Source organism: Ruegeria sp. YKSD163, assembly GCF_059612905.1.
Genome location: NZ_JBXWRM010000003.1, coordinates 225368 through 281216, shown reverse-complemented (window position 1 = coordinate 281216; position 55849 = coordinate 225368). Strand labels below are relative to the sequence as shown.

The following is a 55849-nucleotide window of genomic DNA, read 5'->3' as shown; positions in this document are numbered from 1 at the left end:
CCGCCGCTGATCCGGCGGTCATCGCCAGCGCCACGCCCGCGCGTGCGCGTTCGGCGTGATAGGCCGCATAGCGCTGTTTCGGCATGCCGTCTTCGGGATAGGCCGGTTCATGCGCTGTGGTCATGATTCGGTTCTTCAGGGTCAGGTTTTTCAGCTGAAAAGGCTGCAGCAGCGGATCACGGCTCATGGGCTTTCCTCAGTACCAGGCGTCGGGCATCGAGGCTTTCTTGCGGTCGATGAACTCGCGCAGCGCCTCGTCGGTGGCGTCGTCCATCACCGGTGCCTCGTAGGTGTTCAGGATATCCTTCCAGCGTTTGTTGGCGCGGATCGCATAATCGGCGCTGCCCTGTTCGGACCAGGTCTCGTGGGTCTGATCGTCGTTCAGGCCGCTGTCCCAATAGGCGGTTTCATAGTGGCGCAGGGTGTGGTCGGTGCCGAACAGGTGTTCGCCCGGCCCGTTCTGCGCCAGTGCCTCGAAGCCCAGCGTATCCTCGTTCACTTCGATCCCGGCCAGATAGGAATGCAGCGCGCCGCACATGTCAGTGTCCATTACGAATTTCTCATAGGACATGCTGAGCAGCCCGTCGACGAAACCGGCGGAATGCAGGATGTAGTTGGCACCGCCCTGCACCGCCGACATCATCGACATCATCGCCTGCTGCATGGCCTGCCCGTCGGGCGCCTTGGAGGTCGAGAAATTGCCGGCACAGCGCAGAGGTATGTTCAGGCGGCGGGCCAGTTGGCCCATTACCAGAGAACCCAGCGCCGGTTCCGGCGTGCCGAAGGTGGGGCTGCCCGAGCGCAGGCTCATTGATGAAAGGAAGCCTGCCAGGATCGCGGGTGCGCCGGGGCGCACCAGCTGTGTGAGCGCGCTTGAGGCCATCGATTCGGCGAGGCACTGCGCGACGGCCCCGGCCATGGTCAGCGGTGACACCGCGCCGCCCAGCAGGAAGGGCAGGTGGATCGAGCCTTGTCCGGCGGCCGCATAGGTGCGGATGCCCGCCGCCGTCACTCCGTCGATCACCAAGGGCGAAGTGGTGTTGAAGTTGCCCATGATCACGCAGTTCTGGTCGACAAACTCTGCGCCGAACAGGATACGGCACATTTCGATACTGTCGGCGGCCCGTTCCGGCGCGGTGATCGAGCCCAGAAAGGCGCGGTCGGAATAGCGCATGTGCGAATAGACCATGTCCAGGTGCCGCTTGTTCACCGGAATATCCGTCGGCTCGCAGATGGTGCCCCCGGAATGGTGCAACCAGGGCGAGGATTGGCCCAGCTTGATCAGGTTCTGGAAGTCCTGGATGGTGCCATAGCGTCGGCCATTGTCCATATCCATCACGAAGGGCGAGCCATAGGCAGGCGCGAATACCATCGCGTCGCCGCCGATTTCGACCGTGTTGGCCGGGTTGCGTGCATGCTGGGTAAAACGTGCAGGCGCGGTTTTCAGGATCTCGCGCAGCATCCCCGGCTCGAACCTGACATTCCAGGCATCGGCCCGCAACTCGGTGACCTGGGCCCCGGCCTGTTTGTAGAGCCGCATGCTTTCTTCGTCGTCGCGCAGTTCGATCCCGATCTCGGCCAAGATACGGTCGGCGGTGGCCTCGATCTTGTCCAGCGACTCCTCGCCCAGCAGATCGTAGGTCGGGATCTTGCGGGTGATGTAGGGCACGCGCAGGTGCAGGTTCTGGCCGGGCTCGGCGGAGCGGCCTGCCTTGCCAGAGGCGCGGCGGGACCGGCGGGACCGAAGGGATGTCTGTTCGCTCATGTGAAACTACCTGCCGAAATCGGGTTGGATGGATATTCTTGGCCGACACTTGACACATGTGTCAAGATACTTGTGCAGGTGTGTCAATACTGCTACCTCAACAGGCATGTCACTGGCACCCAAACCCACCGGATCTGAGAGCGCCTGGCTGGACGCGGCCTATGAGTTGCTGACCGACAGCGGGGTCGAGGCGGTCAAGATCATGCCCCTGGCGCAAAAACTGGGCGTCTCGCGCACCGGGTTCTATTGGTATTTCAAGGATCGCGAGACCTTGCTCGAGGCAATGATCCAGCGCTGGGAAGAGAAGAACACCGGCAATCTGGTAGCCCGCGCCGAGGCCTATGCCGAAGGCATCGTCGAGGCGATGTTCAACCTGTTTGATTGCTGGCTGGATGACGGGCTGTTCGATGCGCGGCTGGATCTGGCGATTCGCAACTGGGCGCGCAACGATCCTGCCCTGCATCAGCGTCTGGACCAGGCCGATCAGGCCCGTCAGGACGCGGTGGCCGGCATGTTCCTGCGCTTTGGTTACCCCGAGAATCAGGCCCGGGTGCGCTCTCTGACCGTGATGTATACCCAGGTTGGCTATATCTCGATGCAGATCGAGGAACATCCCGATATCCGCATCGCCAACATGCCCGACTATGTCGAGGTATTTACCGGCGTCAGGCCTGAACAGACCGATGTCGATCGCTTCCTTTCTCGGCACGCGGCCAAATGGCGGGCTGCTGCTAACCAGATGTAAACTTGGCGGGCGATAGCCTCTGGGGAACTGGAAGAATCCCCGGACAGGCAGAATGCCCTTGAACCTGATTACCCGCTTTGCCGCGTTTGTGTGGCTTTCTGTGCTGTTTGCGGCGGCACCGGCAGTGGCAAAGCTCGATCCCGGGGTGTCGTCGCTGTGCGATCAGGCCGCGCGTAGCGCCGCCAACCGGCACGGCGTGCCGCTCGACGTGCTGCGCGCGATCACCCGGGTCGAAACCGGGCGCCGCAGCGACGGGCAACTTGCACCCTGGCCCTGGACGGTAAACATGGAAGGAACCGGCCACTGGTTTCCAACCGAATTCGCGGCGCGCAAATTCGTGTTCGAACGGTTTAAATCTGGCGCCCGCAGCTTCGACGTGGGCTGTTTCCAGATCAATTACCGCTGGCACAGCCAGGGGTTCTCCTCGATCGAAGAGATGTTCGACCCCGAGCGGAACGCCGATTATGCCGCCCGGTTCCTGAACGACCTGTTTGGTGAACTGGGGTCCTGGTCGGCGGCGGCGGGGGCGTATCACTCGCGCACGCAATCCCTGGCCGATGCCTATGCCTCGCGGTTCGACCGGACCCGCGCGGCGCTGGGCGAGGGGCCACTGCCGAACCCGCGGCGCACGCCCGATACCGGAGGTGCGCAGCCGCTGTTTGCACGGCAAGCGGTGCCGCCCGGCCCGGCCCGGCTGGGATCGCTGTTTGCAACCGGATCGGGCGCCAGCCCCTTCATCTCGTTCAACTAGGATCGCGCCGTGCCCAAGCTTTCCACCGAAACGCTGTTCAGTCCAACGGTCCTGCTGGCGCTTGCCCTGATGGCGATCATCGTGATGATGATCCTGCCGATGCCAGCCTGGGTGCTGGATATCGGCCTCGCCGCCTCGTTCGCGCTGGCGATCCTGATCTTTACCCTGACCCTGTTCATCGAGCGACCGCTCGATTTCTCGGCCTTTCCAACGATCCTGCTCGCCTCGCTGATGCTGCGACTGTCGCTGAACGTCTCCTCGACCAAGCTGATCATCGGTCAGGGCCATACCGGGCCGAACGCCGCCGGCGACGTGATCGAGGGGTTTGCCCAGTTCGTGATGGGCGGCAGCGTGTTTCTGGGGTTGGTGGTCTTTGGCGTTCTCCTGATCGTCAACTTCATGGTGATCACCAAGGGCGCCGCCCGCATGGCCGAGGTTGGCGCGCGCTTTGCACTGGACGGCATGCCGGGCAAACAGCTGGCCATCGACAGCGACATGTCCGCAGGCGCCATCGACCATCAGGAGGCCAAGGCGAGGCGAGAGCTGGAGCAGCAGGAAACCACCTTCTTTGGCTCGCTCGACGGTGCGTCGAAATTCGTCAAGGGCGACGCCATCGCCGGGCTGCTGATCACCCTGCTGAACCTGATCATGGGCCTGATCATGGGCGTCATCGTCCACGGCATGCCGATGAGCGCCGCGTTCGAGACCTATGCCATCCTCACCGTGGGCGACGGCTTGGTTTCGCAGATTCCGGCCGTGATCATCTCGATCGCCTCTGCGTTGCTGCTGGCGCGCGGCGGCACCCAGGGCGCCACCGACAATGCGCTGTTTGCACAGCTGGGCAAACATCCGGCGGCGCTGGCCACGGTGGCGCTGTTGATGGTTCTGTTCGCGCTAGTGCCCGGCCTGCCGTTCCTGCCCTTCATCTCGGGCGGTGTGGTTCTGGGATATGCCGCCTGGAGGATGCGCCTGAAGCAGAAGCAGGAGGCCGACAGCGCCGCACGGATCACCGAGGAGCAGACCCCGGTAGCGCGTCAGGGGATCGGCGACATCCTCGATCTTGACGATGTGCACCTGGAATTCGCCCCCGATCTGGTGGGTATGGCGTTGGATCCGGGCACCGGGCTGGACGCTCGCATCGCCAATATGCGAACGCACGTGGCTTCGATCTATGGGCTGATCCTGCCAGATATCCGCCTCACCGATCAGGCCGAACTGCCCCAGGGCACCTATGTGATCAAGGTGCAGGGGGTCGAGCAGGTACGCGGCGTGCTGCACCCCGATCTGGTGCTGGCGTTGATGACCGATCATCCCGACACGCTGCCCGCGGGCGAGGACGTGACCGAGCCGGTCTATGGCGCGCCTGCCCGCTGGATCCTGCCCAAGGACCAGGAGGCGGCGGCCTTGTCGGGTGCGACCATCGTCAGCCCGCCCGAGATATTGGCCACCCATCTGCTGGAAGTGATCAAACAGAACTTTGCCCGCCTGCTGACGCTGAAATCGCTGCGCCGCCTGTTTTCCGAGATGACCCGCCTGTCCGATCCTGTCCGGTCCGAGGCCAATCAGAAACTCTTGGACGAGCTGATCCCCGACAAGGTGCCCATCGACACGCTGCACGCCGTTCTGCGCCTGCTGCTCGAGGAACGCGTGTCGATCCGAAACATGCCCCTGATCCTCGAAGCGGTGGCTGAGGCGCGGCTGGCCACCACCCAGCCCGAGGCGATCTGCGAACATGTGCGCCAGCGGCTGGGCTTTCAACTAGTGGCCGAGATGAAGCGGGCCGACGGGTCGATACCGCTGGTTCAGCTGGCGCCGGAATGGGAGGAGGCCTTTGCCACCTATCAGGTCGATGGTGCCGGCGGTGGCCTCGATATCGCGCTTCCGCCCGATCTTTTCAACAAGCTGGCCGATGGCGTTGCCAAACGCCTGTCGCAGACGGCGGGGCAGGGGATATTCGCGGCGCTGGTGACTTCGACCCGCCGCCGCCGGTTCCTGCGCACCATCCTGCGGGCGCGCGGCATTTCGAACCCGGTCCTCTCTTTCGAGGAAATCGGTATGGAAGCGCGCCCGGCGCTGGTTGGACAGGTACCCGCATGATCGCGCTGCCGCCCGAATTGCTGGCGCTGATCTCGGGCGAGCTGTGGCAGGTCTTTGCCGTGTTCCTCCGGGTTTCCGCCCTGGTCTCGGTCCTGCCCGCCTTTGGCGAACAATCGATCCCGATGCGGGTGAGGCTGGGGGTTGCCGCCGCCTTTGCCGTGATCGTGGCCCCGGCTGCGCCGGCTGCCCCCGAGGTCACAAATGTCCTGCAATTCAAAGCACTTGCCGGAACCGAGGTATTGGCTGGGCTGGTCATGGGGCTGGGTATCCGGCTGTTTGCAATGGCCTTGCAGGTGGCGGGTATGATCGCGGCGCAGGCCACATCGCTGTCGCAGCTTCTGGGCAATGCAGTGGCCGAGCCGACGCCCGCCATGGGGCATCTGCTGATGATGGGGGGGCTGGCGCTGGCGGTGATGTCGGGCCTGCATGTGCGCGTGGCCGAATTCCTGATCCACTCCTACTCGATCTTTCCGATCGGCGAGCTGCCCCATCCCGGCGATCTGAGCCAATGGGGTGTCGCCCAGGTCGGACGCATGTTCGCGCTGGCCTTCGGGCTGGCGGCGCCGTTTGTGATCGCCTCGCTGATCTATAACCTGACGCTGGGGGCCATTAACCGGGCGATGCCACAGCTTATGGTCGCCTTTGTCGGGGCGCCCGTGATCACACTTGGTGGTATGGCGCTGCTTCTTGTCGGCACACCGCTTCTGCTGTCGGTCTGGCTCGATGCGCTGTGGAGTTTCTTCCAGGATCCGGTCGGGGCACGCCCATGAGCGGACAGGACGACGACAGCGACAAGTCATTCGATCCGACCCCGCAAAAGCTCCAGAAAGCGCGGGAAAAGGGAGAGGTTGCCAAATCCGCCGACCTGTCGGTGGTGGCGGCTTATGCCGGTTTGTTGCTGGCACTGTCAGCGCTGGGCGCGGCGAGCGTGACCAAGCTGGGCACCGCGCTTAAGGTGCTGATCGGCCAGGCAGATGGCCTGTCGCGCCTTGTCTTCGAGGGGCGTGCTGGTGGGCCGGTCGGCGGGCTGATGGGAACGGTGGGGGCGGCGATCCTGCCCTGGTTCCTGGTCCCGGCGGCGGCGGTGATCCTGTCGGTTGTGGCCCAGCGCGCCTTTGTCATGGCCCCGAGCAAGCTGGTGCCCAAGATCTCGCGCATTTCGATCCTGCAAAATGCCAAGAACAAGTTCGGGCGCGGTGGCCTGTTCGAGTTTGCCAAGAGTTTCGTCAAACTTCTGCTCTATTCGGTGTGCCTGGGCTACTTCATCAAGCTGAACCTGTCCGACATCGTCTCGTCCGCAGGGATGGAGGTGCGCCAGTCAGTGCTGCTGATGGCGCGGCTGTTGATGCGGTTCATGTTCCTAGTGGCCACGGTGGCGCTAGTGATCGGCGCCATCGACTATCTGTGGCAGCATGCCGAGCATATCCGTAAGAACATGATGTCCCGCAAGGAGCTGATGGACGAGACCAAGGATGCCGAGGGCGATCCGCATATGAAGCAGAAGCGACGCCAGAAGGGTCAGGAAATCGCGATGAACCAGATGCTGGCGGATGTGCCGGGCGCCGATGTGGTGATCGTCAATCCGACCCATTACGCCGTTGCACTGAAATGGTCGCGCCTGCCCGGCGCGGCGCCGATATGCGTGGCCAAGGGAGTTGACGAGGTTGCGGCTGCGATCCGCCGCAGCGCGGCCGAGGCCGGGGTGCCGATCCATTCTGATCCGCCCACAGCGCGGGCGCTGCATGCCGGTGTCGAGATCGGGCAGGAGATTTCCGAGGAGCATTATCGCCCGGTCGCAGCCGCGATCCGCTTTGCCGAGGCGATGCGCAAACGGGCCAAGGGGAGGGCATGGTGAGACAGTCGGTGCTGGACCAGATGACACGCGTGGGAGAGGCGCTCTATCTGCGCGAATACGAGCGGATCCGCGCGGTGCTGGAGGAAGAGGCGCGGATTACGGCCCAGATTGCCAGGCTTGACGACCAGGTCCTCCGCATCCGCGCCGAGGGAACGGCCGATCATGGCTATCGCTCGGTTGGTGCTGACATCCTGTGGCAGGGGTGGGAGAGCCGGACCCGCCGCCAGCTCAACTCGGAACTGGCGCGCGCAAGGGCCAAGCGGTTGTTGATGATGGACGCGTTGAAACGTGCTTTTGGTCGCAAGCAGGCCATCGCGCAAATCGCTCAGGATGACAAATCGGCCCGGGCAAAGGCCCGCCGCAAGGCGCAGCTTGATTTGCTTACCCGTGACGCCGCGCTGCGTTAGGCCCGTTTAACCGGTACAGACGCAGAAATGCCCCACCTGCCGGCGGGGCATTGGCTTCCGGTCGGGGGAAAGGTTGGCGGTTTGGGCACCGCTCAATAGGCGTCCTGTCTGGCGATATCGACGATCAGCACGCTGACGATGTTGTCGCCGAATGCCTTTTGCGCCGATTCAAGCAAGGCGACGCGCAGCGGGTCGAGGTTTCCGGGCCGGGTAAAGGCACCGTCGAAACCGCCGATATTGGCATGGTCGAACAGAACCTGAAGAAAACCATCGCGCAGCTTGGGTTCCTTGGCGAAGAAATTCTCGCTGAAGCCGGGCTGCACCTCAAGGCTGAGCGACACTGTGGCCAGGCCGCTGATCTGGTCCTTGTGCACCAGTGGTACCACAAAGGGCTTGTTCATCTTGACGTATTCGTTGCCTGAATCCTCGGCCCCGTGATCCTCGGATGGCTCCGACTTGGCGTGATCGGCAGGTTTGGCCTTGGATGGTTTCTCTTCGCCATGGTCACTGGCCTGATCGGTCGCATCGGCGCTTTCCTGCGACGGTTTGGGACCAAGAAACATCCCGGCGCCCACCCCGGCGCCAAGACCTACAACAAGGAAAAGGACCGGAAGCAGTTTTCCCAACATGGCCGGCCTCAGAACGGCAGGACCATGTCCAGCACCTGCTGGCCATAGCGCGGTTGCTGCACATCGGTGATCTGGCCGCGACCACCATAAGACACTCGCGCCGAGGCGATCTTGTCATATGTGATCTCATTCTGGCGCGAGATATCCTCGGGTCGCACATAGCCAGAAACCAGAAGCTCGCGCAGTTCGAAATTCACCCGCAGCTCCTGCGAACCGGTAATCGACAGGACGCCGTTGGGCAGGACGTCCACCACTGTCGCGGCCACGCGCAGCGTCAGCTTCTCCTTGCGTTTCACCGAGCCCTTGCCGCCCGAGGCGCTGGTGGAATCCAACGCGACGGCGTTGCTCATCGACGCGCCTTCGGGGAGTTTCTCGTCGATCCGCTGCGGCAGGCCCAAAAGATGCGGCACTCCCAGACTTTCCGAACCCGAACGCGACCGGTTGGTGTCGTTCGAGATCTCGGCCTTTTCGTCGATTTCGATGACCACGGTCAGAATGTCGCCCTTCTTCATTGCCCGCTGATCGCCCAGCAGCGAGTTCTGGCCGCCGCTCCACAGCGACGCGCGATCGACCGAGCGTTGCGGCTGGGTGTGGAGTGGCAGGCCGGGCCAGAGCATGGCCACATGCTCGGGCGACTCGGTGTTCGGGGTAAAGCTGGGCGCCTTGCCCAGGTGATCGGCGCGGCCACAGGCCGACAGCACCACCAGCGCGGCAATCAGGGTTTTGGGGGAAGGACATTTCTGCATCATTTTACCTCGATGGAGCCATTGGGCCGAATCTGGCCGGAAACGGTGGTGCGGGATGTCAGGTTCATCACCCGGATGACATCTCCAGCCGCACCGCGACCCAGCGCGCGACCTTCGGTAGTGATGACCAGCGGGCCATTGTCGAAAAAGAGCGTCACCAGATCATTGCGGTCGACGATGGCGGGAGGGCCAACATCGTTGTACCGGATCGGCCGCCCGGGATAGAGCGCGACCCGTGCCTCTTGCCCGACCACCTCGGCGGGGTCGGTGAAGCTGCCTGGGACCTCGGCGGATTTCAGCATCAGATCCTCGGCGCCGATGATCTCCTTAGCGCGGATGGTGCGGGTGGGCACCAGCACCTCGGCTGCTGCCGTCTGCGCCAGGACAAGGGCGAGGATCGGGCCAAGATACCGCATCAACGTACCTGCGTGGTGGCGCTCATCATCTGGTCCACCGCTGAGATGACCTTGGCATTCATTTCATAGCCGCGCTGCGCCTCGATCAGTTCGGTCACCTCGCGCACCGCGTCGACCGAACTGTCCTCCAGATATCCCTGGCGCAGGGTGCCCAGCCCGTCCTCGCCCGGATTGCCGGTGATCGGCGCGCCCGAGGCCTCGGTTTCCTTGAACAGGTTGCTGCCGATCGCCTCCAGCCCCTTGGCGTTGGTGAAGCCGGCCAGCGTGACCTGGCCCAGCAGCTGGCCCTCGGCGGCATCGTCGAAATAGGCATAGACCTCTCCCGCCGCGTTGATCGAGATCGACCGCGCATCGCTGGGAATGGTGATCTGGGGCACCACCGACAGTCCATCCGAGGTAACGATCAACCCCTCGGCCGAGCGTTTCAGCGACCCGTCGCGGGTAAAGGCCGATTGGCCCGAGGGCAGCGTAACCTCGAAATAGCCGCGCCCCTCGACGGCAAGGTCCAGATCGTTGCCGGTGGCCGACAACGCGCCCTGTTCCAGATGAACCGTCACTGCTGCCGGGCGGACCCCCAGGCCAAGCTGCACGCCGGTCGGCAACACCGTGCCGTCGGCGGCATTGACTGTCCCGGCGCGGGTGATCTGCTGATAGTGCAGGTCGGCGAATTCGGCACGCCGGGCATTGTAGCCGGTGGTGTTCATGTTGGCGAGGTTGTTCGAGATCGTCTCGACCCGCATCTGCTGGGCGGACATGCCGGTGGCGGCGATTTTCAGGGCGCGCATTCAGGGGCTCCTTCGGATTGGGATCAGCGCAGCAGGCTGTTCACGGCGTTTCGGATGCGTTCGTCTTCGGCCTGGAGAAAGCTCTGGCCCAGCTCATAGGCACGCTGGACCTCGACCAACCGGGCGACCTGGTCGATCGCGTTGACATTCGACCCTTCGAGAAAGCCCTGCATGATGCTGGCGCCCTCGATCGGTTCGGTGCCGTCATCAGCGCGGAAGAACACGCCGCCCTCGCGGATCAGCCCATGCGGGTCGACTGGCTTGAACAGGCCGATCTGACCCAACAGCCGCCCGCCGCCGCTGATCGTGCCATCGGGGCCGATACGGACACCGTCGATATCCGGCGGTACAAAGATCGGTGCGCCATTGGCATCCATCAGCCGATAGCCATCAACATTGACCAGATCGCCCTGAGCGTCGGGGGTAAAGCTGCCGGCTCGGGTCAGCCGTTCGCCGCCCGGGGTTTCGAGCATAAAGAACCCCTCGCCGTCGATGGCCAAATCAAAATCACCGCCGGTCTGGGTCAGCACTCCCTGTTCCTGCGAGGTGTTGCGCACCTGACCGCGCGCCATGGACAGCGACGAGGTTCCAAGCCCGCCGCGCACGAATTCGGAAAACACCAGCCCCTGCTGGCGATAGCCCGAGGTGGCGGCATTGGCGATATTGTTGGCCACGACGCGGGTTTCGTTCAAAAGCCCGGATTGTCGCGACAGGATGGCATAGCTGGGCGTTTCCATCAGACACCTCCCGAAATCAGCGGAATGAGGGTTGTGGTGAAATAGTTGACGAGCGTCTGGGTCATAAAGCCCATCGAGATCCAGAACACGATCACGATGGCGGCGAGTTTCGGCACAAAGGTCAGCGTCATCTCCTGGATCGAGGTCAGGGCCTGGAACAGACCCACCGCCAGACCGGCGATCAGCGCCACCGACAGGATCGGGACCGAGGTGATCACCGCGATCCACAGCCCCTGTCGGACCGTGTCATAGAACAGGCCTTCGCTCATCATGGCTCAGACCGGCATCCGAAGGATTTCCTGATAGGCCTCGACCACCTTGTTGCGGACGGTGACGGCGGTTTCGACCGCCAGTTCCGACTGCGCCAATGCCTGCACAAGCGCATGCGGGTCGGCCTTGCCGATCATCGCCGATTGGGCCAGGTCTTCGCTGTGCTGCAGGGTGGCGGCAAAATCCTGGAAGGTGCTGCGCAGGCCCTGGGCGGCGCTGTCGTCCTTGGGGTCCGCCTGGGTGGCGGGGCGGGCCGAGGCATATGCCTGGGCTGCGGAGAGGCTGCGGATATCCATTCTGGCTGTCCTTTATTTGCGGAGAAGTTCCATCAGGCTTGCGGACATCTGCCGCGCCTGGTCGAAAAGCTTGAGGTTCGCTTCGTAGCTGCGTTGCGCCTCGCGGGCGTCGGCGATCTCGATCATCAGGTCGACATTCGACCCCTTGTAGTGGCCGGTCTCATCGGCCAGCGGGTGTGAGGGGTCAAAGATGTCGGGCAATTGCCGCCGATCGAGCTTGACCCGGCCGGTGGTGACACGCTCGACCCCGTCGTCGCGGCCGCGCTCTACCTCGAACGGAACCGTCTTGCGGCGATAACCCGGCGTGTCGGCGTTCGAGATATTCTCGGACACATGGCGCAGGCGGGTGGCCTGGGCACGCAGCGCGCTGGCGGTCACAGAGAGGGATTTGGAAAATTCGCTCATCTCGGCCTCCCTCACCCACGACCCAGGCCGACGCGCAGCATGTTCATCGAGGATTTGTAGATCGCGAGCGCGCGGTCATGCTGACGCTTGACCTCAACCGCCTTGAGCATCTGCTCCTCGACGCTGACATTGTTGCGGTTCGGGTCGCCCGGTCCGTCGGTTTCGAACGGTGTCCAACTGGTGGTCGAGGCCGCGGTACCATTGAGATGGCCCGCCCGGCTGGCCTGCATGGCGGTCCCGGCACTCTCGCGAGCAAAGGTTTCGGCAAAGGGGGCGATATCGCGTTCGCGGTATCCGGGCGTGTCGGCATTGGCCATGTTCTGGGCGATCACGGCCTGCCGTGTGCCTGCATGTGTTGCCATGGCGTACGCCATCTTAAAGACGTTCAAGTCCGAGAACATCGGGGCTTCTCCCTCGATCAATTTCAATCAAGGCTTAACCCCGATTCGTTTAGAAACCGTTTTCAGGAAATTGTTGGAGTTATCCCGATGACGGTCCCGGACCCCCTCGCCCTGAAAGCCGAGTTCGACAGTCTCAGCCTGGTTCGACATGTCGGGCGCGTGGCCGGCGTGGCAGGGGGTGTGATTCAGATTCAGGGACTCGCCAATCAGGCGCAGATCGGTGACCGGGTTGAATTGAAACGTAATTTCGGCCCGTCGCTAGGGGGAGAGGTGTTGCAGGTCGAAGGCAGTACCATCAACATGCTGCCCGATACCGCCCCCGAGGGCGTGTCGCTGGGAAATCGCGTGGTGCTTCATCCGATGCCGGGATTCGCGCCCGGGCGCCACTGGCTGGGGCGGGTGGTCGATCCATTCGGGCGGCCCCTGGACGGGCGCCCCCTGATGCGGGGGGCCAAAGCGCGCGACCTGATGCGGCCACCGCCGCCTGCCGTGCAGCGCAAACCCTTGGGTCAGCGGATGGCGACCGGGCTTTGTGCACTGAACACTTTGTTGCCCATCGTATGTGGCCAGCGGGTTGGTCTTTTTGCCGGGTCGGGGGTTGGCAAATCCAGCCTGCTCGCCACGCTGGCCAAGTCGATGCAGGCGGATGCGGTTGTGGTCGCGCTGATCGGGGAGCGGGGGCGCGAGGTCAACGAGTTCGTGGCCAAGGCGCTGGGCCCCGAGGGGCTGGCGCGCTCGGTCATCGTCGCGGCCACTTCGGATCAGTCCGCATTGGTTCGCCGCCGCTGCGCCTGGGCCGCAATGACTGTGGCCGAGAGCTTGCGCGACGAGGGGTTGAGTGTTCTCTACCTGGCGGACTCGATCACCCGTTTCGCCGAGGCGCATCGCGAGATTTCCGCCGCCATGGGCGAGGCCCCGGCGCTCAGGGGTTATCCGCCTTCGGTCACACCGTTGATCACCGGCCTGTGTGAACGCGCCGGTCCGGGGACCGAGAAACAAGGCGATATCACAGGTGTTTTCAGTGTGTTGGTGGCAGGGTCGGACATGGACGAACCGGTCGCCGATATCCTGCGCGGTGTTCTGGACGGCCATATCGTTTTGAACCGAGAGATCGCCGAACGTGGTCGCTTTCCCGCCATCGACATCAGCCGTTCGGTCTCGCGCAGCTTGCCGGACGCGGCTACGCCCGAGCAGAACGCACTGATCGGCGAGGCGCGGCGCCTGATCAGTGCTTACGAGCAATCCGAGGTGATGATCAAGGCGGGGTTGTATACAGAGGGGGCAGACCCGTTACTGGACCAGGCGGTTCGGATCTGGCCCGAACTGGATGCGTTTCTGGCCCGACCCGACTCTCAGGGGATCGAGAACAGTTTCTCACGTCTGCAGCTGGTGCTGCGCCGTGCCAGATCCGGCCCCCGCCACTAGACGCGGGCCGGGGTCGTGTCAGTCGGCGTCGGCCACACCCTCGGCGCGCAGCCGCGCGCGGCGGGCGCGATAGCTGGGCAGCAGTACCAGGATCACCGCCAGCGCCAGGAGCCCCATGGTCATAGATCGTTCCAGGATAAAGCCCAACCCGTCATAGAGCTGCATGGCGCGGGCAAAGTTATTCTCAAGCATCGACCCCAGGATGAAACCGATGAGCAGCGGTGCCAGTGGGTAGTCTGCAAATCGCAGCACCGTGGCGCAGACGCCGAGCCCCACCAGGATCAAGAGTTCGGTGGCGTTGTTCTGACCAATATACGCCCCCATCAGGGTAAAGAACAGGATGAACGGGATCAGGAAGGTCCGCGGGACCGTGAGGATCTTGGCGATATAGGGGATCAGCGGCAGGTTCAGGATCAACAGGATCAGGTTGCCCAGGTACATTGAAATGATGACTGCCCAGAAGATCTGTGGATCGTCCACCATAAGACGTGGTCCGGGCGTGACGTTCAGCGCGATCAATGCGCCGAGGAGAATCGCGGTGGTCCCCGACCCTGGAATGCCCAGGGTGAGAAGCGGAACGAAGGATCCGGTGCAGGCGGCGTTATTGGCGCTTTCGGGTGCGGCCAATCCCTTGAGCGACCCCTTGCCGAACTCCGCCTGCTCGGCTTTGGGGGCAATGTTACGTTCGACCGCGTAACCGAGGAAACTGGCGATTGTCGCGCCTGCGCCGGGCAGAACACCAATCAGGAAACCCTGCACCGATTGCCGCCCGATCACTGGCGCGATGGATCTCGCCTCGGCCCTTGTGATGCGCAGGTCCTTGATCGCCTTGCCATCACCGCCCTGGTTGGACCGCGAGGGATCGAGCACGAGATAAAGCGCCTCGGGCAGGGCGAACATCGCCATAGCCAGCGTGATGAACCCAAACCCGGATTGCAGATCCATCACTCCCATGGTGAAGCGCGGCATATTGAAAAGCGCGCCCTCGCCCACAGTGGCCATGATCAGACCGAGAAGCGTCATCAACAGCGCCTTGCCGACCTGTCCTGATCCGGCAAAGGCGGCAATGGCTGACAGACCCACCACCATCAGTGCGAAATACTCGGCCGAATGGAAGAGCAGCGCGACCGAGGCCAGCGCGGGTGCGAAAACCATCAGCAGGATCGCCCCGATGGTGCCGCCGCAAAAACTGGCGATCGCGGCCACCGTCAGCGCCTTGCCAGCCTTACCCTGCCGCGCCAGGGGATAGCCGTCGAAACTGGTCGCAACGGTCGAGGCAACGCCAGGCGCATTGATCAGGATCGACGATGTGGACCCGCCGAAGATCGCGCCATAGTAGACGCCCGCCAGCAGGATCAGCGCTGCAGACGGATCGCCAATGGTGATCGCGACCGGGATCATGATGGCGATGATCGACATCGGACCAAGCCCAGGCAGCATGCCAATGAATGTTCCGATCAGACAGCCACCGATGACCATCAGAATATTTGTGAGCGAAAAGGCTGTCGCCAGCCCGATCATCAGACCTTCGAGCATATCAGCCTCCGTTTGCCATGAATGCGGGCCAGGGACTGAGGAAGATCCCCAGCACCACCTGAACCAGATACCAGACCAGCCCGGCGGCAATCGCAGCCACCGGCAGCAGGATGTAAAGCCGCCGTTCACCAAGGATCAGCGAGCCAGTTGTCAGAAAGGCGAGGGTTGAAAGCAGAAACCCAAAGGGCCGCAACAGCAACGCATAGGCTACCATGAGTACGAGCAGCATGAGCGCTTGGCCAAGTTTGTACTCGGTCAACCGAAGATAATTAATCTCCATCGGTTTTGGTTCAGCCGCGCCCTTTTCGAGACCCAGGAGAACAGTCAGCGCAGTCAGAACAGCAAGAACTGACAGGATCTTGGGAAAGGTGCTTGGCCAGATCGGGTTGCGTTTCATGAACGGGGGGAGACCCGCATCCATGTTGAAAAAGGCGGCATAGCCATAGGCCAGGCAGATCATGAGGATGACCAGTGCGATCCATCGGTCAAGTGCCATGGGTGTCTCCGGGTCGGTCGTGTTGAAGGTGGATGGGGGCACTGCCCCCGCCGCCCTGGCGGGCGACTCTCCTGGGATATTTTCGGCAAGATGAAGGACGATGTTAACCTTGTTTCCCTAGGTTTGGATCACGGTACAGGCTGGGAAGCCGATGACCGTGCAAGGGGAAGGTTATGCTTCTTCGGTGGAGGGGAGGGCGGGCCGCTCTCCCCTTTCTCTTGCTTCAAATATCCCGGGAGCGCGAGGGTGGAACCCTCGCACATCACAGACGAGCGCGGCGTAGCCGCACCTTTGGATTAGAGAAAACCCAGCTTGCGCATCAGATCCCCGATCTGCTGTTCCTGTTTTTCCAGGAAGGCACGGAAATCGTCACCGCTGTTATGGATGTTGACCCAACCGTTGCGGGCGCGCACGGCTTCCCACTCGGGAGTGTCGTACATCTTGGCAATCGCGTCCTGATAGGCGGCAAGCCGGTCCTCGGGTAGGCCGGGCGCGCCAAAGAATCCACGCCAGTTCACAAAACTCGTGTCGATCCCCTGTTCCTTCATCGTCGGGGCGTCGGGATAGGCGGCGACCCGATCATCCGAGGTGACGCCGATGATCTTGACCTCGCCCGCATTCGCCAGATCCACCGCTTCGGAGAAGCCGGTGCTGAGCCCGGCGATCTCTCCCGAGAGGAGCGCCGCCATCGCCTTGCCGCCGGCGTCATAGGGGATGTATTTCACCGCCAGCGCGTCCTTGCCAGCGGCCTCCATGACCATAGCGGCGACCAGATGGTCCATGCCGCCTGGAACCGAACCACCACCAATGGCGGTACCACCCGGGTCGGCGTCAAAAGCGGCGAGAAGGTCGTTCATCGAGTTCACTGGGCTGTCCTTGCTCACCACGATGGCGGCATAGTCGCCGATGGTTCCGGCGACCAGGGTCAGGTCACGGAAGTTCTGTGGGAAGACTCCGGTCAGCGAGCGGATGATGATCGGGGTCGAGTTGACCATCAGCGTGCCGTGGTTCGAGGCGGCGTTTTCGATCAGGTAGCCAATCGCCTTGCCGCCGCCGCCGCCGGACATGTTTTCATAACTGGCGGTGCCTACGAGGCCCGCTGCGGTCAGTGCCTCGCCGGTGCCGCGTGCGGTGCCGTCCCAACCGCCGCCGGCGCCGCCGGGGACGAGGAAATGGATGCTGTCGACCACCGGTTCGGCCATGGCCGGCGTGGAAAAGGCAAATGCCGCCGATGCGGCGGCCATCATGACCCGGCGGGTCAGGTTCAGTTTCGTCATTGTGTCCTCCCGTTTGACAAAGCGGGTTTCGCTTGCCCATGTGAAAGGAAAGCCATGTAAAGCTGACACCAACCTGTCGCATCCGGTTGAAGAGGAGAGGTACCCCATGCGGTTCCTGTTGGTCGAAGACAATCTGAGCCTTGCTGCGGCTATCCTGGATCGGCTGCGCCTGGACGGGCATGTGGTAGATCATGCAGAGAATATCTCGGTTGCCGAAGAGTTTGTGGTAACGGCAGATTACGATTTGATTTTGCTGGATATTATGTTGCCCGATGGGGATGGTCGTACCTTTCTCAAGACGCAGCGCGATCATCTCAGCGAGACCCCGGTCATCGTTCTGACCGCGCGATCCGAGGTGTCCGACCGGGTCGGTGTTCTGGACCTCGGCGCCGATGATTATCTGACCAAACCCTTCGACTTTGCCGAGCTGGAGGCACGCTGCCGGGCGGTTCTGCGGCGGCGCGGAGGGCGTCCATCGAACCAGAAACGAATCGGGGCGCTGATCTTTGATCCACTGTCGGGTGTTCTGGAAGTAGCTGGCGTCGATGTGCCCCTGCGGAACAAGGAATTGCGGCTGTTGGAGATCTTTCTGGCCGCTCCGGATCAGATTTTCTCCAAGGCACGATTGGTGGACCGGCTGTTTTCTTACGACGAGGAAGTGTCCGAGAATGCGATCGAGGTCTATGTGGCCCGGCTGCGCAAGAAGATCACCGGTTCGGGTGTCGAGATTCAAACGGTGCGCGGGTTGGGGTACCGGATGCGGACGCAATGAGTGACAGTTTGCGCATCAGCGGTTCAATCCGGCGGCGGCTGACGATACAGCTGGTCGGCAGCGCGGCGGTGCTGGCGGCGCTGCTGTTTCTGATCGTGCAAACCTTTACCCGTGATCTGGCGGAGGAGACGCATGACCGGATCCTGCTGGCCTCGGCCACCTCGATCATGGACGCAATCTCGGTGCGGGCGGGAGAGGTGACCGTAGACCTTCCCTATGCTGCGTTGTCGATGCTGAGCAATGTCAGCGATGATAGGGTGTTCTATCGGGTCATGCTGGGGGTCGAAACACTGACCGGTTATGACGATCTGCCCGTACCCGAACCCGGGTCACGAGAAACCGGAGCAAGGTTCGAGACGCTGGTCTACAAAGGCGAAACCGTGCGGATGGCGACGACGGTACGCTGGCTGTCGCGCAACGGGGTTTCCACACCCCTTATCATCTCTGTGGCGCAGACCCGGACTGGACAGACCGAACGGTTGGCGGCCTTGACCCGGACCGCATTGTTGCTGGGGGCGGGCTTCTTTGCCGTGGCGGTTCTCTTGGCTGTCTGGACGGCGCAATCCTCGATCCGGCCGCTTCGGCAACTGGCGGGCATGGTGTCGCGTCGGGGGCCAACCGATCTGCGCCCGGTCACGCGCCCGGTTCCGGCCGAAATGGCGCCACTGGTCCGATCCCTCAACAGCTTTATAGACCGGTTGGGCCTGTCTCTCTCGCGGTCCGAGGATTTCATTGCCGAAGCGGCGCACCGGGTGCGGACTCCGCTGGCAACGGTGCGGACCCAGGCAGAGAATACCCTGCACCGGATCGAGCGACCGGAAAACCGGACTGCACTGCGCGAGATGATCCGTGCCATCGACGAAAGCTCTCGCGCGGCGGGGCAACTGCTGGATCATGCTATGGTCAGCTTTCGCACTGACAGTCTTGAGCGCAAACCATTCGATCTGGCCGAGCTGACTGCCGAACTGGTGAACCGGTTGCGGCCAGTCGCCGACCTGAAGGATATCGATCTGGAACTCGAGATGACGGGCGCGCATGCCATGGCAGGTGACCCGATCCTTGTGCAGAACGCGGTACGCAACCTCTTGGACAACGCGATCAAATATGCACCCGAGGAAACCCGTATCATGGTATCGGTTCGGGGTGATGCGACGGCTCATATCCTGTGCATCCGCGATGCGGCAGGTGGGTTTCCCGAGGATGAGATGGGTAGCCTGACTGAACGTTTTGTAAGAGGCCGCAATGCCGAGGGCACGGTCGGGTCCGGTTTGGGCCTGACGATTGCCCGCGAGGTGGCCGAGGCGCATGGGGGGTGGCTGGAAATCGCCAACACAAAGGATGGAACCGGCGCATGCGTCTGTCTGCACTTTCCCTCTGCTTGACCCTTTGGGCGGCTGTCGTCTGCGCTTTCGAGGTCGAGGAACACGCGCGTTTCGGTCCTGCCGAGGCACGCGTTCTGCGCATCCTGTCAACGACTGATATCGATATCCTGCGCCCGCTGATCGATAGTTTTTTGCGGAGCCGTACAGGGGTCGCGGTCGATTATACCGCAGCCAGCAGCGCTCAGGTGATGCAGGCCATCGTTGCAGAGAATGCACGGTTCGACCTTGTCCTGTCCTCGGCGATGGATTTGCAGATAAAGCTGGCCAATGATGGGTTTACCCGACCTCATCGTTCGGCCTGGACGCCGCTTGTCCCGGATTGGGGCAATTGGCGCGATCATGTCTTTGCCTTTTCGCAGGAAACGGCCTCGGTCGTTCTGTCTCGCGCGGCCTTCGCCGGTGAAGAGCCGCCGCGAACCCGTCAGGACCTGATTGACCTGCTCAGACGCGACCCGGACCGGTTTCAGGGCCGGGTTGGCACCTATGACGTTACAGTCAGCGGTCTGGGATATCTGTTCGCGACCCAGGATGCACGAACAGCCGAGAGTTACTGGCGGCTGATGGAGGTTCTGGGCGGCTTGCAGGTCAGGCTGTATTGCTGTTCTGGTGAAATGATCGAGGCGGTGGCCGAGGGCCGCATCGACCTGGCCTATAACGTGTTGGGCAGCTACGCGCGGGCACGCACCGATTTGGCCGAGCGTATTCTTGTGGTCGAGCCCGAAGAATACACAAACATGATGATGCGCACGGCGGTCATCCTTGGCGAGGCGGCCGAGCCCGATCTTGCCGGTGCATTTGTCGACCACCTGATTGCGGCGGCGTGGTCCGACCCGCCTGCGCCGGACTATCCTTTTCTGGACCCGCCCGAGACCGCTCGCCCGGTTGGGGCGTCTCTGCGTCCAATTGCGTTGGGGCCCGGATTGCTGGTGTTTCTGGATCGGCTCAAGCGGCAGCGGTTCTTGGAGGAATGGCGTAACGCGGTTCAGCAACAGTGATCGCCGTGGGCGTGATAACCCGACAATCTTATATGTTATGCCTCTGTTAACGCCTCGCCTGATATCCCTGATTTCGGGTGAAAAGGAAGGTGGTGGAGATGGGTGCGCATTCCAATGCGGCGCCGATCATCATCAAGAAAAAGAAATCGGGTGGTGGCGACGGTCACCACGGTGGCGCGTGGAAGGTGGCCTATGCCGACTTCGTAACCGCCATGATGGCTTTTTTCATGTTGATGTGGCTGCTGAACGCAACGACGGAAAAACAACGCAAGGGTCTGGCCGACTATTTCTCGGATTCGATACCGATCAACCCGGTGTCGGGGGGCGGCGACGGATCCTTTGGCGGTGACAGCATGTTCTCGGAAAACGTAATGGTTACGACGGGAACCGGCGGCGTCAATCGCAGGCGGGCCGATGCCAACCGGTCGCGCGGGTCGACCGGGGTCGACCGGCAGGGCGGCGAAGGCCAGCCGCTGGAAGAGTTCAGGACGCTGGAGGCCGCCTTGCAGGGGCGGGGGGGCGAGAGCCTGGTGTCCGAACAGCTGCGCAAGCATATCGTGACCCGCGTGACCGATGAGGGGCTAATCGTCGAACTGATCTCGACTGACGAATCGCCGCTGTTCGATACCGGGACGGACCGACCCACCCAGTTGATGAAGGACCTTGCCAAGGTAGTGGTACGCGCGTCGGAGCTGGTTTCCAACGGCATTGCCCTGGGTGGGCATATCCGGGCGCATCCGGTGGTTCTGGCGCGAAACCCCGCCTGGGAACTGTCCACCGCGCGGGCCGAACGGACACGGGTGCTGTTTGAGGGTTTGGGGATGAAAGAGGAACGTATTCAACGTGTTACCGGGCATGCAGACCGCAAGCTGACAGACAAGAACCCGATGGCCGCGCGAAATGATCGGATCGAGGTCGTCTTTCTGCGCAGTTGAAAGGGTCTAGATAAGAGGAATTTTAGCTGTTAGCGCGCTGTTAAGCGGTCGGGCGTTACCTGTTGCATCAGTTTTACGTGATGCAGCAGAAAGGCGTATCCATGACCATCTCATCTTCGCTCAACGCCGGGGTTGCGGCGTTGTCCGCAAATGCCAACCGTCTGGCGTCGATCTCGGACAATATCGCGAATTCGTCCACCTACGGATACAAGCGGGTTGAAACGGATTTCCACGCCATGGTGAATGCCGGTGGACGTGGCAAATATACTGCGGGTGGGGTGCGCACGACCACACAGCGCCTGATAGATCAACGTGGTTCGCTGGTTTCCACATCGAATTCGACCGACCTTGCGGTGCGCGGGCGTGGCATGCTGCCGGTCATGCGCAGCTCGCAACTGGCCTTGCCTCAGCAGGATATGCTGCTGGCAACCACCGGGTCGTTCCGTACCGATGACGAAGGCTATCTTAAATCCGAGGCGGGTCTGGTCCTTATGGGATGGCGGGCCAATCCCGATGGTTCGATACCGAACCTGCCACGCGATACGTCGGACGGTCTGGAGCCAGTGCAGTTGAGCGTCAATCAGCTGTCCGGTGCCCCCACGACCGAGATGGTGCTGCGGATGAACCTGCCGGCCACCGCGACCGAAGCAGGCTCCGCCGGTGATACACAGCCGTTGTCGGTGGAGTATTTCGACAACCTCGGCAAATCCGAGAACGTGCAGATCGAGCTTGTACCGACGGTACCGGCGACCGGTGTCAGCAACGAGTGGACGATGATTCTCAGGGATACCGCGTCGGGTGGTGCCATCGTCGGCGAATATACCCTTACATTCTCCAGCGCCCGGACCGATGGCGGTACGCTGGCCTCGGTGACGGCAACGACGGGTGGCGCATATGACCCAGCCTCCGGATCGGTGGTGGTCAATGTGGCTGGCGGCCCGATGGAGATCAACATCGGGCAGCTGGGTGCAACGGACGGCATCACGCAACTGTCCGATACATTCGCCCCGGTCTCGATCACCAAGGACGGAACGGCCGTTGGAACGATGAGCCGGGTTGAGGTGGATGAGAACGGTTATGTCTACGCGTTTTTCGACAACGGGGTGAGCCGCCGTGTCTTCCAGATCCCTCTGGTGGACATGCCCAACCCGAACGGCCTGGTGGCGCTGGACAGCCAGACCTATGAGCCCTCTCGCGAAAGCGGCACCTATTTCCTGTGGGATGCCGGTGACGGTCCGACAGGCGACCTGGTTTCCTTTGCCCGCGAGGAATCAACCACCGACGTGGCGACGGAACTGACCGCGATGATCCAGACCCAACGGGCCTATTCGTCGAGTGCGAAAGTGATCCAGACGGTCGACGAGATGTTGCAGGAGACCACCAACATCAAACGGTAATCCGCTTTTGGCCTGCACCCTGATCAAGGAGACCTGTAATGACCATCTCGGCCGCCCTCAATTCGGCTCTCAGTGGGCTGACCGCCGCAAGCCGCGCAACGGGGGTCGCGACGGACAATATCGCAAATGCACTGACACCCGGGTATGCCCGGCGCTCTCTGGAAGTGACCGGAAACACCGTAGGCGGGGCAGGGGTCCGGATTGTCGGGGTAACCCGCCAAGCGGACCCGGTCCTGATCGCCAACCGGCGCGGCGCCGATGCGGCTCAGGGTTATTCCGATACACTGTCTGCCTTTCACAACCGCCTGTCGCAGTTGGTGGGCGGGGTCGACGATCCGCGTTCGGTGCCAAATCTGATCGCCGAGTTTGAAAGCAGCCTGATCGCGGCAGCGAGCAACCCCGCGGCCCAGACCCGGCTGGACGTGGCCGCCACCGCGGCCTCTGATCTGGCAGAGGCGCTGAACGCCGCATCCGATGGGCTGCGCAACGCTCGCAACGATGCGGATCGCAGCATCGGCCAGCAGGTCGACCGGCTCAACACGGTGCTTCAGAACATCGAAACCCTGAATGGGCGCATCCAGTCGGTCAAACTGTCTGGGGGGGACACCGCCTCCCTCCTCGATCAACGGCAGATGTTGATTGATGAAGCAAACACGATGGTGCCGGTCAACGTGGTTGCCCGCGACCATGGCAGTGTGGCCCTGTTCACCGATGGGGGCGCGATCCTGCTGGACGGCCCGGCCGTAGAGCTGAGTTTTACGCCGACCACCCAGACCATGCCGCATATGACCGTGGATAACGGGTTGTTTTCCGGGCTGGAGCTGAACGGGACACCGTTGCGCATCAGCGGCTCTGGCTCGGCGATCCGGGGCGGGACACTGGCTGCGGCCTTCGAGATTCGAGACTCGCTTGTGATCGAAGCACAAAAAGACCTCGACATGGTTGCGCGCGATCTGGTGGAGCGGTTTGAGGCGCCTGCGCTCGACCCGACCATCGCACCAACCGACCCCGGTCTGTTCACCGACAATGGCGTCCGGTTCTCTGCTGGGGCGCAAATCGGTCTGGCGGGCAGGCTGGAGTTGAATGCAATCGTCGACCCGAAGCAAGGCGGCCAAAGTTGGCGATTGCGCGACGGTTTGGGCGCGCTTGTTCCGGGGGCTCCTGGAAACGCGGCACAGATCAATGCATTTCATGAGGCACTGACAACTGCGCGCACGCCGCCGGATGCCAGGTTTGGAACCGGCGCGATGAGCGCAGCGGGGGTGGGCGCGGCATTGCTGTCCCGGGTGGAGCAAAGCCAAAGCCTTGCGGCCGAACGGTTGGCTTTTGCGTCGGCCAGCCAGACCGAGATGCAAAGGCTAGAACTGGAACAGGGCGTCGATACCGATGCCGAATTGCAGATGCTGATGCAGCTTGAACAGGCCTTTGCCGCAAACGCGCGCGTCATCGAAACGGTCGGCGACATGATGGATACTTTGTTGAGGTTGTAAGCTATGGCGATGAATTCACTGGGAGACTTGGCACAAAACTTGATGCTGCGAAGCTACGGAACCCGTATCCGCAACGAAGTAAACACCCTGACCCGCGAGCTGAGCACAGGCGAGGTCTCCGACATTTCCGGCCGGCTTCGAGGGGACTATTCGCATCTCGCAGATATGGATCGATCCTTGCGGCGCCTCTCGGCCCTTTCGACAGCAAATGCCGAGGCCAAGCTGATGGCATCTGCCAGCCAGACAAGCCTTGGCACCGTGGAAGAAACTGCCAGCGACCTGTCCGAGGCGCTGTTGGCGGTCTCGATTTCCAACCAGGCGGTCAGCCATGCCCAGGCGGGTGTCAAGGCGCATGGCGCGCTGGGCACGATGATCTCGGCCCTGAATACCTCTGTCGGCGGGCGCAGCTTGTTTGCCGGGATTGCGACCGATCAGGCGCCGCTGGCCTCTGCTGACACGCTTCTGTCCGAATTGCGAACGGCTCTGTCTGGTTTGTCCACGCCAACTGACATCCTGCAGGCGGCGCAAGACTGGTTCGACGATCCGGCAGGTTTCGTCGCAACGGTCTACGAGGGGGCGGATCAATCTTTTGCACCAATCCAGGTGTCCGAGGATACGCAGGTCGCACTGAACCGGCGCGCCGACGATCCGGCCTTTCGCGATGCGTTGCGGCTGGCATCGGTTGCTGCATTGGCCGAGGATCCAACACTCGGTTTGTCCGCTGACACCAAGACCGCACTGTTCAAGCAGGTCGGCGTTGACCTTCTGGGCGCGCGTGATGGTATCGTCACGCTCCAGGCAGAAACCGGTGATGCCGAGGCCAGGATCGAAAAGGCCGCGATCCGAAACGGCGCTGCCAAGAGTGGCCTTGAGCTTGCTCGTGGTGAGCTTGTGGGCGCTGATCCCTATGAAACCGCAATTCGACTGGAGGCTGTGCAGTTCCAGCTTGAGAGCCTCTATACAACCACCGTGCGCAACTCGCGCCTTTCATTGGTGAATTTTCTGAGATGACCGTGATCCGCTTGCTTGTGTGTTTCCTTCTTCTTCCCAGCGTTGTTCAGGCGGGGGCGGTTCGTCTGAAAGATCTTGTGGAATTCGATGGGGTCAGGGGGAACGATCTGGTCGGATATGGTTTGGTGGTGGGGCTGAACGGTACGGGCGACGGGTTGCGCAACGCCCCGTTTACCGAAGAGATCATGTCGAACATTCTCGAACGTCTGGGTGTCAATGTGACTGGCGAGGAGTTTCGGCCAAAGAATGTCGCAGCGGTCTTCGTCACGGCTTCGCTGCCGCCCTTCGCAAGGGTCGGCAGTCAGATTGATATAACGGTATCGGCGATTGGCGATTCAAAAAGCCTGCTTGGGGGAACACTGATCATGACGCCGCTGAATGCGGCTGATGGGCAAATCTATGCTGTTGCTCAGGGAACGGTGCTGGCCGGGGGTGCCTCGGCCGAAGGTCAGGCAGCCTCGGTCGTGCAAGGCGTACCAACCTCCGGGGTGATCCCGGCGGGCGCTCGGGTCGAGCGCGAGATCGACTTTGATCTCGGGTCGTTGACCCAACTGCGCCTGGCACTGCGTGAGCCGGATTTCACCACCGCCGGTCGAATCGAGGCAGCAGTGAATTCCGCGTTCAATGGACGGGTCGCGGTGATGCGGGATTCAGGCACTGTCGAACTGGACATTCTGGCCACGCAGGCGAGGTCGCCCGCGCATGCGATTGGGCGGATCGAGAACATTCTCGTCGAGCCGGAGCGAAAGGCGCGGGTGGTGGTTGATCAGCGCTCGGGCACCATCGTGATGGGGGCGGAGGTACGTATTTCGCGCGTTGCTGTCTCGCAAGGCAGCCTGACCTTGCGGGTCGAGGAAGCGCCGATTGCTGTTCAACCCAACCCGTTTGCCGAAGGTGACACCGTGGTCGTCCCCAGAACCACGGCTGAGATCGAGCAGGAACCCGGTATCAAACTGGCCGAGGTGCCCGAAAGCGCCTCTCTTTCCGATGTGGTCGCGGGTCTCAACGCGCTGGGCGTTTCGCCGCGCGACATGATCGACATTCTGAAAACCATCAAGGCGGCGGGTGCATTGCACGCGGAATTCGTTGTGCGCTGAACACTGTTCGGGATCGAGGCGGCCGACCCTTGTGATATGGGGCGGCGGTTTTTGGTTATTGCAGCGGTGTCACGTGCACCAAGGGCGCGAGACGCGAGGCGAGAGGGCAAAAGGATACCCGCCTGAGGGCGGGTATCCTGGGCTTGCAGCTTTTGTCTCATGCTTACGGCATGTAGCTGCGAACCAGGGCGCTGGCGATAAGTGACCAGCCATCCGCCAGAACAAAGAAGGCCAGCTTGAAAGGGAGCGAAACAGTTGCGGGCGGCACCATCATCATGCCCATCGACATCAGAACGGCGGCGACGACCAGGTCGATGATCAGAAACGGCAGAAACACCAGGAAGCCGATCTGAAATGCGCGCGCGATTTCCGACAGCATGAACGAGGGGACCAGGACCGAGAGTGGAGCTTCGGGAGTCGCGGTCATTTCCGCGCCGTCGGGGCGCAGATCGGCCATTGCAAAGAACGTGTCTGCGTCGAGCCTTGCTGCCATGAATGCCTTGAAAGGGGCGATTGCCTGTTCCAAGGCCGGCTCCAACGCGAGTTCCTCGGCCATCATCGGCGCGATCCCCGAAGTCCATGCCTCGGTAAAGACCGGCTCCATCACGAAATAAGTCAGGAACAGTGCGAGGCTGACGATAAGCATGTTGGGGGGAGATTGCTGCAATCCGATCCCCTGACGAAGGATCGCAAGGACCGTGACCAGAAACGGGAAACAGGTGATCATGATGGCCAGCCCGGGTGCCAGGCTGAGCACGGTGATCAGAAGGATAAGCTGGATGGTACGGGCGGAGACCGACCCGCCCTCACCCAGAGAAAGGGAAAGGTCCTGCGCCGCTGCCGGCTGAGAGAGCAACAGACCCGCCAGCAGGATACAGAATGCAAGGCCAGGAGCGGTACGCCTCATCCCAGGTCGCTTGCCAAATCTGAGATTTCGGTCAGTCGGACTGCCAACTGCCCCGCTTGTTCCCCGGTCAGTTCTTCGAGTTGACCCCGCGCGACCAGCCGGTCCCCGACATAGAGATCGACCGGGTCCTCGACGCGTTTATCGAGGGTAAGCACGGCATTTTCTCCAAGTCCGACCAGGTCGCGGATCAGCGGTCTTGCGCGCCCAACCGAAACGGTGATTTCGATCGGTACCGAGTTGAAAGGGTTCTTTGCCTCGATCGGTTTTTGTGGGTCGCTCATGTCACGATACCTCTTTGGCCTGGTGCAGGAAGGAGTCCATCGCTTCGCCGATGGAGTTCAGCAGGGCCGAACAATTGATGTCCCGCTCGGCGGTGCCAATGCGCAGACAGGCTTGACCAGCCGGAAGCGATGATTCCTCGACCAGTTGGACGGGGAAGGAGAATTCTTGGGAAAGGATGGGTTTGAGGGCAGAGCTGACACCGGCGGGAACGATCAGCAGGGCCGGTTGCGAAACCTGCTCGCGTGCCATGGATTTGAGTTGTTCGACGATGTGATGCGTATAGCTCCGTTCCAGCGTTTCGGGCAGAACCGTGCCGATCAGGCTCTCGAACATCGGTTCGAGGGATTGGGTCATCTGGCCTAGCGCCTCATGGTAGGTAAAGGAGAGATCTTCCAGGTTGCGGGCGAGGGTGGCGTTCAATTGACCTTGTTGTTCGGACCGGGCCGAAACCGCATCGTCCCATCCGGCGGAATAGCCCTGCTCGAAAGCTGAGAGACGGACCTCTTCCAGTGTGTCCTCGTCCATCAGGCGGACGCGGCTGGGGTCCATGAGGTTGATCTCGAAATCCTCTAGCAGATGCGCGATGGTCATCAGGCTTTCTCCTCGTTTTCTTCCAACCAGCTGCGCAGGATCTCGACGGTTTCTTCCTGCTTGTCACCGATCATGGCACGCAAACGATCAACCGGTGTTGCGCCGCCATTGGCGAGTGCGGGAACCGCGCCCCGTTTCGGCGAAGCGGTACCCGGAAGTTGGGCGGTGCCGGGCGATCCGTCCTCGATCTCGCCGGTCAGTGCCGGGATGCTGGCCTGCGGGGTGCCACCACCCGGAGGCGGGGCCACTTGCAGCAGGTTCGGGGAAGCCGCGGGCCTGGTCAGGATCGGCCGTACGACGAAGAGCCCCAGAACGATCGTGACCAAAGCCAGGGTCGCCATCTGGATCAGCGACATCATGTCAAAAGCCAAACCTTTCAGCATCGAACTGCTGGCCAGTGTCCCCTGAGGCTCGAGGTTCGGCAGCTCCATGGACTTCAAGGTGATAATGTCACCACGGGCCTGATCAAATCCAACAGCCGATTCGACCAGTTCGCGCAGCGCGTTCAGTTCTTCTTCAGGGCGTGGGGTGAACCGGTTGCCTCCGTCCTCTTCGGTTGCGGGCAGGCCATTGACCAGAACCGCTACACTCAGCCGTTTGATGGCGCCGGGGGTGCGCAGGATTTCCGTTTCGGTTTCCGAAACCTCATAGTTCACCCGTTCGCGGGTTGCGCTGGTGCTGGAGCTCGATTCATCTCCGACCGCTCCGTCACCATCCGGCAGGTTGGAGGCCACGGTGACATCAGAGGCTTGATTCTTCGATGCATCAGACCTTTCTTCGACATCGGTGCTGATCGCGACACGACCATTGGGATCGAAACGGCGCTCGCGGATCGATTCCGTCTCGGTCACTGTATCGAGACTGACCTCGACAATCGCGTTGCCGCGGCCAACGCGTGCCTCAACCAGGCGCAAGACCCGTTCGCGCATAAGCTGGGCCCGGTCTTCGGAGGTGCTTGATGTCGCGGCCTCGGGAGTGCCTATCACATTTCCATTGGAATCGATCACTGTAACGCGCTCGGCAGCCATGCCCGAAACCGCCGAAGCGACCAGATAGCGAATCGCATTGGCCTGGGCGGGCGAGATCTCCAAACCCGAGGGAACGAGCGAAACCGAGGCGGTCGGTTCGATGCTGCGCTGAAACGGGTTGGACGAGCTGTTGGCGATATGCACGCGGGCCTGCGCCACATGAGGGCTGGCCACGATGGTGCGGGCCAGTTCGCCCTCCTTGGCGCGCCAGTAAGCGGCATCGAACATCTGGGATGTGGTACCGAATCCGCTCAGCGAATCGAGCAGTTCGTAACCGCGTCCGCCGTTGGCAGGCAGCCCCTCGGACGCCAGCGTCAGGCGTAATTCATCACGCCGAGCGGCAGGCACATAGATCGACCCGCCGCGTACCTCATAAGGTACGCCCTGCTGCTCAAGCGATCGAACGACTTCGCCAGCCGAACCGCTCTCCAGCCCCGCAAAAAGCAATTGCATGTTCGGTGACCCGGCCATTCTGGTCAGACCCAGAACCCCCAGAAACACCGCGATGACAGCGCCAATAACGATGATCTGTCGCTTCTTGTCCAAACTTGCCCAGACATTTCTTATCTGCTGCACGTCTACCTCCGTCTCGCCGACCTTCTGCGCGGCGTACTCTCTGTTTCTCCGATTGGCCTTAACAATCGGTTAGTTCCTGCCGGGCTATTACGGTGGCTGAACCAAACACGAGGACGGCATGACGGACGCAACCGCCGAGGAGGTCGAACCGGAAAAGAAATCGGGCAAGAAGGGCCTGGTCGTTGGGCTCGTTCTGGCTCTTGTCGGGGCAGGTGGTGGCTATTTTGCGACGATCTCCGGCCTGATTCCACTGGGCACAAAGCCGGCTGATGACCATGCTTTGGCGACCGCGGATCATGGGACCGTCGCGCCGGATGCCCTGCCCGATGTGGCATATGTCGACTTGCAGCCGATCATGGTTTCGTTGCTGGGCGAGGGTGACCAACGATACTTGAGATTTCATGCCCAACTTGAGGTGCCCGAGCAATACCGCGCTGATGTCGAGAAAATCAGGCCGCGAATTGTCGACGTGCTGAATGGGTATTTGCGCGCCATCGAGATCGGTGACCTCAATGATCCGTTGGCCCTGACTCGCCTCCGGGGACACATGCAGCGCCGCATCAACATCGTCGCGGGCGAAGGTCGGGTCAAAGACGTTCTCGTAATGGAATTCGTGCTGAACTAGGAGAGAGCCTTGGAACTGATTGCGGATATTCTTCTGGTCGCTGGCGCCCTGGGCGCCGGGCTTTACTGCTTTGTACTTGGTCGCCGACTAAAACGCTTCAACGATCTGGAGAAAGGGGTTGGTGGTGCGGTTGCGGTGCTGTCGTCTCAGGTTGACGAACTGAACAGAACACTGGCCGCAGCGCGCGACGCCTCGGACAGTTCAGGCGCCGCGCTGGGAGAACTGACCGGGCGTGCCGAAGCGGTTGCGAATCGGTTGGAGTTGATGATGGCGTCGATGCATGATGTGGCGCCCTCTCCCGTCGCAGCACCTCCCGAAGTTGTAAGGCAGGAACCCAAGCAACCCCTTGCCGAGAAGGCGAAACCAGCGCCTGCGGGTGTCATGTTCATGCGCCATGACCGAGGCAAAAACGGGGCGGCGTCATGAAGGTAAAGAAATCCCGAACCACGACACGGGGTGGCGCCTTGTTGCTGATTTCGGTCCTGATGATCGGTTCCGCGCTTATCCGGATCGGGCTTGAGGCCGGACCAGCGCTGGCGCGGGAGGGAGGTGCGGAGTCCATGCAGGACGTTGCGGGTACGCAATCGCGCAGCACTCCGGTCGAAGCGGATCTGCATGCCCTTCTTGCCAGGCTGCGACAGAGGGAGGCTGACCTAAACCAGCGCGAGTCGACCGCAATGGAACGGATGCGCGCGCTGGAAATCGCCGAGGTTGCGATCAACCGCAAGTTGGCGGACTTGACCCAGGCAGAAGAGGCGCTGCGCGAAACAGTAGCTGCGGCAAGTGTTGCCGCCGAGAGCGATCTCAGCCGGCTGACCGAAGTCTACGAAAAGATGAAGCCCAAGGAATCGGCAGCATTGTTCGAAGAAATGGATGCCACATTTGCTGCCGGGTTCCTCGCCCGTATGCGGCCCGAAGCGGCGGCGGATATCATGGCCGGCCTCAGCCCAAAGGTGGCTTATACGATCAGCGTCGTTCTGGCGGGTCGAAATGCCAATGTGCCGACCGAATGACAACCGGAAATTAGGAAACTCCTGCTTGAATCATGCCTCAACCGGACAGAGCGGAGCGTGGAAATGATCGGCATTCTTGGTATCGTTGTGATCTTTGCAATGGTCTTTGGCGGCTATCTGGCTGCCGGCGGCAAAATGACGATCATTCTCAAATCGCTCCCCTTCGAGATGATGATGATCGGAGGGGCGGCGACGGGAGCCTTTCTCATTTCCAACGACATGGGCGGTGTGAAACACACGCTCAAGGACGTCGGAAAGGTATTCAAAGGGCCAAAGTGGAAGCCCGAAGATTATCGTGATCTGCTCTGTCTGCTGTTTTCGCTTATCCGTATCGCGCGGCAGAATCCGGTCGAAGTCGAACAACATGTCGAGGATCCGGCGAACTCGCCATTGTTCTCGAAATACCCGCGCATCCAGGCCGACCACGAGGCCGTTGACCTGATCTGCGACACGATGAGATCGGCGTCGATGAACTATGACGATCCGCATCAGGTTGAGGAAGTTCTGGAAAAACGGATGGAGGCTAACCTTCATCACGCGATGCATTCCAGTCACGCACTCCAGACCGTCGCGGACGGACTGCCGGCTTTGGGCATCGTCGCGGCCGTGTTGGGCGTGATCAAGACCATGGGTTCGATCGACCAGCCCCCCGAGGTCTTGGGGCGGCTGATCGGTGGCGCGCTGGTCGGGACGTTTCTCGGGGTGTTTCTCGCCTATGGTCTCGTTGGCCCCTTTGCCGCCAAGGTCAAGGCGGTCGTTGAGGAGGACAATCACTTCTACCTGCTGATCAAGGAGGTACTTGTCGCCAACCTGCACAATCACAACGCGGCCATGTGTATCGAGGTCGGGCGGCAGAACACGCCGTCTCATATACGCCCGGGGTTCTCCGATCTGGAACAGGCGTTGAAAGATCTCAAACAGGACGTGGCCTGATGGCAAGGGTGTTGTCGGCTCTGCTGTTTCTTGTTGCGGTCATGCCGGTTCATGCAGCCGAGATCGATGTGCGTTCAGGAGAGCATGGAGATTTCACGCGGTTGGTTCTACGCATTCCAGAAAAGACTGGATGGAAGCTGGAAAACGATGACAGATTGGCGAAATTGACCGTCGAATTGCCCGAGTTGAAATTCTCTTTCGACACAGTTTTCGATCGTGTGCCACGCAAACGTCTGAATGAACTGCGCCAATCGCAAATCGGTGCCCCGCTTGAGCTCTCGTTTGCATGTGATTGCGAAGCGCGGGCTTTTGTTCAATCGGGCACATTGCTTGTCGTCGACATTCGGGATCGGCCCGTCAGTAAACAGAAGGTCGTGCTGCCATTGCGAATGGGCCGCGAGCCAAGTCAGTCGGCGAAAGAGGAAGAGCAACTCGTTAAGGATCGACTGGTCGAGGATAGAGGGGAAGACGCCGCTCAGTTGCCCAAATCAAGCGGTGTTCTTCGAAGTTCGGTCGCGCAGCAGCTGGCGCCGTCATTCATTCCATCGGGATTGGGGGGGCGGACCGTTGAAAACAGGCTCTATTCCCGGATCATGCGCGGCGTCGATCAAGAGGTGCTGACACTTAACCCGCCGGAGGTAAACGGGGTGGACGAAGCGAGCGCGAAAGCACAGGCCGAGTTGGCGGAAACCTTGGCATCGGGCCTGGGCTTGCCGAACTTGCGTGTCACTACAGTCGTGGATCGCGATTTGCGGGTCTCGCAAGAAGTCCCCACTATTCAACCGGCCGTTCAACGGTGCATCGCAGAGAGGCGTCTGGTTGTCGAAGACTGGGCGGATGAGACTCCTTTCGCGACACAATTTGCCAGCTTGAGAGAGAGGCTCTTTGGTGAGTTCGACAAGATCGATGCTCAAGTTGCCTTGTCGCTTGTCCGACTCTACATCCATTTCGGATTTGGAGACGAGGCCAGGGCCAGTCTGGGCTTGCTGCCCACCTCTTCTTCGGACCATAAGCTTCTTGCGGCACTTGCCGCCGCGATTGATGGACGGGCCGCCCCGCAACCGAACCCGCTCGCCGGCCTTCAAGGGTGTGACACTGCTGCGTCGCTCTGGTCGGTTTTGAGCGAACGGCGTGCACCAGAAAACACCGATACCAATGCGGTTTTACGCAGTTATGGACGCCTTCCTGCGCATCTGAGGGCGTATCTGGGGCCTGTTCTGGGCGAATACCTTGCCGAGGCAGGTTTCGTGGACGCCGCCCGGCATCTGGTACGCGCGGTCGAGCGAGGTGACGAGGCAGACAAACCTTCGGTCGCGGTTGTCGAAGCAAAGATCGCAGGGTTGCAGAGCAATCCGGCGATCGAGGAGCAGAAACTGACCGAGGTGATCGAGGATGCTTCGGCCTCGACCCACGCACCACGAGCGATGATTGCATTGATCGAGAAACGATGGTCCGAGGGAGGGTCCGTCACCCAGAAGGAGTTGCTACTGGCGGACTCCTTTCGGCGGGAATACCGAACCTCCGAGATCGGCCCGCAATTGCAGACCGCATATGTGATCGCGCTCGGGCTTGCGGCGCAATTCGATGCGGCGATGGCGGTTCTGCTGACGCCCGGACAGGAGCGTGAGGAAGCGGTATGGCAGGACACGATGGATCGTATCCTGCAACGGATTACGACACATGCCGACGACATCACCTTCTTGCGTCACGTCGCCATGCTGGGCGGCGACCCTTTTCTTGCTTTGCGAACGGGAACCGCAAATGCCGCTGCCCTGCGCCTGAATGAACTGGGTTTCTTCGAAGACGCCTTGCGTTTTGCGGATCGGCCTCAGGACAGAAAGAGCCGCGAGGCCCGCGCGGAGATCATCGCGCGAGCCACATTGGGAGCCGGGCGCCCACATCGCGCGTTGTTGGAACTCGAATCCGTCAGCGGGGTCGAAGCCGAGCGTTTGCGTGCCGAGGCGATGCGCGCGTCAGGCGCTTTGGAGCAGGCGGCTGAAGCACTGGTGCGGGCAGGCGATCTCGATGCAGCAAGCCGATATGTCTGGCTTGCGGGGGCGGAGTCACCCTTGTCCGGGGCTGAAGAGACCCGCTTCGGTGAGATTCATCTGCTGGGCCAGGCATTGCTCAGAAATCCGGACCTACGTGATGAAACACCCCTCGCAGCCGCGCGCAGTCTTGTCGAGGGTAGCGCTCAGGTCAGGGACCAGATCGAGACCTTGCTGGGCCGCTTGCAGTGACTCGACGAAACCACTGTGCGCACATCGAGAGACATCAGGGCGATGGGCGATTTGATTGCTGTTCTGATCTGGGGGCAAACGGTTCATAGGTTAAACTTGTTTGCCGGACATCCCGGAAAGGGTGAGGGAGAAGATTGAAACAGGCACCTGTCATGGTTGGTCGTCCTGGTCCTGGCTGACTGGTATTCTGCCAAATCTGAATGGTCTGAACTCGGTTCCGTTGATCGACGCTGAGGTGGTCAAAGATGCCGCCCGTCGCCAAGAGTATCATCGCCATTGGGTCTGCCTGATCTGGATCGTTCGGAGCAGCGGGTCGAAGAGAACCTTTTTTGTCGGCCCTTCGGACACGGTGCGCCTCCGGTTTCAGAGATCAGCCGACAGGGGCGAGTAGATGAGTCAGCACATCGGCAAACCGGCTGTCTGGTTCGATCAGCCCGAGTGTGGCATCTCGTACAGCCGACGCGCGAGCGTCGCCAAGGCCAGGCGCGGCGTATTCCATGAATTTGTCGATCAAATCGGCGCGGGACAGCGGCATTTCGGGGCCGCCCCGCGCGTTGATGTCGCCCGATTCCAGAACACGCCCATCCGTGGTTGTGATCGCGACATCGGCCCATCGACCAGCCGGAAAGCGGCTGCTGTGGCGCGGGTCCTCGGATACGGTGATCCTTTGCATGATATCGCGTACCAGTGGATCGGCCAGACCAGACCCCGAGACATGTTCAACGCCGATGCGCCCATAAGCGATCTGGATTGCAACCGGGAAGGGCAGAGCATATTGCGCAATGGCAGTGGTCGGAGGGAGCCCCTGATAGAGGCAGGCCGCCTGATGAAAACTGTTCACATGGACCCGTGCGATATCGGAGTGTGACAGCCCGTGGTCCAGCATCAGCTTGCGCACCCCGTCGATAGCCGCATGCGCCCAGCGACAGATGGGGTAGGGTTTCACATATTGGTGCTGCATCTGCCAGAACCGGCCGAGGTCAGTCCAATAGGGGGCTGCTTCTTCGGCCTCGACAGTGATGGCTGGTGCACCGGTAAAGCCCTGCTCGGCAAGGATTGCGGCGGACAGTCCGACCATCGCACCCCAACCCGAACCGTCATGCAGCATCGTCGGTGTCGCGATCTCGCGCATCATCTGGCTACGCGGGCCGTGGTATTCGGCGATTCCAAGGGCCTGACGCAGAGTCTCGCGGTCTTGCCCGCGCAGGCGGGCTGCCATGGCGGCGACACCAAGGCAGTTCCAGGCGCCCGAAGTGTGATAATCGCTGACGGTGGCATGCAGCGTAATGCCAGCGCGCCCTGCCACTTCGTAACCGATCGTCACGGCGGCCAGAGCTTCGGGGCCCGAGAGGTTGGGCAGATGCTGCGCCAATGCCGCCAATGTCGGGATCACCACGACACCAATATGACCCTTGGTCGGGTTATAGCCGTCATGTGCATCGAGGTTGTCGGTCTGGGTGGCGGCGGCATAAGCCGCCCCCGCCAGGCTGACCGGACGCCCGTCGAACATCATCCGGGCCCGGTGATCGGGATCGGCGGTGCCATAAAGCAGGGTTGCGGCGTCCCGCGCGATCACGCCTGCGTCCAGCGGGCTGGCAGCAGCGATGACGCCGAGCGTGTCGAGCATCATCAGTGCGGCGGCCTCGCGCACCGGGATGGGAAAATCCTCGGCCCAGGAGTCGAGCGTGAATGCGGCAATGCGTTCGAGTGTATTGGACAGGCTGCCTTGCTGGTCGGTCAGGTGCGTGTTCATGGGACCTCCTCTGCCCTTCCGGGCCTACGCAAGACAAGGCTAACCCGCGTCCCAGGCCGCTACTCGCGAAAAGATCGACGCCTTGCCCCTAGATTTTCTTGCCCCTAGATTTTGATGTGCGATGTGCGATGTGCGATGTGCGATGTGCGATGTGCGATGTGCGATGTGCGATGTGCGATGTGCGATTGCGACCCGCAACGCGTCAGGTCCCGCTTGCTCGCAGCCCCCGCTCTGGCGTTAGATCGGCGCCATGAGACATTTGCCGCATCTGACATATCTGCGCTCGTTCGAGGCCGCCGCGCGATATCTGAGTTTTACCGCCGCCTCGGAAGAGCTGAATTGCACCCAGTCGGCGGTCAGCAATCATGTCCGCTCGCTTGAGGAATTCCTTGGCCGGCCGCTCTTTGTGCGTTTGCCCCGGACGCTTGCGCTGACCGAGTTGGGTGAGGCCTATCTGCCCTCGGTGCGTCGCGCCCTGCAAGAGATCGATATCGCCACCGAGGCCCTGCTGTCACAGCGGCACCGGCGCGAGGTTGTGGTGTCCTGCCCCACCAGCCTTGCTGCCCTTTGGCTTGCCGGAGTGTTGGGTGCGTTTCAGACGCAGTATCCCGAGGTTCAGGTCACCGTTCACGGCACAGTCTGGGCGGATGTCGAGGCCGAGGTTTCGGATATCTCGATCACCATTCATCATGTGGATGATATCCCCGATGGCGCGGTACAGCTATGGTCCGAGACACTGGCGCTGGTCTGCGCGCCGGGCTTCGCGGTCGATTCCGTGCCGTTGCAGGACCCGGCACAGTTGGTCAACGCACGGCGGATCGAAGTGATGGGGCGCCCGGTCTATTGGGACCTTGTCGCGCAGTACTTCGGGTTTCAGGGCTTTGACACGGCAAGAGGGTCAAAAACGGATGTCTCGACCCTGGCCGCGGAACTGGCCGCACAGGGGGCCGGTTGCGCGGTGTTACCACGCGTTCTGGTGGCCCCGTATCTGGAGAGGGGTGCGCTGATAGAACCCTTTACGACAGAGATCGCCAACCCTTGGGTCTATTGCGCTAGGTTCAAGGCGCGCACACCCGCGCCATCGGTGCGGCTGTTCCGGTCCTGGTTGCTGGAGGCGGCGGCCAAGGTCGGCGAGAGGGGCTAACCCCGCAACCGCGCCCCCGCCGGATCGAACGGCGGTTCGGCCAGCAGCACCGCCTTGTGCGGCTTGCCCAACAGGAACACCTCCAGCGCGTCGCCCGGTTTCGCCAATGCCGGGTTGGCATAGCCAATGGCCAAAGATTTGCCTACCGAATAGCCGTAGGCGCCCGAGGTCACCCTCCCCACGGGCTTCCCGTCGGGGGTAAAGATCGGCTCGCCGCCGCTGGCGTCCGCCCCATGCGCGGCCTCGATCTCGAAGACCGACAGCACCTCGCGTACCGGGTTGTCCCTGATCTTCAGCCAGGCCTCTTTGTTCAGAAACGCTTTGTCCGCCTTGATCAGCCGCTCCAATCCCACTTCCTGCGGCCAGTATTCAGGGCTGTATTCCCGACCCCACGAGCCATAGCCCTTCTCGATCCGCAAGGACCCGAGCGCCCGGCTGCCCACCGGCCCGCCACCGATCTCACGCGCGGCTGCAATCAGCGCGGTGCAAAGCCTCACCTGATCCGCCTCGGCGCAATGCAGCTCCCAACCCAGATCGCCTGTGAAACTGACCCGGATCGCCAGGCAGGTCACGCCCGCCACCTCGATCGTGGCCGAGCGCATGAAGGGGAAGCCCTCGTTCGACAGATCGGCATTGGTCAGCCGCTGCAACATGTCGCGCGCCTTGGGCCCGGCCACGTTATAGCCCGCGATGCGGTTGGTCGCGACCTCGCATGTGGTGCCCTCGGGCAAGTCCACCATGTTGAAGAACCGCTGGTGATAGCGTTCGGCCATGCCCGAGCCCACCATCATATAGGTATCCTCGCTCGTCATGGTGATGGTGAAATCGCCCGCGATCCCGCCCCGCACGCCGATCAAAGGCGTCAGACAGGATCTGCCCACGACAGTGGGCACCCGGTTCGCCACCAGCCGGTCCAGCCACTCGCGCGCGCCCGGCCCCTTGATCTCGTAATTGGCAAAGTTCGAGATGTCGATCACGCCCACCTGCTCGCGCAGCATCCGCACCTCGCGGCCCACCGGCTCCCACCAGTTCTGGCGGGTAAAGCCCACGGTCTCGGTCACACCGGGGCGGTCGGCGAACCACAGCGGATGCTCCCAGCCGCAGTTCATGCCGAACACCGCGCCCATCTCCTTTTGCATCTCGTATGCCGGACGCACCCGCGCCGGTCGCCCGGCGCTGCGTTCCTCGTTGGGGAAATGGATGGCAAAGCGATGGGTATACTGGTCCTGCACCCGCGCCTTGGTGAATTTCTTGTCGGCCCAGTCGCCGAACCGCGCCAGGTCCCAGGCGAACATGTCGTATTGCGGCTCGCCCTCGATCATCCATTGCGCCGCCAACAGGCCCAGACCCCCCGATTGCGAAAAGCCCGGAATGATGCCGCCGCAGACGAAATAGTTGCGCAGTTCCGGCACCGGTCCCCACAGGGCGCTCGAATCCGGCGACCAGATCATCGGCCCGTTGATCACCCGCTTGACCCCCGCCGTTGCCGCCACCGGAACCCGCTCGGTGGCGCGGATGACGTTTTCCATGATCCGGTCCAGATCGTCGGGGAACAGGTCATGGGCAAAATCCAGCGGCGTGCCGTTTTCGGCCCAGAACTTCATATCCTTTTCATAGGCGCCGATCAGCAGCCCGTTGCCCTCCTGCCGGAAGTAGTATTCGCCGTCCCGATCCGCGATCGAGGGCAGGCGGCGGCCCAGTGCCGCCACCTCGGGGATGGCCTCGGTCACGAAATACTGATGCTCGGTCGGTTGCAGCGGCAGGGTGATCCCCGCCAGCGCCGCCACCTCGCGCCCCCACAGGCCCGCCGCGTTGACCACCCATTGCGTGTGAATGTCGCCCTTCTCGGTGCGCACGATCCAGCTGCCATCGGGCTGGGGTTCGGTGCCGATCACCGGGCAGAACCGCTCGATCGTGGCGCCCATGGCGCGGGCTCCGGCGGCATAGGCATAGGTCACGCCCGAGGGGTCCACGTTGCCGCCATCGGGTTCGTACATGATACAGCGGATATCGTCGAACTGCGCCAGCGGGTGCAGTTCCTTGGCACGGTCCTTGTCGATCTCGTAGAAATTCAGCCCGTAATACCGCGCCTTGGCCTCTTGCAGCCGAAGCTGATGTTCCCGCGCCTCGGTCTGCGCCAGATAGAGCGAGCCCGCCTGGAACACGCCGCAGCCCTGCCCGGTCTCCTTCTCCAGCTCCTTGTACAGGTTCATCGTGTAATGCTGGATACGGGTAATGTTGTTGTTGTCGTGCAGCCCGTGGATATTCGCGGCCGCATGCCAGGTCGATCCGCTGGTCAGCTCGTCCCGCTCCAGCAACACGACATCGCGCCAGCCCAGCTTGGCCAGGTGATAAAGGATCGAGCAACCAACAAGACCGCCGCCAATCACGACGGCCTGGGCATGGGTTTTCATGGGGTGGATCTCCGTTCTGCCAGTGCAGAAACCCTAGCCGGAGGCGACGCGCACCACCCGCCAATTTTTTGATGTGCAGGGACCGGTTTTCGTTTTGCTTGCTCAGACAGTGGTCGCCCAAAGCGCCAGGCGCTGCTATGGCGCAGGGTTATCGGCCCTTTGCAGGGAGTTGAACCAAAACGATTTTTTCAGGGAATATATGGTGCCCAGGAGAGGACTCGAACCTCCACGACCTTGCGGTCACTGGCACCTGAAGCCAGCGCGTCTACCAATTCCGCCACCTGGGCAGGTGTCGTGAGGGGGCGTTTAAGCCTAGCCGCGAGGAGCGTCAACCGGATTTTTTCGGATTTGCAAAAGTTTTTTGAACCGCCCCCTGCGGCCTAATGCTGAAACCGGGGTAGACTCCGGTTGCGCGGCACTATTGCGCCTTGTTTGGCGCGCCTTGGAGCGGTAGATCGGAGCAACAGCCAAGTCAGCAGGAGCCACTCTGATGTCCAAACTGGTCACGATTTACGGCGGATCGGGATTCGTGGGCCGCTATATCGCGCGGCGCATGGCAAAGGAGGGCTGGCGCGTTCGCGTGGCGGTGCGGCGCCCGAACGAGGCGATGCATGTCAAACCCTATGGCGCAGTGGGCCAGGTGGAGCCGGTCTTGTGCAACCTGCGCAACGACAATTCGGTCGCGCAGGCGATGCGCGGTGCCGATGCGGTGGTAAACTGTGTCGGCGTCCTGAACGAGCTGGGGCGCAACAGCTTTGACGCGGTGCAGGCCGAAGGTGCCGAGCGTATCGCGCGGATCGCCGCCGAACAGGGTGTGGACCGCATGGTGCATGTCTCGGCCATCGGTGCCGATGCGGACAGCGACAGCGATTATTCCCGCACCAAGGCGCTGGGCGAGGCGGGCGTATTGCGCCATATGCCCGATGCGATGATCCTGCGGCCTTCGGTGATCTTCGGATCCGAAGATCAGTTCTTCAACCGCTTTGCCGGCATGACCCGGTTCGGGCCGTTCCTGCCCGTGGTCGGAGCCGATACCCGATTCCAGCCGGTCTATGTGGATGACGTGGCGCGTGCCGCGGTCAAGGGCGTGCTGGGCGAGGCGCCCGGCGGTGTCTACGAGCTGGGCGGGCCGGATGTCGAAACCTTCCGCGCGTTGATGCAGCGGATGCTGGGTGTCATCCATCGCAAGCGGATCATTCTGGGCCTGCCCTTCTTTGCCGCACGGATCATGGCCGGGGTGCTGGATGTGGCCAAGTTCGTCAGCTTCCAGCTGTTCCCGAACAGTATCCTTACCCGCGACCAGCTGAAGAACCTGCGCCGCAACAATGTGGTGAGCGAAGGTGCCAAGGGCTTTGCCGATCTGGGTATCACGCCCGAGCCGATGGATACGATCCTGCCGACCTATCTGTGGAAATTCCGCCCCAATGGCCAGTATGACGAGATTCAGGCCTCGGCCCGGAACCTGCGCGCCTGATCAGGAATAAGCGATCGCCAGCAACACCAGCCCCAGCGCCACGCGGTAGATAACATAGGGCGTAAAGCTGACGCTGCGCAGCAGTCTCATCATCAGGCTGAGCGCGAGCAGGGCCGAGACAAACGCGAACACGGCGGCGATGGCGCCGTCGCGCGCCGTTTGGGCATCGGCGGTCACCGCCACCTCGGCCCCCAAGAGCACCCCCGAGGCGATGATGGTGGGGATCGACATCAGCATCGAGATTCGGGCGGCGTCGCCGCGCGCATAGCCCAGCCGCCGCGCGCCGGTGATGGTGATGCCCGAGCGTGAGGTGCCGGGAATCAGCGCCAGAACCTGCCAGAGCCCCATGACCAGCGCGTCGCGGATACCCCAGTCGGCCGTGTGTTTCTGTTGCGGGCCGGTGCGATCCGCCCACCACAGTACGAGCCCGAAGCCCAGCATCGTCCAGCCGATCACGGCGACCGAGCGCAAGGCGTCGCTGAGTCCGGTGAAGTGCAGCAGCGCGCCCGCGATCACGGTGGGAATGGTGGCAATGATCAACCCCATGGCCAGCCTTGCACCCGGTGTGTCGGTCCTGCCGGTCAGGGCGCGTGGCAGGCCCGAGAGGCCGTCGCGCACATCAGCCCAGAAATAGAGGACCACGGCACAGAGCGTGCCGACGTGAACTGCAACGTCGATGGTCTGTCCCTGATCCTGCATGCCCGAGAGTTGCGGCAGCAGAATCAGGTGACCCGATGAGGAGACCGGCAGAAACTCGGTAATGCCCTGGATGAGAGCGACCAGAATCAAGTGAAACAGGGACATGGGTGTTCGGTGATTTCCGTGAGATCCGGTTGGCGTTGACGGGTATATCTCTCAGCGTGAAAAAGGAAAGTTCGCATTTAGGTCCGGATTGATACATAAAATTCACTGTTTTTGTCGATTGAGTGTCGGCGGCAGGCAAAAAAAATAAAAATAGGTCAGTAGAAGTGACTTTTATTTCCGTTAAGGCTAGGATACGAAAACGCCGAATAGCGAAAACGTGGAGTCCGACCCGTGGCCAAGCAACCGATGCTCAAATTTGTGCAGATCGAACGTGACATGCCGGAAAAGCGTGCAGCCGATGCACGCAAGGAGGACTTTCACGAGATCTATGCCGAATACGCCGCTGCCAAGGCCGCCGAGCAAGCCAGCCGGTGCAGCCAGTGCGGCGTGCCCTATTGCCAGTCGCATTGCCCGCTGCACAACAACATCCCCGACTGGCTGCGCCTGACCGCGATGGGGCGTCTGGAAGAGGCGTACCAGACCAGCCAGGCCACCAATACCTTTCCCGAGATCTGTGGCCGCATCTGCCCGCAGGACCGTCTGTGCGAAGGCAATTGCGTGATCGAGCAGTCGGGCCACGGCACCGTGACCATCGGTGCGGTCGAGAAATACATCACCGATACCGCCTGGGATATGGGCTGGGTCAAGCCCGCCTCGCCGGTGGCGGAGCGCAGCGAGAGCGTGGGCATCATCGGGGCGGGCCCCGGTGGGCTGGCCGCAGCCGACATGCTGCGTCAGGCCGGTGTGCAGGTAACGGTTTATGACCGGTACGACCGGGCCGGGGGCCTGCTGATGTACGGCATCCCGGGCTTCAAACTGGAAAAGGACATCGTCGAGCGCCGCAACCGGTTGCTGGCCGATGGCGGGGTTCGGTTCGAGTTGAACTGTGACGTGGACGCGGCCAAGTTCGCCGAGATCCGTGCCGCCCATGATGCGGTGATCATCGCGACCGGCGTCTACAAGTCGCGCGATCTGTCGCTGCCGGGCAGCGGCCTGGGCGGCATCGAAAAGGCGATCGACTATCTGGCGGCCTCGAACCGCAAGAGCTTTGGGGTCGAAGTTGCCGATTTCGACAATGGCCGTCTGAACGCGGATGGCAAGCGGGTGGTGGTGATCGGTGGGGGCGACACGGCGATGGACTGTGTGCGCACCGCGATCCGTCAGGGTGCTGTCAGTGTCAAATGCCTCTACCGTCGGGACCGGGCCAACATGCCGGGCAGCCAGCGCGAGACCCAGAACGCCGAAGAGGAAGGCGTGGTATTTGAATGGCTGTCGGCACCCAAGGGGTTCACTGGCGATGACAAGGTCACCGGCGTGATGGTGCAGAAGATGCGCCTGGGCCAGCCCGATGCCAGCGGTCGCCAGTCGCCCGAGGTGATCGAGGGCGCCGATTATGTCGAAGAGGCCGATCTGGTGATCAAGGCGCTTGGGTTCGAGCCCGAGGACCTGCCCACCCTGTTTGGCCAGCCCGACCTGCCGGTCACCCGCTGGGGCACCGTCAAGGCCGCGTTCCGCACCGGCGCCACCGAGATGGAGGGCATCTATGCGGTGGGCGACATCGTGCGTGGTGCCAGCCTGGTGGTCTGGGCGATCCGTGATGGACGCGACTGTGCCGAGGCGATCCTCGAAGGCTTTGGCGCCAAGACCGCCATGGCGGCTGAATAAGGTATCACGGCAACAAACGAAGCGACCCATTCACGACACCTGGCGAGGCCCGCGATGACGGAACTTCACGGAGAATGCATGTGCGGCGCGGTGACCATCACCGCCACCCCGGCACGCGCCGCGCTGGGCGCCTGCCACTGTGACATGTGCCGCCGCTGGACCAGCAGCGCCTATGTTAGCTTTCCGGTCGAACCGGGCTATGCGGCGCTTGGCCCGGTCAAGGTCTATAGCTCGTCCGACTGGGCCGAGCGCGCCTTTTGCGGCACCTGCGGGTCGGCGCTGTGGTACCGGATCACCCTTCCCGGAAAGATGCATGGCCAGACGCAGATGGCGGCTGGTCTGTTTGAAAATGCGGGCGGCAACGCCCTAAAACTGGAACTTTACATCGACAAGAAGCCCGAGGGTTATGCATTCGCAGGCGAGCGCCGGCAGATGACCCAAGCCGAGGTCGAAGCCATGTATGCCCCCTCTGATCTAGGAGACAGCCAATGACCAAGTACGATGCCGATTGGGTGCGGGCCGAAGAAGCCAAGCGCAAGTGGATGGCCGAGAACGGGCTTTATTCCGAAGAGGAGGAGCGTTCCTCCTGCGGAGTGGGTTTGGTCGTCTCGGTGAACGGCAAGCGCAGCCGCAAGGTGGTCGAGGCCGGGATCGACGCGCTCAAGGCGGTCTGGCACCGTGGCGCGGTTGACGCCGATGGCAAGACCGGCGATGGCGCCGGCATTCATGTACAGATCCCGGTTCCGTTCTTTTACGACCAGATCCGGCGCACTGGCCACGAGCCGCGCATGAACGAGCTGGTGGCCGTGGGCCAGGTGTTTCTGCCGCGCACGGATTTCGGCGCGCAGGAACGCTGCCGGACCATCGTCGAGACCGAGATCCTGCGGATGGGCTATTTCATCTATGGCTGGCGCCACGTGCCCGTCGATGTGACTTGCCTGGGGGAAAAGGCCAACGCAACCCGGCCCGAGATCGAACAGATCCTGATTTCGAACTCCAAGGGCGTGGACGAGGAGACCTTTGAGCGCGAGCTTTATGTCATCCGCCGCCGCATCGAGAAGGCGGCGCAGGCTGCGGGTATTGCCGGGCTCTATCTGGCGTCGCTCAGCTGCCGGTCGATCATCTACAAGGGCATGATGCTGGCCGAACAGGTGGCGGTGTTCTATCCCGACCTGATGGACGAGCGGTTCGAATCCGCCTTTGCCATCTATCACCAGCGCTATTCCACCAACACCTTTCCGCAGTGGTGGCTGGCACAGCCGTTCCGCATGCTGGCCCATAACGGCGAGATCAACACGCTCAAGGGCAACCTGAACTGGATGAAGAGCCACGAGATCCGCATGGCCTCGTCCTATTTCGGTGAAAAGGCCGAGGATATCAAACCCATCGTGCCGGGCGGGTCGTCGGATTCGGCGGCGCTGGACGCGGTGTTCGAGGTGCTGGTGCGCGCCGGGCGCAACGCGCCCATGGCCAAGACCATGCTGGTGCCCGAAAGCTGGTCGAAACAGGCGGTCGAACTGCCGCAGGCCTGGGTCGACATGTATTCCTACTGCAACTCGGTGATCGAACCCTGGGACGGTCCCGCCGCGCTGGCGATGACCGATGGCCGCTGGGTCTGTGGCGGTCTCGACCGCAATGGCCTGCGCCCGATGCGCTATGTGGTGACCGGTGATGGCCTGCTGATCGCAGGGTCCGAGGCAGGCATGGTGCCCACCGACGAGGCAACCGTTGTCGAAAAGGGCGCTCTGGGTCCGGGCCAGATGATCGCCGTCGACATGGCCAAGGGCAAGCTCTACCACGACCGCGAACTCAAGGACAAACTGGCGGGCTCGCGCCCGTTTGGTGATTGGGTCGGCAAGATCAACAATCTCGAAGACCAGCTTGGCGACGTCGAGGAGAAGCCGCTGTTCAGCGGCGAGGAGCTGCGCAAGCGGCAGATCGCGGCCGGTTACACCATCGAGGAACTGGAGCAGATCCTCGCGCCCATGGCCGAGGACGGCAAGGAGGCGCTCGCCTCGATGGGCGATGACACGCCCGCCGCGGTGCTGTCGAAACAGTATCGTCCGCTGAGCCATTTCTTCCGGCAGAACTTCAGCCAGGTGACCAACCCGCCCATCGACAGCCTGCGCGAATACCGGGTGATGAGCCTGAAGACGCGGTTCGGCAACCTCAAGAACGTGCTGGACGAGGATAGCAGCCAGACCGAGATCATCGTGGCCGAGAGCCCCTTTGTCGGCAACGCCCAGTGGGAGACGCTGAAGAAGAACTTCAACGCGCCGCTGGTCGAGATCGACTGTAGCTTTGCCCAAGGCTCGGGCGGGCTGGGCGATGCGCTGGCGCGCATCCGTTCCGAGGCCGAAGAGGCCGTCAGTTCCGGCGCCGGGCACCTGCTGTTGACCGACCAGTATTCCGGTCCGGGCAAGGTGGCGATGCCGATGATCCTGGCCACCAGCGCGGTGCACAGCCACCTGACGCGCAAGGGTCTCAGGACCTTCTGCTCGCTCAATGTGCGTTCGGCGGAATGTATCGACCCGCATTATTTTGCGGTGCTGATCGGTTGCGGTGCGACCGTGGTCAACGCCTATCTGGCCGAGGATTCGATTGCAGACCGCATCAATCGCGGTTTGCTGGATGGCAGTCTGACCGAAAACATGGCCCGCTATCGCGAGGCGATTGACCAGGGCCTGCTCAAGATTATGGCCAAGATGGGTATCTCGGTCGTGTCGTCCTATCGTGGTGGCCTGAACTTCGAGGCCGTGGGCCTGAGCCGCGCCATGGTGGCCGAGTATTTCCCCGGCATGACCAGCCGTATCTCGGGCATCGGTATCAAGGGTATCCAGACCAAGGCCGAGGAGATCCATGCCAAGGGGTGGGACAGCGGGCTGGATGTGCTGCCCATCGGCGGGTTCTACAAGGCGCGTAAATCGGGCGAGACCCATGCCTGGGAAGCAACCTCGATGCACATGATGCAGATGGCCTGCAACCGCGCCTCATACGAGCTGTGGAAGCAGTATTCGGCCAAGATGCAGAGCAATCCGCCGATCCACCTGCGTGACCTGTTGGACATCAAGCCGCTGGGCAAGCCGGTGCCGATCGAAGAGGTGGAAAGCATCACCTCGATCCGCAAGCGGTTCGTGACGCCGGGCATGTCGCTGGGCGCGCTCAGCCCGGAGGCGCACAAGACGCTGAACGTGGCGATGAACCGGATCGGCGCCAAGTCCGACAGCGGCGAGGGCGGCGAGGATCCGGCGCATTTCGTGCCCGAGTCCAACGGTGACAACCCGTCCGCCAAGATCAAGCAGGTAGCCTCGGGTCGGTTCGGCGTGACCGCTGAATACCTCAACCATTGCGAGGAGCTGGAGATCAAGGTGGCGCAGGGCGCCAAGCCCGGCGAGGGCGGTCAGCTGCCCGGCATGAAGGTCACTGACCTAATCGCGCGGCTGCGCCATTCCACCAAGGGCGTGACGCTGATTTCGCCGCCGCCGCACCACGATATCTATTCGATCGAGGATCTGGCGCAGCTGATCTATGACCTGAAACAGATCAACCCGCGCGCCAAGGTAACGGTCAAGCTGGTGGCTTCGTCCGGGGTTGGCACCATCGCCGCCGGCGTGGCCAAGGCCAAAGCCGATATCATCCTGATCTCGGGTGGCAACGGCGGCACCGGTGCATCGCCGGCGACCTCGATCAAGTTCGCGGGCCTGCCGTGGGAGATGGGCCTGACCGAGGCGCATCAGGTTCTGTCGATGAACAACCTGCGCGACCGGATCACGCTGCGTACCGATGGCGGTCTGCGCACCGGGCGCGACATCGTCATGGCCGCGATGATGGGGGCAGAGGAATACGGTATCGGCACCGCCGCGCTGATCGCGATGGGCTGTATCATGGTGCGTCAGTGCCAGTCGAACACCTGTCCGGTCGGCGTCTGCACCCAGGACGAATCCTTGCGCGCCAAGTTCACCGGCAATGCCGACAAGGTGGTGAACCTGATCACCTTCTATGCCCAGGAAGTGCGCGAAATCCTCGCTTCGATCGGGGCGCGGAGCCTTGATGAGGTGATCGGGCGTGCCGACCTGCTGGCGCAGGTCTCGCGTGGGTCGGCACATCTGGACGATCTGGACCTGAACCCGCTGCTGATCACTGTCGATGGTGCACAGAACATCGTCTATGACCGGGCCAAGCCGCGCAATGTGGTGCCCGACACGTTGGATGCAGAGATCGTGCGCGATGCCGCGCGGTTCCTGGAGGATGGCGAGAAGATGCAGCTGAGCTATTCGGTGCAGAACACGCACCGGACAGTCGGCACCCGCGTGTCGAGCCATATCGTCAAGCGGTTCGGTATGCGCAATGATCTGCAACCCGACCACCTGCATGTCAAACTTCGCGGCTCGGCGGGCCAGTCGCTGGGTGCCTTCGCGGCGCCGGGCCTCAAGATCGAGGTCTCCGGCGATGCAAACGACTATGTCGGCAAGGGACTGTCGGGCGGCACCATCGTGGTGCGCCAGCCGCAGATCAGCCCGCTCAAGGCGGATGAGAACACGATCATCGGCAACACCGTTCTGTATGGCGCAACCGATGGTCACCTGTTCGCGGCTGGTCGTGCGGGCGAGCGGTTTGCCGTGCGCAACTCGGGCGCCAAGGTGGTGATCGAGGGCTGCGGAACCAATGGCTGCGAATACATGACCGGCGGTGTCGCGGTGATCCTGGGCGGCATTGGTGCCAACTTTGGCGCCGGGATGACCGGGGGCATGGCCTATCTCTATGACCCCGAAGGGCAGGCCCAGCTTCTGATGAACATGGAAACGCTGGTGACTTGTCCGGTGACCGTGGCCCATTGGGAGGCGCAACTGAAAGCGCTGATCGAGCGTCACGCAGAAGAAACCCGCAGCGCGAAGGCGGCCCATATTCTACAACATTGGGACAGCGAGAAGGGTAACTTCCTTCAGGTTTGCCCCAAGGAGATGCTGAACAAGCTGCCTCATCCGCTCAGCCACGAGTCGTTGGCAATGCCTGCCGAATGACCAGCATGGCACGGGCGTCTGACAGACGGCCTGCTGCAACAAAGACCTTCGACCGGGCTGTCGGCGCAGCCCGGTCGTTTTCGTCGGTGCCGTATGTCGGTGTTAACACTTTGGGTGTCAGGACACATTTCCGCCTTATTTTCACCTTATTCTGATCTGCGAGGCAGGCCCGCGCTTTGGCGCGTGGTGAACAGACCCGGAAAAACGGGCAGGGTGAAAATGGCGAATATCACGTTGATCGCACAGAACGTGAACGGTGATCCGTTCGTTAATGACGGTACAATCAACATCGTGAACAACTCGACAAGCGTTTTGACCTTTGTCGACGTCGACACGCTGTTGAATGATCCGCTATCGGGGGAATACGTGTCTTTTGACGGCGGAACGACACTGTTGACCTATCAATATCTTGGGGTCGGAGACGTTCGCGGCGATCCCGGTCAGCGAGCCTCGTTCATCCGGATCGATCTGGGCGACGGCAACTTCATGACCGTGGCCATGGACATGAATGCCGATTTCGATGACGTACCCGACCTGCAGAACGGCAATACGCAACTGACCATCGGCACGCTGGATACAACCTCGCCCAACTGGTTTCCTGGGTTTGCGTGTTTTGCGGCCGGGACGTTGATCGAGATCGAAAGTGGCCCGATTCCGGTTGAGACCCTGCGCCCCGGCGATCTGGTGAGGACGGTGGACAGCGGCTTTCAGCCGCTGCTGCAATTGGCAAAGGCAACCGTTCGCGGTGACGGGGCCCTGGCACCAGTTCTGTTCAAGGCCGGAGTGCTGGGCAATTACCGTGATCTCTATGTCAGTCAGCAACACAGGATGCTGATCACCGGCTGGCGGGCAGAACTGGCCTGCGGCGACAGCGAGGTGTTCGTCCCGGCGCGTCTGCTGGTCAATGACAGCACGATTCGCATCGTCCCGCGCCACAAGGTCACATATTATCACCTGTTGCTGGCCCGGCACGAGATCGTGTTCTCCGAGGGCATCCCCACCGAGAGCTATTTTCCGGGCGCTTTCGAAGACACGATGGGCTCAGCCGAGGAAAACGCCGAAACGTCCCTGTTCCGGGATCTGTCGGTCCCCGAAGGTCAGGGGTGGCAGACCGCCCGACGGGTGGCCAAGTCCTCGGAGGCACTTTTCTTGTCGGCGGCATGAGCAAGATGGCTTTGTGCGTTCAGATCGACACGGAACTGCGCTAAAAGGCGGTCATGGCCAAGCGGACTGCGAATTCGAGAAAGAAAAAGGCCCGTAAGGCCAAGAGCGAGACAAAGCCCTTGAAATGGGCGCTGCGCTGGGTTGGCCGCGTGTTCCTGGCCGGGTTTGCGCTGCTGATGGCGTTGGTGTTGCTCTTTTCGGTGATCAATCCGCCGATTACCCACACGATCTGGTCCGAGTATCGCCGTCTGGGCAAGGTGGAACGCGACTGGGTGCCGCTAGAGCAGATTGCGCCGGTGATGGCGCGGTCTGTGGTGGCGGCTGAGGACGCCAACTTTTGTCTGCATTGGGGCTTCGACGTCAATGCGATCCGTGCGGCCATTGGCGAAGGGTCGGGTCGTGGCGCCTCGACCCTGTCGCAACAGGTGGTGAAAAACGTGTTTCTGTGGCAGGGGCGCAGTTGGATCCGCAAGGCGCTGGAAACCGCGATCACGCCGCTGGTGGAATTGACCTGGTCCAAGCGCCGCATTGTCGAGGTCTATCTGAACGTGGCCGAGATGGACGCGGGGGTTTTCGGCGTGGCGGCGGCTGCCGAGCGCTATTTCGGCGTAACCCCTGACAAACTGTCGGCACAGCAGGCGGCGCGGATTGCCGCTGTTCTGCCCAACCCGCGCGAGCGTTCAGCATCGGACCCTTCGCCCCGGCTGCGCAAGCGCGCGGCGGCGATCATGGATGGTGCGGCAACCATCGCGGCCGACGGACGGGCGGACTGTTTCGAATAGGGCGCGTTTGCGTCACGCGGTGTCGAGGCGGAACTTCAGAAACCGGTGCCCGGCATGATCGACTTCGCCCATTGAGCGCGCGCCAAGGCGGCGCAGCGCACCCAGATGCCGGCGCGAAGGCGGTAGCAGAAAGGTGACGAAGGGAATGCGCGGATCGGCATGGGCAAAGTCGAGCGCATTGCGCGCGATGGGCAGGCCCAGCCCGAAATGCGCGGGGCAAAGGACTAGGCCGAAATCCCATTCCCCTCCTTCGCGCTGAAAGCCACCCCAGCCCACATATCGGCCCTGATGCAGAAACGCCCAATGGCCCAGCCCGTCCCGGTCCCAACAGTCCTCTTTGGCCTGGACGAAAGAGACGGTCTGTGCGTCGCTCCAATTGTCGGGCATCAACGGCATATGAATGGCCAGACGCGGGTCGCGCATATGGGCGGTGATCAGGTTCGGGTCGACCTGCGTCAGACGGGCAAAGGTGAGGGGTGCGGGCATCGGATGGCCTGTGGCTAGGTTGCGCTATCTGCCGCCGCGCCCTGGTCGGCGTCAATCCGCCCAGCGTCACGAATGCGTGTCTCCCACCCGCCCGAGCGCCGGTGTTTTGTCCGGGGGAACTTGCACTTGCACCGCTGCCGGGGCTATTGCTGACGGGCAAGACCTCATTTGATCCGGATCCCCATGGCGCGCCTGTTTCACGTCCCCCTGTCCCCGTTCTGCCGAAAGGTCCGCCTGTTGCTGGCCGAAAAGAAGATCGAGGTTGAACTGGTCGAGGAGCGCTATTGGGAAGGCGACCCGGATTTTTTGCGCCGCAACCCGGCAGGCAAGGTGCCGGTGATCAAGCTGGACGGCAAGATGCTGGCGGAAAGCGGGGCCATTTGCGAGTATATCGAAGAAACCCGCCCCGAACCGCCGCTGATGCCCAAGGATGTTGACGGACGGTACGAGGTGCGCCGGTTGGTCAGCTGGTTCGACGACAAGTTTCATAACGAGGTGACCGCGAACCTGCTCTATGAAAGGGTCAACAAGAAGGTGACCGGGCAGGGCTATCCCGACAGCCGCAATGTCAAGGCCGGGGCCAAGGCGATCAAGTATCACCTCGACTACATGGCCTGGCTGCTGGATCACCGCCGCTGGCTGGCAGGTGATCAGATGACGCTGGCCGATTTTGCCGCCGCCGCGCATCTGTCGTCGCTCGATTACATCTCGGATGTGGACTGGAACCGCAGCCAGGTGGTCAAGGACTGGTACGCCAAGATAAAGTCGCGGCCCTCGTTCCGGTCGATCCTGGCGGACCAGATCCCCGGTTTCCGTCCACCGCCGCATTATACGGATCTCGATTTCTGACCCGGTTTGGGGGCGCTGCCCCCGTCGCGCCAAGGCGCGACTCCCCCGGAGTATTTTGGACCAGAAAGAAGCATGAGCGGGGAGTTGAAAGACAGGTTGGTCGCGCGGGCCCTGGAAGAAGGGTTCGTGGCCTGTCGCATCTGCCGTCCCTGGGATGTGCCGGACGTGCCGGAGCGGCTGGCCGCCTTTGTCGGGGCGGGGTACCACGGGCAGATGGGCTGGATGGCCGAACGGATGTCATGGCGCGGCGACCCGGCGGCGCTCTGGCCCGAAGCGCGTTCGGTCATCATGCTCGCCGAAAGCTATACTCCTGAGACTGATCCGATGGAGGTGATAGGCCAGACTGACCGCGCCGCGATATCGGTTTATGCGCGGGGTAAGGACTACCACGATCTGGTCAAGAAGCGGCTGAAGCGGCTCGCACGCTGGCTGATCGAAGCGGGCGGTGGCGAGGTCAAGGTGTTCGTCGATACCGCCCCGGTGCCGGAAAAGGCGCTGGGACAGGCGGCGGGGCTGGGCTGGCAGGGCAAGCATACTAACCTGGTCAGTCGTGATTGGGGCAATTGGGCCTTTTTAGGCTCTGTTTTCACCACGCTCGATTTGCCGGTGGATGAGACCGGGCGCGACAATTGCGGCTCCTGCACCGCCTGCCTGACAGCTTGCCCCACGGATGCGTTTCCGGCGCCCTATCTGCTGGATGCACGACGCTGCATTTCCTATCTGACCATCGAGCACAAGGGACCGGTGGACGAAGAGTTGCGCAGCAAGCTGGGCAATCGCATCTATGGCTGCGACGACTGTCTTGCCGCCTGTCCGTGGAACAAGTTCGCCGTGGCCGCCAGCGACCTGCGCTATGCCGGGCGACCCGAACTGGAGGCGCCCGCCCTGGCCGATCTGGCGCGGCTGGACGATACCGGGTTCCGGGCGATGTTCTCGGGATCGCCCATCAAGCGGATCGGACGCGACCGGTTCGTGCGCAACGTGCTTTATGCCATCGGCAATTCCGGTCTGCCGGCTCTGCGCCCAGTTGCGCAGCGTTTGACCAGTGATCCCGACCCGGCGGTGGCGGACGCGGCGCGCTGGGCGGCGGCGCGGCTGGCCTGAGCGCCGCAAACAGGCGGGACATGTCGCTGCAAAGCGGTATTGAGGCACAAGCGAACAGGATGGAGGGGACCCGATGACGCTGTCCTTGGGTGTGGATACGGGCGGAACCTATACCGACGCGGTGCTGATCCGCGACGAACGCGACGTGATCGCGACCGCCAAGGCGCTGACCACGCGGTCGGACCTGGCCATCGGGGTAGGCAACGCCATTCGCGCGGTGCTGGATCAGGCAGGCGTGGCGCCCGGCGATATCGGGCTTGCCTCGCTGTCGACGACACTGGCCACCAATGCGCTGGTCGAGGGGCAGGGTGGACGCGTGGCGCTGATCTATATCGGGTTCGGCGAGGGCGATCTGGACAAGCACGGGCTGCGCGAGGCGCTCAAGGGCGACCCTGCGCTGGTGATCGCGGGCGGTCACAGTCATACCGGGGCCGAGGCGGCGCCGCTCGATCTGGGCGCGTTGCAGTCGTTTCTTGTCTCTAACAAGGGAATTTCGGGCTTTGCGGTGGCCGGCCTTTTTGCCACCCGCAACCCCGAACACGAACTCATGGTGGCCCGCGCGATCACCGAGGCGACCGGGGCGCCGGTGACCTGTTCGCACCAGCTGTCGGCCAAGTTGAACGGGCCGAAACGGGCGGTTACAGCGGTTCTGAACGCCCGCCTGATCGGCATGATCGACCGTTTGATCGGCCGCGCACAGGATACGCTGGTCGAGATCGGCATCGACGCGCCGATGATGGTGGTGCGGGGTGACGGCGCGCTGATGAGCGCCGAACAGGCGCGTGAACGGCCTATCGAGACCATTCTCAGCGGTCCGGCGGCCTCGATCGTGGGCGCGCGCTGGCTGACCGGGGTCAGTGATGCGCTGGTTTCGGACATTGGCGGCACCACCACCGATGTGGCCCTGATCCGCGATGGCCGGCCCAAGATCGACCCGGCTGGTGCCCAGGTCGGCGGATTTCGCACCATGGTCGAGGCGGTGGCGATGCGGACCTATGGACTGGGTGGGGACAGCCAGGTGCATGTGATCACCGAGGGGTTGCAGGGCGGTGTCCACCTTGGTCCGCGCCGGGTTCTGCCCTTGTCGCTGATCGCGGCAGAGGCGGGCGCGGTGGTGCATGCGGCGCTGGATGCGCAATTGCGCGCGGCCTCGACCGGGGAATATGACGCGCGCTTTGCGCGGCGGGTTCTGGGGGTGCCGGCAGACGGGATCGGCCCGCGCGAGACGGTACTGCTTGACCGGTTGGGCACGCGGGTCTTGCCCCTGTCCGAGTTGCTGAGAACACGGATGGAGCAGGGCGCGCTGACCCGGCTGGTTGACCGGGGTATCGTACAGGTCTCGGGTCTGACCCCTTCGGATGCAAGTCACGTACTGGGACGCCTCGACGCGTGGGATGCGGCAGCCGCCTTGAAGGGGATGGAGCTCTTTGCGCGCAAGCGGACTGGCAATGGCGAGCGTCTGGCAAAGGATGCCGAAACACTGGCAACGATGATCATCGACCAGTTGACCGAGCAGACCGCACAGACCTTGTTAGAGACTTCATTTGCCGAAGAGGACGTTGATTTCGGCCTGCCGCCCGAGCAGCTTGCCCGCCATGTTCTGACCCGCCGGGGGCTGTCGGGACATCGCGGCCTCTTGGCGCTGGATGTGGCCTTGAACCTGCCTGTCGTGGGGCTGGGGGCCTCGGCGGCCAGCTACTATCCGGCGGTGGGTGCGCGGTTGCGCTGCGACACGATCCTGCCGGAACATGGCGGCGTGGCCAATGCGATCGGGGCGGTGGTGGGCCGGGTGACCCTGCGCCGGGCGGGCAGCGTGACAGCCCCCGCCGAGGGGCGTTATCGTGTGCATCTGGTCGACGGGCCGCAGGATTTCGGCGATCCCGAGCAGGCAATGTCCTTGTTAGAGACTGTTTTGCGGGACGAAGCAGAACAGGCCGCGCGCGCAGCCGGGGCCGAGGACATCCGCATTCTGGTCAACCGCGATATCCGTCAGGTGCCGATCGAAGGGCGCGAGGTGTTTATCGAGGCCGAGGTGACTGTCGAGGCCAGCGGCCGCCCCCGTATCGCGGCAGAGTGAACCGGGCGCGTAACAGGCGCGCCCGGACAAGATCAGGCTCTATTCAGCCGCATCAGCGCGTTTCGGCAGCACCCAGTCGGCGCGCGCGAAATGGCAGGTATAGCCGTTGGGATGTTTTTCCAGATAGTCCTGGTGGTTCTCTTCGGCCACCCAGAAGTCACCCACCGGCTCGACCTCGGTCACCACCTTGCCCGGCCACAGGCCCGAGGCATCGACATCCGCGATCGTGTCAAGCGCGACCGCCTTTTGCGCGTCGTCTACATAGTAAATGGCCGAGCGATAGCTGGTGCCCAGATCGTTGCCTTGCCGGTTCACCGTGGTCGGGTCATGGATCTGGAAAAAGAACTCCAGCAATTGCCGGTACGAGATGCGCGCCGGATCGAACCAGATCTCGATCCCCTCGGCGTGGGTGCCGTGATTGCGATAGGTGGCGTTGGGCACGTCGCCGCCGGTATAGCCGACGCGGGTCCGGTCAACCCCGGGCATCTTGCGGATCAGATCCTGCATGCCCCAGAAACATCCTCCTGCCAGAACGGCGCGTTCAAGGCTCATGCGATATCCTCCACCTGATCGAGATAGTCAGCGTACCCCTCTGCCGCCATGTCATCACGATGGACAAAGCGGAGCGAGGCCGAGTTGATGCAATAGCGCAGTCCGCCGCGATCGCGCGGACCGTCGGGAAAGACATGGCCCAGATGGCTGTCCCCGTGTTTCGAGCGGACCTCGGTGCGGATCATGCCATGGGTGCGATCCTCGAATTCCAGCACATGGGCGGTTTCGATCGGCTTGGTGAAGCTGG

54 protein-coding genes and 1 tRNA gene (2 of these 55 cut by a window edge) are annotated in these 55849 nt (G+C 62.2%); 30 read left to right on the top strand and 25 right to left on the bottom strand.

Features of this window, described 5'->3' with window-relative positions; translation table 11 throughout:
• Positions 1 to 187, bottom strand: partial view of an oxidoreductase gene (locus AC2FNA_RS06745; protein ID WP_496825260.1) — the 5' portion only. 1859 nt of this gene lie to the left of the window's left edge; the window shows 187 of its 2046 coding nt (coding positions 1-187); it begins with the start codon at positions 185 to 187; its stop codon lies off the left edge, out of view.
• Between the two features lie 9 nt (positions 188 to 196).
• The gene (locus AC2FNA_RS06740) at positions 197 to 1765 is read right to left on the bottom strand and encodes a trimethylamine methyltransferase family protein (RefSeq protein WP_496825259.1); all 1569 of its coding nucleotides are present in this window, start codon (positions 1763 to 1765) and stop codon (positions 197 to 199) included.
• A 106-nt stretch (positions 1766 to 1871) separates the two neighbouring features.
• Here AC2FNA_RS06740 and AC2FNA_RS06735 point away from each other — a divergent pair, with 106 nt between their 5' ends.
• The 6 genes from AC2FNA_RS06735 (at position 1872) to AC2FNA_RS06710 (ending at position 7620) form a co-directional block, all read left to right on the top strand.
• On the top strand, positions 1872 to 2510 hold the full coding sequence (locus tag AC2FNA_RS06735) for a TetR/AcrR family transcriptional regulator (protein WP_496825258.1): 639 nt from the start codon (positions 1872 to 1874) through the stop codon (positions 2508 to 2510).
• Positions 2511 to 2562: 52 nt separating this feature from the next.
• On the top strand, positions 2563 to 3261 hold the full coding sequence (locus AC2FNA_RS06730) for a lytic transglycosylase domain-containing protein (protein ID WP_496825257.1): 699 nt from the start codon (positions 2563 to 2565) through the stop codon (positions 3259 to 3261).
• Between the two features lie 69 nt (positions 3262 to 3330).
• Complete coding sequence (gene flhA / locus AC2FNA_RS06725; RefSeq protein ID WP_496825273.1) at positions 3331 to 5358, top strand: flagellar biosynthesis protein FlhA; 2028 nt, start codon at positions 3331 to 3333, stop codon at positions 5356 to 5358.
• A complete protein-coding gene (locus AC2FNA_RS06720; RefSeq protein ID WP_496825256.1) occupies positions 5355 to 6128 on the top strand; it encodes a flagellar biosynthetic protein FliR in 774 nt (257 codons plus the stop codon). Before flhA ends, AC2FNA_RS06720 begins: the two co-directional genes overlap by 4 nt.
• Positions 6125 to 7213: a flagellar type III secretion system protein FlhB gene (gene flhB, locus AC2FNA_RS06715; protein ID WP_496825255.1), complete on the top strand. Its 1089-nt coding sequence runs from the start codon at positions 6125 to 6127 to the stop codon at positions 7211 to 7213. Before AC2FNA_RS06720 ends, flhB begins: the two co-directional genes overlap by 4 nt.
• Complete coding sequence (locus AC2FNA_RS06710; protein ID WP_496825254.1) at positions 7207 to 7620, top strand: hypothetical protein; 414 nt, start codon at positions 7207 to 7209, stop codon at positions 7618 to 7620. The genes flhB and AC2FNA_RS06710 overlap by 7 nt, the downstream gene beginning before the upstream one ends.
• 92 nt (positions 7621 to 7712) lie before the next feature.
• Here AC2FNA_RS06710 and AC2FNA_RS06705 read toward each other — a convergent pair whose 3' ends face one another.
• The 9 genes from AC2FNA_RS06705 to AC2FNA_RS06665 are packed head-to-tail and all read right to left on the bottom strand — an operon-like array spanning position 7713 to position 12305.
• A complete protein-coding gene (locus AC2FNA_RS06705; protein ID WP_496825253.1) occupies positions 7713 to 8249 on the bottom strand; it encodes a flagellar basal body-associated protein FliL in 537 nt (178 codons plus the stop codon).
• An 8-nt stretch (positions 8250 to 8257) separates the two neighbouring features.
• Positions 8258 to 8998 (bottom strand): flagellar basal body L-ring protein FlgH, encoded by a 741-nt coding sequence (gene flgH / locus AC2FNA_RS06700; RefSeq protein WP_496825252.1) that lies wholly within the window; start codon positions 8996 to 8998, stop codon positions 8258 to 8260.
• Positions 8995 to 9411, bottom strand: coding sequence for a flagellar basal body P-ring formation chaperone FlgA (gene flgA, locus AC2FNA_RS06695; RefSeq protein WP_496825251.1), 417 nt, complete (start codon positions 9409 to 9411; stop codon positions 8995 to 8997). Before flgA ends, flgH begins: the two co-directional genes overlap by 4 nt.
• Entirely contained in the window at positions 9411 to 10196 is a 786-nt protein-coding gene (flgG, locus tag AC2FNA_RS06690; protein WP_496825250.1) for a flagellar basal-body rod protein FlgG, read from the bottom strand. The genes flgA and flgG overlap by 1 nt, the downstream gene beginning before the upstream one ends.
• A gap of 23 nt (positions 10197 to 10219) precedes the next feature.
• A complete protein-coding gene (locus tag AC2FNA_RS06685) occupies positions 10220 to 10933 on the bottom strand; it encodes a flagellar hook-basal body complex protein (protein WP_496825249.1) in 714 nt (237 codons plus the stop codon).
• On the bottom strand, positions 10933 to 11205 hold the full coding sequence (locus tag AC2FNA_RS06680) for a flagellar biosynthetic protein FliQ (RefSeq protein WP_011045948.1): 273 nt from the start codon (positions 11203 to 11205) through the stop codon (positions 10933 to 10935). The genes AC2FNA_RS06685 and AC2FNA_RS06680 overlap by 1 nt, the downstream gene beginning before the upstream one ends.
• A gap of 3 nt (positions 11206 to 11208) precedes the next feature.
• Positions 11209 to 11499: a flagellar hook-basal body complex protein FliE gene (gene fliE, locus AC2FNA_RS06675; protein ID WP_496825248.1), complete on the bottom strand. Its 291-nt coding sequence runs from the start codon at positions 11497 to 11499 to the stop codon at positions 11209 to 11211.
• Between the two features lie 12 nt (positions 11500 to 11511).
• Positions 11512 to 11904 carry a flagellar basal body rod protein FlgC gene (gene flgC / locus AC2FNA_RS06670; protein ID WP_234139986.1) on the bottom strand — a complete coding sequence of 131 codons (393 nt, stop codon included), beginning with the start codon at positions 11902 to 11904 and terminating at the stop codon, positions 11512 to 11514.
• An 11-nt stretch (positions 11905 to 11915) separates the two neighbouring features.
• Positions 11916 to 12305 (bottom strand): FlgB family protein, encoded by a 390-nt coding sequence (locus AC2FNA_RS06665; protein ID WP_496825247.1) that lies wholly within the window; start codon positions 12303 to 12305, stop codon positions 11916 to 11918.
• 87 nt (positions 12306 to 12392) lie between these two features.
• On the opposite strand from AC2FNA_RS06665, the gene AC2FNA_RS06660 reads away from it, so the two are divergent.
• Complete coding sequence (locus AC2FNA_RS06660; RefSeq protein ID WP_496825246.1) at positions 12393 to 13730, top strand: FliI/YscN family ATPase; 1338 nt, start codon at positions 12393 to 12395, stop codon at positions 13728 to 13730.
• Between the two features lie 18 nt (positions 13731 to 13748).
• Here AC2FNA_RS06660 and AC2FNA_RS06655 read toward each other — a convergent pair whose 3' ends face one another.
• From AC2FNA_RS06655 to AC2FNA_RS06645, 3 genes are all read right to left on the bottom strand, one after another.
• Positions 13749 to 15266, bottom strand: coding sequence for a tripartite tricarboxylate transporter permease (locus AC2FNA_RS06655; protein WP_496825245.1), 1518 nt, complete (start codon positions 15264 to 15266; stop codon positions 13749 to 13751).
• 1 nt (position 15267) lies between these two features.
• Positions 15268 to 15762, bottom strand: a complete 495-nt coding sequence (locus tag AC2FNA_RS06650; RefSeq protein WP_496825244.1) for a tripartite tricarboxylate transporter TctB family protein — start codon at positions 15760 to 15762, stop codon at positions 15268 to 15270.
• Between the two features lie 296 nt (positions 15763 to 16058).
• Positions 16059 to 17039 (bottom strand): tripartite tricarboxylate transporter substrate binding protein, encoded by a 981-nt coding sequence (locus tag AC2FNA_RS06645; protein ID WP_496825243.1) that lies wholly within the window; start codon positions 17037 to 17039, stop codon positions 16059 to 16061.
• Positions 17040 to 17145: 106 nt separating this feature from the next.
• Here AC2FNA_RS06645 and AC2FNA_RS06640 point away from each other — a divergent pair, with 106 nt between their 5' ends.
• The 8 genes from AC2FNA_RS06640 to AC2FNA_RS06605 all read left to right on the top strand — a co-directional run bounded on the left by AC2FNA_RS06640 (position 17146) and on the right by AC2FNA_RS06605 (position 26118).
• Positions 17146 to 17811, top strand: a complete 666-nt coding sequence (locus AC2FNA_RS06640; protein WP_496825242.1) for a response regulator transcription factor — start codon at positions 17146 to 17148, stop codon at positions 17809 to 17811.
• Positions 17808 to 19193 carry a sensor histidine kinase gene (locus AC2FNA_RS06635; RefSeq protein ID WP_496825241.1) on the top strand — a complete coding sequence of 462 codons (1386 nt, stop codon included), beginning with the start codon at positions 17808 to 17810 and terminating at the stop codon, positions 19191 to 19193. The genes AC2FNA_RS06640 and AC2FNA_RS06635 overlap by 4 nt, the downstream gene beginning before the upstream one ends.
• Positions 19190 to 20188, top strand: a complete 999-nt coding sequence (locus tag AC2FNA_RS06630; protein ID WP_496825240.1) for an ABC transporter substrate-binding protein — start codon at positions 19190 to 19192, stop codon at positions 20186 to 20188. The genes AC2FNA_RS06635 and AC2FNA_RS06630 overlap by 4 nt, the downstream gene beginning before the upstream one ends.
• A gap of 98 nt (positions 20189 to 20286) precedes the next feature.
• Complete coding sequence (locus AC2FNA_RS06625) at positions 20287 to 21123, top strand: flagellar motor protein MotB (protein WP_496825239.1); 837 nt, start codon at positions 20287 to 20289, stop codon at positions 21121 to 21123.
• Positions 21124 to 21224: 101 nt separating this feature from the next.
• On the top strand, positions 21225 to 22520 hold the full coding sequence (locus tag AC2FNA_RS06620) for a flagellar hook protein FlgE (RefSeq protein ID WP_234221792.1): 1296 nt from the start codon (positions 21225 to 21227) through the stop codon (positions 22518 to 22520).
• Between the two features lie 38 nt (positions 22521 to 22558).
• Entirely contained in the window at positions 22559 to 24010 is a 1452-nt protein-coding gene (flgK, locus tag AC2FNA_RS06615) for a flagellar hook-associated protein FlgK (protein WP_496825238.1), read from the top strand.
• A 42-nt stretch (positions 24011 to 24052) separates the two neighbouring features.
• Positions 24053 to 25021, top strand: coding sequence for a flagellin family protein (locus AC2FNA_RS06610; RefSeq protein WP_496825237.1), 969 nt, complete (start codon positions 24053 to 24055; stop codon positions 25019 to 25021).
• Entirely contained in the window at positions 25018 to 26118 is a 1101-nt protein-coding gene (locus AC2FNA_RS06605; protein WP_496825236.1) for a flagellar basal body P-ring protein FlgI, read from the top strand. Before AC2FNA_RS06610 ends, AC2FNA_RS06605 begins: the two co-directional genes overlap by 4 nt.
• Positions 26119 to 26281: 163 nt before the next feature.
• Here the strand turns inward: AC2FNA_RS06605 and fliP are convergent, their stop codons facing one another.
• Genes fliP through fliF form a run of 4 tightly spaced genes read right to left on the bottom strand, consistent with a single transcriptional unit; the run spans position 26282 to position 29502 of the window.
• A complete protein-coding gene (gene fliP, locus AC2FNA_RS06600) occupies positions 26282 to 27025 on the bottom strand; it encodes a flagellar type III secretion system pore protein FliP (RefSeq protein ID WP_496825235.1) in 744 nt (247 codons plus the stop codon).
• Complete coding sequence (locus AC2FNA_RS06595) at positions 27022 to 27306, bottom strand: FliM/FliN family flagellar motor switch protein (protein ID WP_234144630.1); 285 nt, start codon at positions 27304 to 27306, stop codon at positions 27022 to 27024. Before AC2FNA_RS06595 ends, fliP begins: the two co-directional genes overlap by 4 nt.
• Position 27307: 1 nt before the next feature.
• Positions 27308 to 27898 (bottom strand): ABC transporter ATP-binding protein, encoded by a 591-nt coding sequence (locus AC2FNA_RS06590; protein ID WP_496825234.1) that lies wholly within the window; start codon positions 27896 to 27898, stop codon positions 27308 to 27310.
• Positions 27898 to 29502 carry a flagellar basal-body MS-ring/collar protein FliF gene (fliF, locus tag AC2FNA_RS06585; RefSeq protein ID WP_496825233.1) on the bottom strand — a complete coding sequence of 535 codons (1605 nt, stop codon included), beginning with the start codon at positions 29500 to 29502 and terminating at the stop codon, positions 27898 to 27900. The genes AC2FNA_RS06590 and fliF overlap by 1 nt, the downstream gene beginning before the upstream one ends.
• Before the next feature lie 118 nt (positions 29503 to 29620).
• Between fliF and AC2FNA_RS06580 the strand changes: the two genes are divergently transcribed.
• From AC2FNA_RS06580 to AC2FNA_RS06560, 5 genes are all read left to right on the top strand, one after another.
• Positions 29621 to 30127 carry a flagellar basal body-associated FliL family protein gene (locus AC2FNA_RS06580; RefSeq protein ID WP_496825232.1) on the top strand — a complete coding sequence of 169 codons (507 nt, stop codon included), beginning with the start codon at positions 29621 to 29623 and terminating at the stop codon, positions 30125 to 30127.
• A 9-nt stretch (positions 30128 to 30136) separates the two neighbouring features.
• Positions 30137 to 30553: a hypothetical protein gene (locus tag AC2FNA_RS06575; RefSeq protein WP_496825231.1), complete on the top strand. Its 417-nt coding sequence runs from the start codon at positions 30137 to 30139 to the stop codon at positions 30551 to 30553.
• Positions 30550 to 31140, top strand: coding sequence for a MotE family protein (locus AC2FNA_RS06570; protein ID WP_496825230.1), 591 nt, complete (start codon positions 30550 to 30552; stop codon positions 31138 to 31140). Before AC2FNA_RS06575 ends, AC2FNA_RS06570 begins: the two co-directional genes overlap by 4 nt.
• Before the next feature lie 63 nt (positions 31141 to 31203).
• Positions 31204 to 32073, top strand: coding sequence for a flagellar motor stator protein MotA (gene motA, locus AC2FNA_RS06565; protein WP_496825229.1), 870 nt, complete (start codon positions 31204 to 31206; stop codon positions 32071 to 32073).
• A complete protein-coding gene (locus AC2FNA_RS06560; protein WP_496825228.1) occupies positions 32073 to 34313 on the top strand; it encodes a hypothetical protein in 2241 nt (746 codons plus the stop codon). The genes motA and AC2FNA_RS06560 overlap by 1 nt, the downstream gene beginning before the upstream one ends.
• Before the next feature lie 370 nt (positions 34314 to 34683).
• Here the strand turns inward: AC2FNA_RS06560 and AC2FNA_RS06555 are convergent, their stop codons facing one another.
• Positions 34684 to 36066, bottom strand: coding sequence for an MmgE/PrpD family protein (locus AC2FNA_RS06555; RefSeq protein ID WP_496825227.1), 1383 nt, complete (start codon positions 36064 to 36066; stop codon positions 34684 to 34686).
• Positions 36067 to 36316: 250 nt separating this feature from the next.
• Here AC2FNA_RS06555 and AC2FNA_RS06550 point away from each other — a divergent pair, with 250 nt between their 5' ends.
• Positions 36317 to 37210 (top strand): LysR substrate-binding domain-containing protein, encoded by an 894-nt coding sequence (locus AC2FNA_RS06550; protein WP_496825226.1) that lies wholly within the window; start codon positions 36317 to 36319, stop codon positions 37208 to 37210.
• On the opposite strand, the gene AC2FNA_RS06545 is transcribed toward AC2FNA_RS06550, so the two are convergent.
• The gene (locus AC2FNA_RS06545) at positions 37207 to 39624 is read right to left on the bottom strand and encodes a GcvT family protein (RefSeq protein ID WP_496825225.1); all 2418 of its coding nucleotides are present in this window, start codon (positions 39622 to 39624) and stop codon (positions 37207 to 37209) included. The genes AC2FNA_RS06550 and AC2FNA_RS06545 overlap by 4 nt on opposite strands.
• A gap of 200 nt (positions 39625 to 39824) precedes the next feature.
• A tRNA-Leu gene (locus AC2FNA_RS06540) sits at positions 39825 to 39911 on the bottom strand.
• Positions 39912 to 40114: 203 nt separating this feature from the next.
• Here AC2FNA_RS06540 and AC2FNA_RS06535 point away from each other — a divergent pair.
• A complete protein-coding gene (locus tag AC2FNA_RS06535) occupies positions 40115 to 41098 on the top strand; it encodes a complex I NDUFA9 subunit family protein (protein WP_496825224.1) in 984 nt (327 codons plus the stop codon).
• Here the strand turns inward: AC2FNA_RS06535 and AC2FNA_RS06530 are convergent, their stop codons facing one another.
• Entirely contained in the window at positions 41099 to 41902 is an 804-nt protein-coding gene (locus AC2FNA_RS06530) for an undecaprenyl-diphosphate phosphatase (RefSeq protein WP_496825223.1), read from the bottom strand.
• Positions 41903 to 42133: 231 nt separating this feature from the next.
• On the opposite strand from AC2FNA_RS06530, the gene AC2FNA_RS06525 reads away from it, so the two are divergent.
• The 5 genes from AC2FNA_RS06525 to mtgA all read left to right on the top strand — a co-directional run bounded on the left by AC2FNA_RS06525 (position 42134) and on the right by mtgA (position 50534).
• Positions 42134 to 43567 (top strand): NAD(P)-dependent oxidoreductase, encoded by a 1434-nt coding sequence (locus tag AC2FNA_RS06525; RefSeq protein ID WP_496825222.1) that lies wholly within the window; start codon positions 42134 to 42136, stop codon positions 43565 to 43567.
• A 54-nt stretch (positions 43568 to 43621) separates the two neighbouring features.
• A complete protein-coding gene (locus AC2FNA_RS06520; RefSeq protein WP_496825221.1) occupies positions 43622 to 44059 on the top strand; it encodes a GFA family protein in 438 nt (145 codons plus the stop codon).
• Entirely contained in the window at positions 44056 to 48588 is a 4533-nt protein-coding gene (gene gltB, locus AC2FNA_RS06515) for a glutamate synthase large subunit (RefSeq protein WP_496825220.1), read from the top strand. The genes AC2FNA_RS06520 and gltB overlap by 4 nt, the downstream gene beginning before the upstream one ends.
• A gap of 219 nt (positions 48589 to 48807) precedes the next feature.
• The gene (locus AC2FNA_RS06510; RefSeq protein ID WP_496825219.1) at positions 48808 to 49752 is read left to right on the top strand and encodes a Hint domain-containing protein; all 945 of its coding nucleotides are present in this window, start codon (positions 48808 to 48810) and stop codon (positions 49750 to 49752) included.
• 53 nt (positions 49753 to 49805) lie between these two features.
• Positions 49806 to 50534 (top strand): monofunctional biosynthetic peptidoglycan transglycosylase, encoded by a 729-nt coding sequence (gene mtgA, locus AC2FNA_RS06505; RefSeq protein WP_496825218.1) that lies wholly within the window; start codon positions 49806 to 49808, stop codon positions 50532 to 50534.
• Between the two features lie 12 nt (positions 50535 to 50546).
• Here mtgA and AC2FNA_RS06500 read toward each other — a convergent pair whose 3' ends face one another.
• Positions 50547 to 51020, bottom strand: a complete 474-nt coding sequence (locus tag AC2FNA_RS06500; protein ID WP_496825217.1) for a GNAT family N-acetyltransferase — start codon at positions 51018 to 51020, stop codon at positions 50547 to 50549.
• Between the two features lie 183 nt (positions 51021 to 51203).
• Here AC2FNA_RS06500 and fzlA point away from each other — a divergent pair, with 183 nt between their 5' ends.
• The 3 genes from fzlA (at position 51204) to AC2FNA_RS06485 (ending at position 55050) form a co-directional block, all read left to right on the top strand.
• Complete coding sequence (gene fzlA / locus AC2FNA_RS06495; RefSeq protein WP_496825216.1) at positions 51204 to 51869, top strand: FtsZ-binding protein FzlA; 666 nt, start codon at positions 51204 to 51206, stop codon at positions 51867 to 51869.
• Positions 51870 to 51941: 72 nt separating this feature from the next.
• Entirely contained in the window at positions 51942 to 52973 is a 1032-nt protein-coding gene (gene queG / locus AC2FNA_RS06490; protein WP_496825215.1) for a tRNA epoxyqueuosine(34) reductase QueG, read from the top strand.
• 73 nt (positions 52974 to 53046) lie between these two features.
• Positions 53047 to 55050 (top strand): hydantoinase/oxoprolinase N-terminal domain-containing protein, encoded by a 2004-nt coding sequence (locus tag AC2FNA_RS06485; RefSeq protein WP_496825214.1) that lies wholly within the window; start codon positions 53047 to 53049, stop codon positions 55048 to 55050.
• Between the two features lie 39 nt (positions 55051 to 55089).
• On the opposite strand, the gene msrA is transcribed toward AC2FNA_RS06485, so the two are convergent.
• Both msrA and msrB read right to left on the bottom strand, forming a co-directional pair.
• A complete protein-coding gene (msrA, locus tag AC2FNA_RS06480) occupies positions 55090 to 55602 on the bottom strand; it encodes a peptide-methionine (S)-S-oxide reductase MsrA (RefSeq protein ID WP_496825213.1) in 513 nt (170 codons plus the stop codon).
• Positions 55599 to 55849, bottom strand: the 3' portion of a protein-coding gene (gene msrB, locus AC2FNA_RS06475) for a peptide-methionine (R)-S-oxide reductase MsrB (protein WP_496825212.1). 199 nt of this gene lie beyond the right edge of the window; the window shows 251 of its 450 coding nt (coding positions 200-450); its start codon lies off the right edge, out of view; it ends in the stop codon at positions 55599 to 55601. Before msrB ends, msrA begins: the two co-directional genes overlap by 4 nt.

Bases quoted from the DNA above. Each gene is read 5' to 3' on its own strand.
- AC2FNA_RS06620 (WP_234221792.1), top strand. From the start codon at position 21,225: ATGACCATCTCATCTTCGCTCAACGCCGGGGTTGCGGCGTTGTCCGCA.
- AC2FNA_RS06520 (WP_496825221.1), top strand. From the start codon at position 43,622: ATGACGGAACTTCACGGAGAATGCATGTGCGGCGCGGTGACCATCACC.
- mtgA (WP_496825218.1), top strand. From the start codon at position 49,806: ATGGCCAAGCGGACTGCGAATTCGAGAAAGAAAAAGGCCCGTAAGGCC.
- AC2FNA_RS06665 (WP_496825247.1), bottom strand. From the start codon at position 12,305: ATGTTCTCGGACTTGAACGTCTTTAAGATGGCGTACGCCATGGCAACA.
- AC2FNA_RS06650 (WP_496825244.1), bottom strand. From the start codon at position 15,762: ATGGCACTTGACCGATGGATCGCACTGGTCATCCTCATGATCTGCCTG.
- flhA (WP_496825273.1), top strand. From the start codon at position 3,331: ATGGCGATCATCGTGATGATGATCCTGCCGATGCCAGCCTGGGTGCTG.
- AC2FNA_RS06550 (WP_496825226.1), top strand. From the start codon at position 36,317: ATGAGACATTTGCCGCATCTGACATATCTGCGCTCGTTCGAGGCCGCC.
- AC2FNA_RS06610 (WP_496825237.1), top strand. From the start codon at position 24,053: ATGCTGCGAAGCTACGGAACCCGTATCCGCAACGAAGTAAACACCCTG.
- AC2FNA_RS06510 (WP_496825219.1), top strand. From the start codon at position 48,808: ATGGCGAATATCACGTTGATCGCACAGAACGTGAACGGTGATCCGTTC.
- AC2FNA_RS06590 (WP_496825234.1), bottom strand. From the start codon at position 27,898: ATGACCATCGCGCATCTGCTAGAGGATTTCGAGATCAACCTCATGGAC.
- flgA (WP_496825251.1), bottom strand. From the start codon at position 9,411: ATGCGGTATCTTGGCCCGATCCTCGCCCTTGTCCTGGCGCAGACGGCA.
- AC2FNA_RS06710 (WP_496825254.1), top strand. From the start codon at position 7,207: ATGGTGAGACAGTCGGTGCTGGACCAGATGACACGCGTGGGAGAGGCG.
- motA (WP_496825229.1), top strand. From the start codon at position 31,204: ATGATCGGCATTCTTGGTATCGTTGTGATCTTTGCAATGGTCTTTGGC.
- AC2FNA_RS06685 (WP_496825249.1), bottom strand. From the start codon at position 10,933: ATGGAAACGCCCAGCTATGCCATCCTGTCGCGACAATCCGGGCTTTTG.
- fliE (WP_496825248.1), bottom strand. From the start codon at position 11,499: ATGGATATCCGCAGCCTCTCCGCAGCCCAGGCATATGCCTCGGCCCGC.
- AC2FNA_RS06730 (WP_496825257.1), top strand. From the start codon at position 2,563: ATGCCCTTGAACCTGATTACCCGCTTTGCCGCGTTTGTGTGGCTTTCT.
- AC2FNA_RS06740 (WP_496825259.1), bottom strand. From the start codon at position 1,765: ATGAGCGAACAGACATCCCTTCGGTCCCGCCGGTCCCGCCGCGCCTCT.
- AC2FNA_RS06655 (WP_496825245.1), bottom strand. From the start codon at position 15,266: ATGCTCGAAGGTCTGATGATCGGGCTGGCGACAGCCTTTTCGCTCACA.
- fzlA (WP_496825216.1), top strand. From the start codon at position 51,204: ATGGCGCGCCTGTTTCACGTCCCCCTGTCCCCGTTCTGCCGAAAGGTC.
- AC2FNA_RS06595 (WP_234144630.1), bottom strand. From the start codon at position 27,306: ATGAGCGACCCACAAAAACCGATCGAGGCAAAGAACCCTTTCAACTCG.
- flgH (WP_496825252.1), bottom strand. From the start codon at position 8,998: ATGATGCAGAAATGTCCTTCCCCCAAAACCCTGATTGCCGCGCTGGTG.
- flhB (WP_496825255.1), top strand. From the start codon at position 6,125: ATGAGCGGACAGGACGACGACAGCGACAAGTCATTCGATCCGACCCCG.
- AC2FNA_RS06640 (WP_496825242.1), top strand. From the start codon at position 17,146: ATGCGGTTCCTGTTGGTCGAAGACAATCTGAGCCTTGCTGCGGCTATC.
- AC2FNA_RS06535 (WP_496825224.1), top strand. From the start codon at position 40,115: ATGTCCAAACTGGTCACGATTTACGGCGGATCGGGATTCGTGGGCCGC.
- AC2FNA_RS06500 (WP_496825217.1), bottom strand. From the start codon at position 51,020: ATGCCCGCACCCCTCACCTTTGCCCGTCTGACGCAGGTCGACCCGAAC.
- flgC (WP_234139986.1), bottom strand. From the start codon at position 11,904: ATGAGCGAATTTTCCAAATCCCTCTCTGTGACCGCCAGCGCGCTGCGT.
- flgG (WP_496825250.1), bottom strand. From the start codon at position 10,196: ATGCGCGCCCTGAAAATCGCCGCCACCGGCATGTCCGCCCAGCAGATG.
- fliP (WP_496825235.1), bottom strand. From the start codon at position 27,025: ATGAGGCGTACCGCTCCTGGCCTTGCATTCTGTATCCTGCTGGCGGGT.
- AC2FNA_RS06560 (WP_496825228.1), top strand. From the start codon at position 32,073: ATGGCAAGGGTGTTGTCGGCTCTGCTGTTTCTTGTTGCGGTCATGCCG.
- gltB (WP_496825220.1), top strand. From the start codon at position 44,056: ATGACCAAGTACGATGCCGATTGGGTGCGGGCCGAAGAAGCCAAGCGC.
- AC2FNA_RS06735 (WP_496825258.1), top strand. From the start codon at position 1,872: ATGTCACTGGCACCCAAACCCACCGGATCTGAGAGCGCCTGGCTGGAC.
- AC2FNA_RS06530 (WP_496825223.1), bottom strand. From the start codon at position 41,902: ATGTCCCTGTTTCACTTGATTCTGGTCGCTCTCATCCAGGGCATTACC.
- AC2FNA_RS06660 (WP_496825246.1), top strand. From the start codon at position 12,393: ATGACGGTCCCGGACCCCCTCGCCCTGAAAGCCGAGTTCGACAGTCTC.
- AC2FNA_RS06720 (WP_496825256.1), top strand. From the start codon at position 5,355: ATGATCGCGCTGCCGCCCGAATTGCTGGCGCTGATCTCGGGCGAGCTG.
- AC2FNA_RS06570 (WP_496825230.1), top strand. From the start codon at position 30,550: ATGAAGGTAAAGAAATCCCGAACCACGACACGGGGTGGCGCCTTGTTG.
- AC2FNA_RS06680 (WP_011045948.1), bottom strand. From the start codon at position 11,205: ATGATGAGCGAAGGCCTGTTCTATGACACGGTCCGACAGGGGCTGTGG.
- AC2FNA_RS06645 (WP_496825243.1), bottom strand. From the start codon at position 17,039: ATGACGAAACTGAACCTGACCCGCCGGGTCATGATGGCCGCCGCATCG.
- queG (WP_496825215.1), top strand. From the start codon at position 51,942: ATGAGCGGGGAGTTGAAAGACAGGTTGGTCGCGCGGGCCCTGGAAGAA.
- msrA (WP_496825213.1), bottom strand. From the start codon at position 55,602: ATGAGCCTTGAACGCGCCGTTCTGGCAGGAGGATGTTTCTGGGGCATG.
- AC2FNA_RS06580 (WP_496825232.1), top strand. From the start codon at position 29,621: ATGACGGACGCAACCGCCGAGGAGGTCGAACCGGAAAAGAAATCGGGC.
- AC2FNA_RS06485 (WP_496825214.1), top strand. From the start codon at position 53,047: ATGACGCTGTCCTTGGGTGTGGATACGGGCGGAACCTATACCGACGCG.
- AC2FNA_RS06705 (WP_496825253.1), bottom strand. From the start codon at position 8,249: ATGTTGGGAAAACTGCTTCCGGTCCTTTTCCTTGTTGTAGGTCTTGGC.
- AC2FNA_RS06605 (WP_496825236.1), top strand. From the start codon at position 25,018: ATGACCGTGATCCGCTTGCTTGTGTGTTTCCTTCTTCTTCCCAGCGTT.
- AC2FNA_RS06625 (WP_496825239.1), top strand. From the start codon at position 20,287: ATGGGTGCGCATTCCAATGCGGCGCCGATCATCATCAAGAAAAAGAAA.
- AC2FNA_RS06635 (WP_496825241.1), top strand. From the start codon at position 17,808: ATGAGTGACAGTTTGCGCATCAGCGGTTCAATCCGGCGGCGGCTGACG.
- AC2FNA_RS06545 (WP_496825225.1), bottom strand. From the start codon at position 39,624: ATGAAAACCCATGCCCAGGCCGTCGTGATTGGCGGCGGTCTTGTTGGT.
- AC2FNA_RS06555 (WP_496825227.1), bottom strand. From the start codon at position 36,066: ATGAACACGCACCTGACCGACCAGCAAGGCAGCCTGTCCAATACACTC.
- flgK (WP_496825238.1), top strand. From the start codon at position 22,559: ATGACCATCTCGGCCGCCCTCAATTCGGCTCTCAGTGGGCTGACCGCC.